This window comes from Streptomyces sp. ITFR-6 (assembly GCF_031844725.1).
Classification (GTDB): Bacteria; Actinomycetota; Actinomycetes; order Streptomycetales; family Streptomycetaceae; genus Streptomyces.
Window position 1 is genome coordinate 573,422 of sequence record NZ_CP134612.1, and the last position, 56,698, is coordinate 630,119.

At 70.4% G+C, this 56,698-nt stretch carries 50 protein-coding genes and 9 pseudogenes (2 of these 59 cut by a window edge); 31 read left to right on the top strand and 28 right to left on the bottom strand.

Annotation, left to right across the window (positions count from 1 at the left end):
- On the top strand, positions 1-175 hold the 3' portion of the coding sequence (locus tag RLT59_RS02435) for a DMT family transporter (protein ID WP_311301816.1). The gene continues 1,181 nt to the left of window position 1, outside the view; the window shows 175 of its 1,356 coding nt (coding positions 1,182-1,356); its start codon lies beyond the left edge, outside the window; it ends in the stop codon at positions 173-175.
- Here the strand turns inward: RLT59_RS02435 and RLT59_RS02440 are convergent.
- Positions 145-1,530 (bottom strand): transglycosylase family protein, encoded by a 1,386-nt coding sequence (locus RLT59_RS02440; protein ID WP_311301817.1) that lies wholly within the window; start codon positions 1,528-1,530, stop codon positions 145-147. The two genes, RLT59_RS02435 and RLT59_RS02440, sit on opposite strands and share 31 nt — an antisense overlap.
- A gap of 206 nt (positions 1,531-1,736) precedes the next feature.
- Between RLT59_RS02440 and RLT59_RS02445 the strand changes: the two genes are divergently transcribed.
- The 3 genes from RLT59_RS02445 to RLT59_RS02455 all read left to right on the top strand — a co-directional run bounded on the left by RLT59_RS02445 (position 1,737) and on the right by RLT59_RS02455 (position 6,057).
- A complete protein-coding gene (locus tag RLT59_RS02445) occupies positions 1,737-4,256 on the top strand; it encodes a glycoside hydrolase family 3 C-terminal domain-containing protein (RefSeq protein ID WP_311301818.1) in 2,520 nt (839 codons plus the stop codon).
- Positions 4,257-4,264: 8 nt separating this feature from the next.
- Entirely contained in the window at positions 4,265-5,374 is a 1,110-nt protein-coding gene (locus RLT59_RS02450; RefSeq protein ID WP_311301819.1) for a LacI family DNA-binding transcriptional regulator, read from the top strand.
- Between the two features lie 119 nt (positions 5,375-5,493).
- Entirely contained in the window at positions 5,494-6,057 is a 564-nt protein-coding gene (locus RLT59_RS02455; protein WP_311301820.1) for a hypothetical protein, read from the top strand.
- Positions 6,058-6,072: 15 nt separating this feature from the next.
- On the opposite strand, the gene RLT59_RS02460 is transcribed toward RLT59_RS02455, so the two are convergent.
- Positions 6,073-7,431, bottom strand: a complete 1,359-nt coding sequence (locus RLT59_RS02460) for an ROK family transcriptional regulator (RefSeq protein ID WP_311301821.1) — start codon at positions 7,429-7,431, stop codon at positions 6,073-6,075.
- A gap of 145 nt (positions 7,432-7,576) precedes the next feature.
- On the opposite strand from RLT59_RS02460, the gene RLT59_RS02465 reads away from it, so the two are divergent.
- The 5 genes from RLT59_RS02465 to gndA all read left to right on the top strand — a co-directional run bounded on the left by RLT59_RS02465 (position 7,577) and on the right by gndA (position 14,115).
- Positions 7,577-8,890, top strand: coding sequence for an ABC transporter substrate-binding protein (locus RLT59_RS02465; protein ID WP_311301822.1), 1,314 nt, complete (start codon positions 7,577-7,579; stop codon positions 8,888-8,890).
- 9 nt (positions 8,891-8,899) lie between these two features.
- A complete protein-coding gene (locus RLT59_RS02470; protein WP_311301823.1) occupies positions 8,900-9,910 on the top strand; it encodes a carbohydrate ABC transporter permease in 1,011 nt (336 codons plus the stop codon).
- A 61-nt stretch (positions 9,911-9,971) separates the two neighbouring features.
- The gene (locus RLT59_RS02475; RefSeq protein WP_073734574.1) at positions 9,972-10,811 is read left to right on the top strand and encodes a carbohydrate ABC transporter permease; all 840 of its coding nucleotides are present in this window, start codon (positions 9,972-9,974) and stop codon (positions 10,809-10,811) included.
- A 20-nt stretch (positions 10,812-10,831) separates the two neighbouring features.
- Entirely contained in the window at positions 10,832-12,190 is a 1,359-nt protein-coding gene (locus RLT59_RS02480) for a GH1 family beta-glucosidase (RefSeq protein ID WP_311307589.1), read from the top strand.
- A 485-nt stretch (positions 12,191-12,675) separates the two neighbouring features.
- Positions 12,676-14,115 (top strand): NADP-dependent phosphogluconate dehydrogenase, encoded by a 1,440-nt coding sequence (gene gndA / locus RLT59_RS02485; RefSeq protein WP_311301824.1) that lies wholly within the window; start codon positions 12,676-12,678, stop codon positions 14,113-14,115.
- Positions 14,116-14,133: 18 nt separating this feature from the next.
- Here the strand turns inward: gndA and RLT59_RS02490 are convergent, their stop codons facing one another.
- Positions 14,134-15,813 (bottom strand): sigma-70 family RNA polymerase sigma factor, encoded by a 1,680-nt coding sequence (locus RLT59_RS02490; protein WP_311301825.1) that lies wholly within the window; start codon positions 15,811-15,813, stop codon positions 14,134-14,136.
- 128 nt (positions 15,814-15,941) lie between these two features.
- A pseudogene (locus RLT59_RS02495) lies at positions 15,942-16,636 on the bottom strand (type 1 glutamine amidotransferase domain-containing protein).
- Between the two features lie 240 nt (positions 16,637-16,876).
- Here RLT59_RS02495 and RLT59_RS02500 point away from each other — a divergent pair.
- The 4 genes and pseudogenes from RLT59_RS02500 to RLT59_RS02515 all read left to right on the top strand — a co-directional run.
- The gene (locus RLT59_RS02500) at positions 16,877-17,515 is read left to right on the top strand and encodes an HAD-IA family hydrolase (RefSeq protein WP_311301826.1); all 639 of its coding nucleotides are present in this window, start codon (positions 16,877-16,879) and stop codon (positions 17,513-17,515) included.
- Between the two features lie 152 nt (positions 17,516-17,667).
- Positions 17,668-18,423, top strand: a complete 756-nt coding sequence (locus tag RLT59_RS02505) for an MgtC/SapB family protein (protein ID WP_311301827.1) — start codon at positions 17,668-17,670, stop codon at positions 18,421-18,423.
- A 180-nt stretch (positions 18,424-18,603) separates the two neighbouring features.
- Positions 18,604-19,548: pseudogene (locus RLT59_RS02510) on the top strand (Dyp-type peroxidase).
- A pseudogene (locus RLT59_RS02515) lies at positions 19,548-20,225 on the top strand (family 1 encapsulin nanocompartment shell protein); the annotation flags it as partial. The pseudogenes RLT59_RS02510 and RLT59_RS02515, both read left to right, overlap by 1 nt.
- A gap of 450 nt (positions 20,226-20,675) precedes the next feature.
- On the opposite strand, the gene RLT59_RS02520 reads toward RLT59_RS02515, so the two are convergent.
- The 3 genes from RLT59_RS02520 to panD all read right to left on the bottom strand — a co-directional run bounded on the left by RLT59_RS02520 (position 20,676) and on the right by panD (position 22,180).
- Positions 20,676-21,299 carry an arylsulfatase gene (locus tag RLT59_RS02520; protein WP_311301828.1) on the bottom strand — a complete coding sequence of 208 codons (624 nt, stop codon included), beginning with the start codon at positions 21,297-21,299 and terminating at the stop codon, positions 20,676-20,678.
- A gap of 62 nt (positions 21,300-21,361) precedes the next feature.
- Positions 21,362-21,724, bottom strand: a complete 363-nt coding sequence (locus RLT59_RS02525; RefSeq protein ID WP_311301829.1) for a GNAT family N-acetyltransferase — start codon at positions 21,722-21,724, stop codon at positions 21,362-21,364.
- A 30-nt stretch (positions 21,725-21,754) separates the two neighbouring features.
- Complete coding sequence (gene panD / locus RLT59_RS02530; RefSeq protein WP_311301830.1) at positions 21,755-22,180, bottom strand: aspartate 1-decarboxylase; 426 nt, start codon at positions 22,178-22,180, stop codon at positions 21,755-21,757.
- 596 nt (positions 22,181-22,776) lie between these two features.
- Here panD and RLT59_RS02535 point away from each other — a divergent pair.
- The 5 genes and pseudogenes from RLT59_RS02535 to RLT59_RS02550 all read left to right on the top strand — a co-directional run.
- A pseudogene (locus RLT59_RS02535) lies at positions 22,777-22,890 on the top strand (IS5/IS1182 family transposase); the annotation flags it as partial.
- An 84-nt stretch (positions 22,891-22,974) separates the two neighbouring features.
- Positions 22,975-23,235, top strand: a complete 261-nt coding sequence (locus RLT59_RS39270) for a transposase (protein WP_399124688.1) — start codon at positions 22,975-22,977, stop codon at positions 23,233-23,235.
- Between the two features lie 44 nt (positions 23,236-23,279).
- Complete coding sequence (locus RLT59_RS02540) at positions 23,280-23,861, top strand: IS3 family transposase (protein ID WP_311301831.1); 582 nt, start codon at positions 23,280-23,282, stop codon at positions 23,859-23,861.
- Positions 23,765-24,094, top strand: coding sequence for a DDE-type integrase/transposase/recombinase (locus RLT59_RS39275; RefSeq protein ID WP_399126816.1), 330 nt, complete (start codon positions 23,765-23,767; stop codon positions 24,092-24,094). The genes RLT59_RS02540 and RLT59_RS39275 overlap by 97 nt, the downstream gene beginning before the upstream one ends.
- A gap of 105 nt (positions 24,095-24,199) precedes the next feature.
- A pseudogene (locus RLT59_RS02550) lies at positions 24,200-25,935 on the top strand (IS1182 family transposase).
- 464 nt (positions 25,936-26,399) lie between these two features.
- On the opposite strand, the gene RLT59_RS02555 reads toward RLT59_RS02550, so the two are convergent.
- The 3 genes from RLT59_RS02555 to RLT59_RS02565 are packed head-to-tail and all read right to left on the bottom strand — an operon-like array spanning position 26,400 to position 31,452.
- The gene (locus tag RLT59_RS02555; protein ID WP_311301833.1) at positions 26,400-28,154 is read right to left on the bottom strand and encodes an ABC transporter ATP-binding protein; all 1,755 of its coding nucleotides are present in this window, start codon (positions 28,152-28,154) and stop codon (positions 26,400-26,402) included.
- A complete protein-coding gene (locus RLT59_RS02560; protein ID WP_311301834.1) occupies positions 28,151-30,766 on the bottom strand; it encodes an ABC transporter ATP-binding protein/permease in 2,616 nt (871 codons plus the stop codon). The genes RLT59_RS02555 and RLT59_RS02560 overlap by 4 nt, the downstream gene beginning before the upstream one ends.
- Positions 30,766-31,452, bottom strand: coding sequence for a TetR/AcrR family transcriptional regulator (locus tag RLT59_RS02565; protein WP_311301835.1), 687 nt, complete (start codon positions 31,450-31,452; stop codon positions 30,766-30,768). Before RLT59_RS02565 ends, RLT59_RS02560 begins: the two co-directional genes overlap by 1 nt.
- 220 nt (positions 31,453-31,672) lie before the next feature.
- On the opposite strand from RLT59_RS02565, the gene RLT59_RS02570 reads away from it, so the two are divergent.
- Positions 31,673-32,116, top strand: a complete 444-nt coding sequence (locus RLT59_RS02570; RefSeq protein WP_311301836.1) for a DUF5707 domain-containing protein — start codon at positions 31,673-31,675, stop codon at positions 32,114-32,116.
- A gap of 685 nt (positions 32,117-32,801) precedes the next feature.
- Positions 32,802-33,341 carry an SMI1/KNR4 family protein gene (locus RLT59_RS02575; RefSeq protein WP_311307590.1) on the top strand — a complete coding sequence of 180 codons (540 nt, stop codon included), beginning with the start codon at positions 32,802-32,804 and terminating at the stop codon, positions 33,339-33,341.
- A 97-nt stretch (positions 33,342-33,438) separates the two neighbouring features.
- Here RLT59_RS02575 and RLT59_RS02580 read toward each other — a convergent pair whose 3' ends face one another.
- From RLT59_RS02580 to RLT59_RS02615, 8 genes and pseudogenes are all read right to left on the bottom strand, one after another.
- Entirely contained in the window at positions 33,439-34,044 is a 606-nt protein-coding gene (locus RLT59_RS02580) for a site-specific integrase (protein ID WP_311301837.1), read from the bottom strand.
- Positions 33,987-34,856 (bottom strand): hypothetical protein, encoded by an 870-nt coding sequence (locus tag RLT59_RS02585; RefSeq protein WP_311301838.1) that lies wholly within the window; start codon positions 34,854-34,856, stop codon positions 33,987-33,989. The genes RLT59_RS02580 and RLT59_RS02585 overlap by 58 nt, the downstream gene beginning before the upstream one ends.
- A 297-nt stretch (positions 34,857-35,153) precedes the next feature.
- Positions 35,154-35,474, bottom strand: coding sequence for a helix-turn-helix domain-containing protein (locus RLT59_RS02590; protein ID WP_311301839.1), 321 nt, complete (start codon positions 35,472-35,474; stop codon positions 35,154-35,156).
- 18 nt (positions 35,475-35,492) lie between these two features.
- A complete protein-coding gene (locus RLT59_RS02595) occupies positions 35,493-36,002 on the bottom strand; it encodes a tyrosine-type recombinase/integrase (protein WP_311307591.1) in 510 nt (169 codons plus the stop codon).
- A gap of 9 nt (positions 36,003-36,011) precedes the next feature.
- A complete protein-coding gene (locus RLT59_RS02600; protein ID WP_311301840.1) occupies positions 36,012-36,554 on the bottom strand; it encodes a hypothetical protein in 543 nt (180 codons plus the stop codon).
- A gap of 83 nt (positions 36,555-36,637) precedes the next feature.
- Positions 36,638-37,026: pseudogene (locus RLT59_RS02605) on the bottom strand (hypothetical protein).
- Between the two features lie 322 nt (positions 37,027-37,348).
- Positions 37,349-37,558, bottom strand: a pseudogene (locus tag RLT59_RS02610) (penicillin-binding protein); the annotation flags it as partial.
- Positions 37,551-39,626 (bottom strand): SpoIIE family protein phosphatase, encoded by a 2,076-nt coding sequence (locus RLT59_RS02615; RefSeq protein WP_311301841.1) that lies wholly within the window; start codon positions 39,624-39,626, stop codon positions 37,551-37,553. The gene RLT59_RS02615 and the pseudogene RLT59_RS02610, both read right to left, overlap by 8 nt.
- Before the next feature lie 192 nt (positions 39,627-39,818).
- On the opposite strand from RLT59_RS02615, the gene RLT59_RS02620 reads away from it, so the two are divergent.
- On the top strand, positions 39,819-39,998 hold the full coding sequence (locus tag RLT59_RS02620; RefSeq protein ID WP_311301842.1) for a hypothetical protein: 180 nt from the start codon (positions 39,819-39,821) through the stop codon (positions 39,996-39,998).
- A gap of 191 nt (positions 39,999-40,189) precedes the next feature.
- Here the strand turns inward: RLT59_RS02620 and RLT59_RS02625 are convergent, their stop codons facing one another.
- On the bottom strand, positions 40,190-40,609 hold the full coding sequence (locus RLT59_RS02625) for a hypothetical protein (protein WP_311301843.1): 420 nt from the start codon (positions 40,607-40,609) through the stop codon (positions 40,190-40,192).
- Positions 40,606-41,339, bottom strand: a pseudogene (locus tag RLT59_RS02630) (transposase). The gene RLT59_RS02625 and the pseudogene RLT59_RS02630 overlap by 4 nt, the downstream one beginning before the upstream one ends.
- 9 nt (positions 41,340-41,348) lie before the next feature.
- Between RLT59_RS02630 and RLT59_RS02635 the strand changes: the two are divergent.
- From RLT59_RS02635 to RLT59_RS02645, 3 genes are all read left to right on the top strand, one after another.
- Positions 41,349-42,164, top strand: coding sequence for a beta-ketoacyl synthase N-terminal-like domain-containing protein (locus RLT59_RS02635; protein ID WP_311307592.1), 816 nt, complete (start codon positions 41,349-41,351; stop codon positions 42,162-42,164).
- Positions 42,161-42,673: a beta-ketoacyl synthase N-terminal-like domain-containing protein gene (locus RLT59_RS02640; protein WP_311301844.1), complete on the top strand. Its 513-nt coding sequence runs from the start codon at positions 42,161-42,163 to the stop codon at positions 42,671-42,673. The genes RLT59_RS02635 and RLT59_RS02640 overlap by 4 nt, the downstream gene beginning before the upstream one ends.
- Positions 42,674-42,957: 284 nt before the next feature.
- Positions 42,958-43,185 (top strand): hypothetical protein, encoded by a 228-nt coding sequence (locus RLT59_RS02645; RefSeq protein WP_311301845.1) that lies wholly within the window; start codon positions 42,958-42,960, stop codon positions 43,183-43,185.
- A 392-nt stretch (positions 43,186-43,577) separates the two neighbouring features.
- Here the strand turns inward: RLT59_RS02645 and RLT59_RS02650 are convergent.
- The 4 genes and pseudogenes from RLT59_RS02650 to RLT59_RS02665 all read right to left on the bottom strand — a co-directional run.
- Positions 43,578-44,299 (bottom strand): annotated as a pseudogene (locus RLT59_RS02650) (transposase); the annotation flags it as partial.
- Entirely contained in the window at positions 44,259-45,122 is an 864-nt protein-coding gene (locus RLT59_RS02655) for a phosphotransferase (RefSeq protein ID WP_311301846.1), read from the bottom strand. The pseudogene RLT59_RS02650 and the gene RLT59_RS02655, both read right to left, overlap by 41 nt.
- Positions 45,123-45,366: 244 nt before the next feature.
- Positions 45,367-45,729: a hypothetical protein gene (locus RLT59_RS02660; RefSeq protein WP_311301847.1), complete on the bottom strand. Its 363-nt coding sequence runs from the start codon at positions 45,727-45,729 to the stop codon at positions 45,367-45,369.
- 265 nt (positions 45,730-45,994) lie between these two features.
- Positions 45,995-47,506, bottom strand: coding sequence for a cryptochrome/photolyase family protein (locus tag RLT59_RS02665; protein ID WP_311301848.1), 1,512 nt, complete (start codon positions 47,504-47,506; stop codon positions 45,995-45,997).
- A gap of 276 nt (positions 47,507-47,782) precedes the next feature.
- On the opposite strand from RLT59_RS02665, the gene RLT59_RS02670 reads away from it, so the two are divergent.
- Positions 47,783-48,658, top strand: coding sequence for an SDR family oxidoreductase (locus tag RLT59_RS02670; RefSeq protein WP_311301849.1), 876 nt, complete (start codon positions 47,783-47,785; stop codon positions 48,656-48,658).
- 40 nt (positions 48,659-48,698) lie between these two features.
- Here the strand turns inward: RLT59_RS02670 and RLT59_RS02675 are convergent, their stop codons facing one another.
- The 3 genes from RLT59_RS02675 to RLT59_RS02685 are packed head-to-tail and all read right to left on the bottom strand — an operon-like array spanning position 48,699 to position 52,022.
- Entirely contained in the window at positions 48,699-50,279 is a 1,581-nt protein-coding gene (locus RLT59_RS02675) for a phytoene desaturase family protein (protein ID WP_311301850.1), read from the bottom strand.
- A 42-nt stretch (positions 50,280-50,321) separates the two neighbouring features.
- Positions 50,322-50,777: an SRPBCC family protein gene (locus tag RLT59_RS02680; protein ID WP_311301851.1), complete on the bottom strand. Its 456-nt coding sequence runs from the start codon at positions 50,775-50,777 to the stop codon at positions 50,322-50,324.
- A 60-nt stretch (positions 50,778-50,837) separates the two neighbouring features.
- Positions 50,838-52,022, bottom strand: a complete 1,185-nt coding sequence (locus RLT59_RS02685; RefSeq protein WP_311301852.1) for an alcohol dehydrogenase catalytic domain-containing protein — start codon at positions 52,020-52,022, stop codon at positions 50,838-50,840.
- A gap of 288 nt (positions 52,023-52,310) precedes the next feature.
- Between RLT59_RS02685 and RLT59_RS02690 the strand changes: the two genes are divergently transcribed.
- The 5 genes from RLT59_RS02690 (at position 52,311) to RLT59_RS02710 (ending at position 56,267) form a co-directional block, all read left to right on the top strand.
- Entirely contained in the window at positions 52,311-52,757 is a 447-nt protein-coding gene (locus RLT59_RS02690; RefSeq protein WP_311301853.1) for a hypothetical protein, read from the top strand.
- Between the two features lie 117 nt (positions 52,758-52,874).
- A complete protein-coding gene (locus tag RLT59_RS02695; protein WP_311301854.1) occupies positions 52,875-54,113 on the top strand; it encodes a PP2C family protein-serine/threonine phosphatase in 1,239 nt (412 codons plus the stop codon).
- Between the two features lie 234 nt (positions 54,114-54,347).
- Positions 54,348-54,992 carry a HemK2/MTQ2 family protein methyltransferase gene (locus tag RLT59_RS02700; RefSeq protein WP_311301855.1) on the top strand — a complete coding sequence of 215 codons (645 nt, stop codon included), beginning with the start codon at positions 54,348-54,350 and terminating at the stop codon, positions 54,990-54,992.
- Positions 54,976-55,230: a CDGSH iron-sulfur domain-containing protein gene (locus RLT59_RS02705; RefSeq protein WP_311301856.1), complete on the top strand. Its 255-nt coding sequence runs from the start codon at positions 54,976-54,978 to the stop codon at positions 55,228-55,230. Before RLT59_RS02700 ends, RLT59_RS02705 begins: the two co-directional genes overlap by 17 nt.
- Positions 55,227-56,267, top strand: a complete 1,041-nt coding sequence (locus tag RLT59_RS02710; RefSeq protein ID WP_311301857.1) for an iron-containing redox enzyme family protein — start codon at positions 55,227-55,229, stop codon at positions 56,265-56,267. The genes RLT59_RS02705 and RLT59_RS02710 overlap by 4 nt, the downstream gene beginning before the upstream one ends.
- A gap of 51 nt (positions 56,268-56,318) precedes the next feature.
- Here the strand turns inward: RLT59_RS02710 and RLT59_RS02715 are convergent, their stop codons facing one another.
- Entirely contained in the window at positions 56,319-56,693 is a 375-nt protein-coding gene (locus RLT59_RS02715; RefSeq protein WP_399126819.1) for an Asp23/Gls24 family envelope stress response protein, read from the bottom strand.
- Here RLT59_RS02715 and RLT59_RS02720 point away from each other — a divergent pair.
- On the top strand, positions 56,683-56,698 hold the 5' end (the start) of the coding sequence (locus RLT59_RS02720) for a hypothetical protein (RefSeq protein WP_311301859.1). The gene runs 110 nt beyond the window's last position; 16 of the gene's 126 nt are visible here — the first part of the coding sequence; the start codon lies at positions 56,683-56,685; its stop codon lies beyond the right edge, outside the window. The two genes, RLT59_RS02715 and RLT59_RS02720, sit on opposite strands and share 11 nt — an antisense overlap.

The window sequence follows — 56,698 nt, forward strand, 5'->3', positions numbered from 1 at the left end:
GCAGGTCGAGTTCGGTCCGGGCCCGCGGCCGCCGCACACCGCCGGCGCGGGGCGCGGCGGATCGCCCGCCGGGTCCACCGCCTCACCCGCCGCTGCCGGCGCCACAGCCGTGACGGCCGATGACACCGGTCGGGGCGGGACCGTTCAGACCTTGACGCCGCCCGCCCTGAGGTAGGCCAGCGGGTCGATGTCGGAGCCGTACTCGGGGCCGGTGCGGACCTCGAAGTGCAGGTGCGGACCCGTCACGTTGCCGGTGGCGCCGGAGCGGGCGATGCGCTGCCCCTCACCGACCCGCTGCCCGGCGCGCACGTGGAGCGCCGAGAGGTGCGCGTACTGGCTGTACTTGCCGTCGCTGTGCCGGATGACGATCTGGTAGCCGTACGCCCCTCCCCAGCCGGCCGTGACGACCGTGCCGGAAGACATCGCCTTGACCGAGGTGCCGGTGGGCACGGGGAAGTCGACGCCCGTGTGGTAGCCGCTCGACCAGGCACCGGACTGCCTGTACTGGGTGCCGGTGCGGGCCTCGACCGGGGCCGTGATCCCGGCGTGCTTCGCGGTGTGCCCGCTCTTGCGGGCCTCGGTCTTCTTATGGGCCTCGGTCTTCTTGTGCGTCTCAGTCTTCTTGTGGGCCTCGACCTTGTGGGTCTCGACCTTGTGGGTCTCGGTCTTCTTCGGTGCGGGCCGGGCCTGCTGCTTGGGCTGTGCCACCGGCTTGGGGTGCGACGGCCTGGCCGTCCGCTCGGGGTGCGCCTGCTTCGGCGCAGGCCGGACCGCCGGCTTCGGATCGGCCTTCGGGGCGCTCTTCGTGGCCGCCCGTGGAGTACCGGCGAGGTCGAGGCTCAGCCGCTGGCCGGGGAAGATCAGGTCCGGGTCGTCACCGACGACCTTGCGGTTCGCCGAGTACAGCCGCTGCCAGGCACCGAGATCGCGGTCGGCCGCGATCCCGGAGAGCGAGTCCCCGCTCGCCACGGTGTACGAGTCGCGCTTGCCCGGCACCGATGTCGGCGTGCCGGCCGCCGGAGTCTGCTTCGGCCGGGCCTTCGCGGGTGCCGAGGCCTTGGCTTCGGAGGCCTTGGCCTCCGGGGCGGCCCGTTTCGGCGCCGCGACCTTGGTCGTCCGCTCGGACTGCGGGCTGATGTCGGGAGAATCGCCGCCCCGTGCCAGTCCCGCCCGCGCGGAACAGACCGGCCAGGCGCCCGGCCCCTGACCCTTCAGGACCTTCTCCGCGATGGCGATCTGCTGGTCCCTGCTGGCCAGGTCGGCGCGTGGCGCGTACTCCGCGCCGCCGTACGCCGCCCAGGTCGACCGGGTGAACTGGAGCCCGCCGAAATAGCCGTTGCCGTTATTGATGTGCCAGTTGCCGGTGGACTCGCACGCGGCCACCTTCTCCCAGACATCGCCCGACGCCGCACCTGCGGACGCGGCCGTGATCAGCGGGAGTGCTAGTCCCGCACCGCCCGCTGTGACCAGCACCGAGGCGCGGTTGATGCGGCTCGGCTGGTATCTGCGGTGCCGTCCGTTCGCGGCCATGACTTGGCTCCCCCACTGACAGTAGGACACGTCGCAAGCGGTCAACTTATGTGCTGACAACGGGTGATGACAAGAGCGCGACCGGTAACCCGCCTCGACCCCCGCGCAACCGTTCCCCATTGACACGGCCGACGTCGGCCAGCGACGCTGGCCCAGGCACGACGGGAGAGCGCTCTCCGGCTAGGGGAACGCTTGGGTGAAGGGACATGGTCGTCATGACGGACGAAGAGATCGATCCGCTGCTGGAGAAGCTCGACGCCGCGCAGAAGGTACGTCTGCTGACCGGCGGGAGCACCTGGCGCACCCACCCCGAACCGGCTGTCGGACTGCGCGCCCTCACCCTCTCCGACGGCCCCGCCGGGGTGCGCGGCGAGACGTGGGACGAGCGCGAGACCTCGCTCGTGCTCCCCTCCCCGACCGCGATGGCGGCCGCCTGGGACGAGCGGCTGCTCACGGATCTCGGCGCGCTGCTCGCCGCCGAGGCCCGCCGCAAGGGGGTGGACGTGGTCCTCGCCCCGACCCTGAACCTGCACCGCTCCCCGCTGGGCGGGCGGCACTTCGAATGCTTCTCCGAGGACCCGCTGCTCACCGGGCGGACCGGGGCCGCGCTCATCAGGGGCATCCAGTCCGGCGGGGTCGCCGCCACCGCCAAGCACTTCGTCGCCAACGACGCCGAGACGGACCGGCTGACCGTGGACGTCCGCATGGACGAGCAGACCCTGCACGAGGTCTACCTCGCCCCCTTCGAGGCCGCGGTGGAGGCCGGGGTCTGGGCCGTGATGTCGGCGTACAACAAGGTCGACGGCGTGACGATGTCCGCGTCCGCGCTGCTGGAGAGCCCGCTCAAGAGCGCATGGGGGTTCGACGGGACCGTCGTATCGGACTGGGGAGGCGTGCGGACCCTCCTGGACACCGCCCGCTCCGCACAGGACCTGGTGATGCCCGGACCCGACGGCCCCTGGGCGGCCGGCCTGCTCGCCGCCCTGGAACGGGGGCTGGTCCCCGCGGAGGTGATCGACGACAAGGTGCGGCGGCTGCTGCGGCTGGCGCGACGCGTGGGCGCGCTCGGCTCGACCGGTCCGGTACAGCGGCCCGCGGTCGCCCCCGCCGCCCGGCGCGCCCTGCTGCGCCGCGCCGTCGCCGCCGGTTCGGTGCTGCTCCGCAACGACGGGCCGCTGCTCCCGCTCGATCCGGCGGCGCTGCGCTCGGTCGCGGTGATCGGCCCGCACGCCTCGGCCGTACGGATCCAGGGCGGCGGCAGCGCGGAGGTCTTCCCCGACTCCGTGGTGACTCCGCTGGCGGCGATCCAGGAGGCGCTGGGCGGGGACGTGCGGGTGACCTACCGGCCGGGACTGCCGCCGTCGCCGCTGCCCCGGCCCCTCGGCCGGGACTGGTCGCGCGACCCCCGGTCCGGGGAACCCGGCGTACTCGTACGGCTGTTGGACGCGAGCGGGGCCGAACTCCACGCGGAGCACCGGCTGTCCGGCCGGATCGTGGAGCCCTCCGTCACGGTCGAGGGCGCGGCCGCCGTGGAGATCCGGGCGCTGGTCCGGCCGCCGGTGGGCGGGGTGTGGACCTGGGCGGTGGGCGGCTGGGGCGACATCTCGCTGTCCGTCGGCGGCCGGGAGGTGCTGGCCGGGACCTTCCCGCTGGACAGTGACGATCCGACCCGGGTCCATGTCGCGCCGCCCGAGCACGGCACGCGGACCGAACTCGCGGCGGGCGAGGAGGTGGAGGTGGTGGCGCTGCGCTCGCTCGCGCCGCGTTCCGGAGTCGCGACGATCCTCGCCGCCGCCCCGCCCGCCGGGGACGCACCCGCCGCGCTCGCGGAAGCCGTCGCCGCCGCACGGGCGGCGGAGGTCGCGGTGGTGGTCGTGGGGACCACAGAGCAGAGCGAGTCCGAGGGGCACGACCGCGAGAGCCTCGAACTGCCACAGGGGCAGGACGCGCTCGTCCGGGCCGTGGTGCGGGCCAATCCGCGCACGGTGGTCGTGGTCAACTCGGGCGGCCCGGTCGCCCTTCCCTGGCACACCCGGGTGCCCGCACTGCTGCTCGCCTGGTTCCCCGGGCAGGAGGCCGGCAGCGGGCTGGCGGACGTACTGTTCGGCCGGGCGGAGCCGGGCGGCCGGCTGCCGACCACCTGGGGCGCCGCCCAGGACGACGTACCGGTGCTCGACACCCTGCCCGGCCCCGACGGGCGGCTGCGCTACGAGGAGGGCCAGCACATCGGCTACCGGGCCTGGCTGCGCTCCGGCTCCACGCCCGCCTACTGGTTCGGCCACGGACTGGGCTACACGGACTGGGAGTACGAGGAGCTGACGGCCCCGGCCGGGGCACGGGCCGGGGAGCCGTTCGACGTGCGGGTCCGGGTACGCAACTCGGGCCGCCGGTCCGGCCGCGAGGTGGTCCAGGTCTATCTCGCCAGGAGCGGGTCCTCCGTGGAGCGGCCGGTGCGCCGGCTGATCGGATACGCGGCCGTCCGGGCGAGGCCGGCGGAGAGCGTGGTCGCGGTGGTGCGGGTGTCCGGGCGGGCCCTGGCGCACTGGTCGGCGGAGCGGCACGGCTGGGAGACGGAGCCCGGCGGGTTCACACTGCTGGCCGGACGCTCGGCGGGCGAACTGCCGCTCAGCGCGACGCTGACGGCGACCGGGCCGGCACCCTCGCCGGGCGCAGGTGTTCCGGACCCTTCGCACCACGATGGAGAGCGCTCTCCGTCGGTGCTATAAATGCGCTCATGACGGATGATCTGCGCTCGGCCGGTACACCCACCCTGGAGGATGTGGCGAGGGCGGCCGGAGTCTCCCGCGCCACCGTCTCCCGGGTGATCAACGGAGTACGCAATGTCGATCCGGTGATCCAGGAGGCCGTGCGCCGGGCGGTCGCCAGCACCGGATACGCCCCCAACCGCGCGGCGCGCTCCTTGGTGACCCGGCGCACCGATGCCATCGCGCTGGTGGTCTCTGGCGCCGGGGTGGAGACCGAACCGGCGGACGGGGTACGCCCGTCCGGCTCCGGGTCCGCGGAGACCGGCGAGCCCGACAGCGGGTCGGCCTTCACCGCGCAGGTGTTCGCGGACCCGTTCTTCGGCCGGGTGGTGACCGGGGTGGTCAACTACCTGCGGCCGCGAGGCATGCATCCGGTGCTGATGTTCGCCGAGACGTCACGGGCCAGGGAGGACGTGGTCTCGTTCCTCCGCCAGGGCAGCGCCGACGGCGCCCTGGTCGTCTCGACGCACGCGGAGGACCCGCTGCCGGGTCTGCTGACGGACGCGGGGCTGCCCGCGGTGCTGTACGCACGGCCGGCCCGCCCAGTCCGGATCAGCTATGTCGACCTCGCCCACCAGGACGGGGCGCGGCTGGCGGCCGAGCATCTGCTGTCGCGGGGCTGCCGCCGCATCGCGACCATCACCGGGCCGCTCGACGTGCCCGCCGGGCAGGAACGGCTGGCGGGTTTCCGCGACACGATGACGGGGCTCGGGCACCCGTACATCCCGATCGCGGAGGGGCAGTTCACCCAGGAGAGCGGCGAGGCCGCGATGGAGCGGCTGCTGGTCGAACATCCCGATGTGGACGGGGTGTTCGCGGCCAACGACCTGATGGCGGTGGGCGCCTGCCACGTCCTGCGGGAACACGGGAAGCGGGTGCCGGAGGACGTCGCGGTGATCGGATTCGACGACAGCAGCGCGGCGTCCGCCTGCCGCCCGCCGCTGACCACGATCCGGCAGCCCGTCGAGGCGATGGCCGCCGAGATGGCCCGGCTGCTCATCGAACGGCTGGCGAAACCGGACGGGGCGACGACCTCCGTGATCTTCGAACCGGCGCTGGTGGTGCGGGACTCGGCGTAGGAGCTGTCCGGCGCGAGGACACTTGGTGCCGCGGCGCCGTTCGGGGTTGCGCGATCACGGCCGCCGCGGAAAGTATCGGGCGGTCGCCGCGTCATCGTGCCACCTGATCGGAGTCCCCTGTGAGTCTGGCCGACCGGATACTCCCTCTCGCGGGTGTCGCCCTCGGGGCGCTCATGTCGTACGTGATGACGAGCCTGAACGAGCGGACCAGGTGGCGCAGGCAGCAGGCCGTGCGGTGGGACGAACGCCGGTTGACGGCCTACGCCGAGTACGCCCACGCCGTCAAGGAACTGGCGGCCGGTTACCGGACCCTGGCCGTCGCTCGCGGCCTGACACCGGGCCCGGCGTCTCCGGAGCCGGCCCCCGGCATGCTCGTGGAGCTCGGCGCGCTGGAGTCCCGCCGGTCCGCGCTCTCCGAGACGCTCGCGCTGCTCGGTGACACCGAGGCGAACACCGCCTCCAAGACGCTGGACCACTGTGTGTGGCGGCTGGAATCCCTGGCCCGCGGGATCCCCACGGAGGCCGAACAGGACTGGGACCAGGCGTATCTGGAGTTCCGCCAGGCTCGGGACCGCTACGTCGCGCGCGCTCGGGCCGATCTCGGCGTCCCGGGGGCCGTGGCCCGGGACGTGGTCTGGCCGGCCGCGTGGCGCCCCGCGGGCCGGTCGCCGCCCTCGCCATGAACGGTCCACGCCCCCTCAGCCCGTCGCGTCCGAAGCGGTCTGCGGGTACTCCCGCTTACGTACGGCGTCCGCGGCGGTCCGGAATCCCGGTGCCGGGGCGGCGGGCCGGGGCTCGGGGGCCGGGCGGCTGCCGCCTCTGGCGAGGAAGTCGGCCAGCGGGAGCGTCGCGGCGCCGACCGTGACCGCGTCCGGGCCCAGGCGGCCCATCTCGATCGTGGTGCGGGCCGCCGCGTGCCGCAGGGCGTACTCCTGGGCGTAACGGCGGATGTCGGGCAGCAGGTGCGGCCCGATCAGCAGGCCCGCCCAGCCGCCGAGCAGGATGCGCTCGGGCAGGAAGAGGTTGATCAGGTCTCCCAGCGCCGCGCCCAGGCATTCGGCCGTCTCGTCCAGGAGTGACACCGCAAGCGGGTCGGGCTCGCCGCCGGGGCCGGGGTAGGCGGCGGCCAGCAGCGCGGCGAGCGCGGTCTCGTCGTCGGCGTCGTCGGCGAGCGGGCCGCCCGCCTCGCGCCAGCGCTCGCGCATCGCCTCCGCGCCCGCGTACGCCTCCAGGCAGCCGATGGAGCCGCACCGGCAGCGGCGTCCGCGCAGCTGAACGGTGGTGTGGCCCCATTCGAGGGCCATGCTGCTGCGGTCCTCGTCGAGCAGGTCGCCGTGGTTCACGCAGGCGCCGACACCGGAGCCGATGAGCGCGATGGCCGAGGCTCCCGCGCCCCGGCCGCCGCCGAACCACATCTCGGCCTGGCCCAGTGTCTTGGCGCCGTTGTCGATGAAGAACGGGACCTCCGGCGGGACCCGGACAGCTGCGCGGAGCAGCTGTTCGAAGGGGACGGCGCTCCAGTCGATCGTCTGGCCGTGGACGACGGAGCCCACATCACCGACGGCACCGTCCGGGGCGTCCCGCTCGATGATTCCCGGGACGCCGATCCCGATGCCGAGCAGCCGGCGCGGATCGGCCCCGGCGTCGCGCAGCACATCGGCGACCCCGCTGCGGACGTGGCCGACGATGCGGCTGACGTCGTAACCGTGCTGGGCCAACAGCCTTTCGGTACGGGCGAGTTCGGTGAGGGAGAGATCGAAGAGCTCCACCCTGATCCGGGTCTCCCCGATGTCGATGCCGATCAGGAGACCGCCCGAGGGTGCGACGCGCAGCAGCGTGCGGGGGCGGCCGCCGTCGGAATCGACGACTCCGGCCTCCTCCAAGAGGCCTTCGGCATCAAGTTCCGTAACAACGTTGCTGATGGAACCCGAGCTCAGCCCGGTGGCGGGACCGAGCTCCTGGCGGCTCAGCGGGCCGTCGAAATACAACCGTTGCAATACCCTTGCCCGGTTGCCCCGTCGCAGGTCACGCACGGTCCGTCTGTTGCGCTCAGCCATGTGGCTCCTTCCCTTCCCGCAACATACCGTGACCGCGGGACTTGACGCGACCTTCTCTCAGCTCTTAAATCACGTCATAAATTAAGTCCTGAAGACCGTTCGGTTCTCGAACACGGCCTTCCTCCCCGGAAAGGGGCCATTCAGCATGCGCAACGTCAGAGCCGCAGCAGCAGTCACCCTCGCGATCTCCATCGCCGCCGGCGTCACCGGCTGCGGAGGCGGTTCGTCCGCCTCGGGCGGCAGCAACGATTCGCCGAAGACCCTCACCTACTGGGCGTCCAACCAGGGCCCCAGCATCGAGGCCGACAAGAAGATCCTGACCCCCGAGCTGAAGAAGTTCGAGAAGCAGACCGGCATCAAGGTCAAGCTGGAGGTCGTGCCCTGGGCCGACCTGCTCAACCGGATCCTCGCCGCCACCACGTCCGGTCAGGGCCCGGACGTGCTGAACATCGGCAACACCTGGTCGGCATCGCTTCAGGCGACGGGCGCGCTGCTCCCCTGGAACAAGGAGAACTTCGACGCGATCGGCGGCCGGGACCGCTTCGTCGAGTCGGCGGTCGCCTCGGCCGGCGCGGAGGGCAAGGACCCCTCCGCGGTGCCGCTGTACTCCCTCGCGTACGCCCTCTACTACAACAAGAAGAGCTTCGCGGAGGCGGGCATCAGCAAGCCGCCGGCCACCTGGGACGAGTTGGTCGCGGACGGCAAGAAGCTCTCCAAGGACGGCAAGTGGGGGCTGGGCGCCGAGGGCTCCAACCTCTCCAACAACATCCACCAGACCTTCGTCCTGGGCCAGCAGCACGGTGCGGACTTCTTCGACAAGTCCGGCAAGGCGACCTTCACCTCCGACGGTGCCGTCGCCGCCGTGAAGCAGTACATCGACTTCATGGCCAAGGACAAGATCATCGCTCCGGGCAACGCGGAGTACGCGCAGAACCAGTCCCTGACGGACTTCGCCAAGGGCAAGACCGCGATGGTGCTATGGCAGGCCGCCGCCTCCACCTTCGCCTCCCAGGGCATGAAGCCCGAGGACTGGGGCGCGGCGCCGGTCCCCGTCGCCGCCGGTACTCCGGGCACCGGCAAGAGCACCAACTCCATGGTCGCCGGCATCAACATGGCGGTGTTCAAGAACACCAAGAACATCGACGGCGCCAAGAAGTTCGTGAAGTTCATGACCAGCGACGCCGAGCAGAAGCTGCTCAACAAGACCTACGGATCGATCCCGCCGGTCAAGACCGCCCAGGCCGACAAGGCGTTCTCCGCACCCGACCTCGCGGTACTGCGCGACACGCTGGCCAAGAGCGCGGCCCCGCTGCCCCAGGTGCCGAACGAGTCGCAGTTCGAGACGGCCGTGGGTACGGCGGTCAAGGAGCTGTGGGCCGACGCCGCAGCCGGACGCCCCGTGACCACCGAATCCGTCAAGGCGCGCCTCGAAAAGGCCCAGCAGACGATGCAGCAGTAAGGCTTCCTCATGACCGCCACCGTGACCACCGACAGCCGGACGGAAAAGTCGGACAGGGTGACGAGCCGGGGCAGCGGGGGTGCGCGCAGGAGGCTGCCGCGCATCCCCGACCGGATCCGCCAGGGCGGACTGCCCTATCTCCTGCTCCTGCCGGCCGTCCTGCTCGAACTCCTCGTCCATGTGATTCCGATGATCATCGGAATCGTGATGAGCTTCCGCCAGCTCACGCAGTTCTACATCAACAACTGGGGCGGAGCGCCCTGGAGCGGCTTCGACAACTACAAGATCGCCGTGGACGTCAACGCCCCGATCGGCGAGGCGCTGCTCCACTCGTTCTTCGTCACCTGCGTCTTCACGTTCTTCGCCGTCGGCCTGGCGTGGCTGTTCGGGGTCGCGGCGGCGATCATGCTGCAGGAGAACTTCCGCGGCCGGGGCTTCCTCCGGGCGATCTTCCTGGTGCCGTACGCCCTGCCGGTCTACGCGGCCGTCATCACCTGGGCGTTCATGTTCCAGCGGGACAACGGCCTGGTCAACCACGTGCTCCACGACCAGCTCGGGCTGACCGACCAGCCGTCCTTCTGGCTGATCGGTGACAACAGCATCTACGCCCTGACCATCGTCTCGGTCTGGAAGGGCTGGCCGTTCGCCTTCCTCATCGTGATGGCGGGGCTCCAGAACATCCCGCGCGAGCTGTACGAGGCCTCCGCGATCGACGGCGCCGGCATCTGGCAGCAGATCCGCAAGATCACCCTGCCCGCGCTGCGCCCGGTCAACCAGGTCCTCGTGCTGGTCCTGTTCCTGTGGACGTTCAACGACTTCAACACCCCGTACGTGCTGTTCGGGAAGGCAGCGCCGGAGAACGCGGACCTGATCTCGATCCACATCTACCAGTCGTCGTTCGTCACCTGGAACTTCGGCACCGGATCCGCCATGTCCGTCCTGCTGCTGCTCTTCCTGCTGCTCGTGACGGCCGGCTACCTGCTCATCACCTCACGCGGAAGGAAGGGCGCCGATGCCTAGCCAAGCCCAGTCGGCCGTGGCGCCCGGGGCGTCGAAGTCCCGGGCCCGGAGGCGGTCCCCGATGGCCGCTCCGCAGTCCTTCCTCTGGACCCGCCGCGTCATCCTGACGTTCCTGGCCGCCTTCGCGCTGCTGCCCGTCTACGTGATGATCAGCAGTTCGCTCAAGCCGCTCCAGGACGTCTCCGGAAAGTTCCACTGGATACCGTCCGGGCTGACGGTCCAGCCGTACTTCGACATCTGGGACACCGTCCCGCTGGCCCGGTACTTCGTCAACTCGCTGGTCGTGGCGGGTTCGGCGACGGTCCTCTCGGTGATCATCGCGGTGTTCTCCGCGTACGCCGTGAGCCGTTACAAGTTCCGCGGCAAGCGCGTCTTCACCGTCACGGTGCTCTCCACCCAGATGTTCCCCGGCATCCTCTTCCTGCTCCCGCTGTTCCTCATCTTCGTCAACATCGGCAACAGCACCGGCATCGCGCTGTACGGCTCGCGCGGCGGACTGATCCTCACGTATCTGACGTTCTCGCTGCCGTTCTCCATCTGGATGCTCATCGGCTACTTCGACTCGATCCCGAAGGATCTGGACGAGGCCGCCCTCGTGGACGGCTGCGGACCGCTCGGCGCCCTGTTCCGGGTCGTCGTGCCGGCCGCCGTGCCCGGCATCGTCGCGGTCGCCGTGTACGCGTTCATGACGGCGTGGGGCGAGGTGCTCTTCGCCTCCGTGATGACCAACGACACCACCCGCACGCTCGCCGTCGGTCTGCAGGGCTACGCCACACAGAACGACGTCTACTGGAACCAGGTCATGGCCGCCTCGCTCGTCGTCAGCGTGCCGATCGTCGCCGGCTTCCTGCTCCTGCAGCGCTACCTGGTCGCCGGCCTCACCGCGGGAGCCGTCAAATGACCACTTCGGAAAGGAAGTCCGTGAACGACCTCAGCGCCCTGCCCGCCGACTTCACCTGGGGCGTCGCCACCGCCGCATACCAGATCGAGGGAGCCGTGGCCGAGGACGGCCGCGCCCCCTCCATCTGGGACACGTTCTCCCACACCCCGGGCAAGGTGGCCGGCGGCGACACCGGCGACGTGGCCTGCGACCACTACCACCGGGTGCCGCAGGACATCGGCCTCATCAAGGAGGTGGGGGCGGGCGCGTACCGCTTCTCCCTCGCCTGGCCCCGGATCGTCCCGGGCGGCGACGGCCCCGTCAACGCGGCCGGTCTCGACTTCTACGACCGCCTCGTCGACGGCCTCCTCGACGCCGGCATCACCCCGTTCGCCACGCTCTACCACTGGGACCTGCCGCAGGCGCTCCAGGACCGGGGCGGCTGGACCGTACGGGAGACCGCGGAGCACTTCGCCGCGTACACCTCCGTCGTCGTGGACCGCCTCGGCGACCGCGTCAAGGACTGGGCGACCCTGAACGAGCCGCTCTGCTCGGCCTGGATCGGCCACCTCGAAGGCACCATGGCGCCCGGTCTCACCGACCTGACCGCCGCCGTCCGGGCCTCGTACCACCTGCACCTGGGACACGGTCTCGCCGTCCGGGCGATCCGGGCCGCGTCCCCGGACGCCCGCGTCGGCATCGTCAACAACCTCAGCCCGGTGGAGGCCGCCACCGACCGCGAGGCGGACCGGGCCGCCGCCGTGCGCGGCGACGGGCACACCAACCGCTGGTGGCTCGACCCGATCCTCGGACGCGGCTACCCGCAGGACATGGTCGACCTGTACGGAGTCGAACTCCCCGTCCAGGAGGGCGACATGGAGCTCATCTCCGCACCGCTCGACTGGCTGGGCGTCAACTACTACTTCCGCCAGGTCGTCACCGCCGACGCGACGGGCCCCGTCCCGCACGCCAAGCAGGTCTATCTGCCCGGCTCCCGCCACACCCACATGGACTGGGAGGTGCACGCCCAGGGCCTGGAGCAGCTGCTGTTGCGCCTGACCGAGGAATACGGCGTCGAGCGCCTCTACGTCACCGAGAACGGCTCGGCGTACCAGGACGTCGTCCTGGCCGACGGTTCGGTGCACGACCCGGAGCGCACCCAGTACCTGGAGGAGCACCTCGCCGCCTGTGCCCGCGCCGTCCGCAAGGGCGCGCCGCTGGCCGGGTACTTCGCCTGGTCGCTGCTGGACAACTTCGAGTGGGCGTACGGCTACGACAAGCGCTTCGGCCTGGTCCACGTGGACTACGCGACGCAGCGCCGCACGGTCAAGAGCAGTGGCCGGCGCTACGCGGAGCTGATCCGTGAGGCCACCACGGGCCGTTCGGGCAGGGCCGCCTGACCCCGGCCGGCCCTGGTGGCCGGCCTGTCTCCGGCCGCGGCGGACGACCGCCGCGGCCGGAGGTTTCGCGTTTCCACGGAATCCTTCCGCCGGGCTCCGGCCGGGTCCGGTTCCGGGCATGAGTCCGCGGTGGTCATGGATTTCCATGACCACCGCGGACTTCCTCACCGCACCGACAGCGGGGATGGGACGGTGCGGGCGGGCTGCGGGACCGGCGGACGGGCCCGGGTGTGAACCCGGCCGGGAGAGCGCTCTCCCAACCGGAACCAGTGTTGCGCCGCCGCTCAGCGAGTGTCAAGACGAGCGAGCGGGGCACCGGAGGGAACGGAGGACGGTGCGAGGCGCCCGGGAGGGCGGCGCGCACCCGCCTGCCCGGCTGAACAGGCCGTCCGCCGGGCCCGTATCCATACTGGAATAACGCGACATCCCGGCGCCGCGACACCGCAGCGTCCCGGCCTCCCCCGACAGATTGCAGGAGCACCCAGATGAGCGGCACCGCGCAGATCGGCGTCACCGGGCTCGCGGTGATGGGCCGCAACCTCGCCCGCAACTTCGCCCGCAACGGCTTCACGGTCGCGGTGCACAATCGCACGGCGGCGAAGACCGACGCCCTGGTGGAGGACTTCGGCGACGAGGGGACCTTCGTCGCCGCGCACACGCCGCAGGAGTTCGTCGAAGCGCTGGAGCGGCCCCGGCGCCTGGTCGTCATGGTGAAGGCGGGCGAGCCCACGGACGCGGTGATCCAGGAGTTCGCGTCGCTGCTGGAGGAGGGCGACGTCATCATCGACGGCGGCAACGCCCACTTCGAGGACACCCGGCGCCGGGAGAAGGAGCTGCGCGAGCGCGGTATCCACTTCGTCGGCGCCGGCATCTCCGGCGGCGAGGAGGGCGCGCTGAACGGGCCGAGCATCATGCCCGGCGGCAGCGACGAGTCCTACGCCTCGCTCGGGCCGATGCTGGAGAAGATCTCCGCGAAGGCCAAGGACGGGGCACCGTGTGTCACGCACATCGGCCCGGACGGCGCCGGTCATTTCGTGAAGATGACGCACAACGGCATCGAGTACGCGGACATGCAGCTGATCGGTGAGGCCTACCAGCTGCTCCGCGACGTGGCGGGATACTCCCCCGCACAGATCGCGGACACCTTCCGTACCTGGAACACCGGGCGCCTGGACTCCTACCTCATCGAGATCACCGCGGAGGTCCTCTCCCAGGTGGACGCGGCGACCGGCAAGCCCTTCGTGGACGTGGTGCTCGACCAGGCGGAGCAGAAGGGCACCGGCCGCTGGACCGTGCAGATCGCCCTGGACCTGGGCGTTCCCGTCTCCGCCATCGCAGAGGCCGTCTTCGCCCGCTCCGTCTCCGGCCACGCCGCGCTCCGCGAAGCCTCACGCCACCTCGCCGGACCGACCGCCCGCGAACTCGGTCAGGACGAGGCAGCGGCCTTCGCCGACCAGGTCGAACAGGCCCTGTACGCCTCGAAGATCGTCTCCTACACGCAGGGCTTCCACGAGATCGCGGCCGGCAGCGAGACGTACGACTGGGACATCGACCTCGGCAGGGTCGCCGCGATCTGGCGCGGCGGCTGCATCATCCGGGCCGCGTTCCTCGACCGGATCACCAGCGCCTACGAGGCGCAAGACCGGCTGCCGAGCCTGCTGGCCGACAAGAGCTTCGCCCAGGAGATCGCCGCCGCACAGGACGACTGGCGCGCGGTCGTCGCCACCGCCGTCACCCAGGGCGTCCCCACGCCCGCCTTCGCCGCCACCCTCGCCTACTACGACTCGCTGCGCGCCGAACGCCTGCCCGCCGCGCTCACCCAGGGCCAGCGCGACTACTTCGGCGCCCACACCTACCGCCGGGTCGACCGCGAAGGCGTCTTCCACACCCTCTGGGGCGGCGACAAGACCGAGGTCGAGAACTGACGGACGAGCCGGACCGGCTCACATCTTCGCGCCGAAGTCCTGGGTCCACCACGGTCCGCCGGGTCCCTGGTGGATGCCGATGCCGATGTCCTTGAAGTCACAGTTGAGGATGTTGGCGCGGTGGCCGGGGCTGTTCATCCAGGACTCCATCACCGATTCGGGAGTCTGCTGGCCCCGGGCTATGTTCTCGCCGTACGTCGACCAGTGGTAGCCGGCGTCGGTGATGCGGCGCCCGGGGTCGGCGCCGTCGGGGTTGGTGTGCTCGAAGAAGTCGCGGGCGGCCATGTCGTCGGAGTGCCGCAGTGCCGCGTCCGCGAGCTGCGGGTCCTCCTTGACCGGTCCGCATCCGGCCGTCGCCCGCTCCTGGTTGACCAGGGCGACGACCTGGGCCGTGTCGCCCTCGGGGGCGGGCCGGTTGGCGGGGGCACTCGGCGGCGGTACGGGCGTCTTCTTCGGCGCCGGGGCGACGCTCTTGCGCGGTGTGCGGGCCGGAGGTGCGGAGGCGCTCCGCTTCTTGTTCCTGGACTTGGACGGTGAGGCGGAGGCCGAGGGTGAGGGCGAGGCGGACGCCGGCGACGGCGATGAGGTGGTGGCGGGGCTTCCGGACGCCGTGAGATCCGTGATGGGCTCCGCCGACGTGCTCGACGCGCTGTCTCCCCCGGCCCCCGCCCCGGGCCCCAGGGACGCGTACCAGAGGCCCCCGCCGGTCATGCACGCCACCACCACCGCGCCGCCGACCGCCCGGCGCTGAATCCGGCGCCGCCGTCGGGCGGCGGCGCGGGACGGGGTGCGTCCGCCCGTGTGCCGCCCGCCCCGCGAGCGGTGCCGGCCCGTCCGGGCGGCTGTCGCGCCGTCGCCCGGCCCGGTGTCGAGGGCGTGTGCGGCGGCGACCGGTGCGGTGTCGTCGCCGCCGGGCCACAGCGCGAGGAGCGCAGCGGGCACGGCGACCAGCGCCGGCCCGGCCAGCAGTCCCTCTGCGGGCATCAGGCCGCTCCACAGCCCGGAGCACCGGAAGCAGTCACGGGCGTGCCGGGCTATTCGCTTGCGCCACAGCGCGGAGGGGCGGCCGTCCCAGGTCGCGCAGACGCCGCGGAGTTCCTCGCACGGCGGCTGCGCGCCGAGTGCCCGCACGACGACGCGGGCCGTCTCCAGCTGCGCCTTCATCCGCTGCACCCGGACCGCCGCGTACTGCGGGGAGAGGTCCAGCGCCTCGGCCACCTCGGTCCGGGTCAGCTCCCCGGCGCACTCCAGCCACCACAGCGACAGCAGGCCCCTGTCGTCCGGCTCCAGCCACCGCGTCGCGCACGCCGTCTCCCGGCGCTGGCCGGACAGCTGCAGGCGCATCATCGTCAGGTCGACGAAGTCGGCCCCCGGGTCAGCGATCTCCCCGGCCTCCTCCAGCGTGCCGGGCGCGATATCGCGGTCCCGCCAGTGCGCACGTATCTGGTTCATCGCGATCGCCACCAGCCAGGAGCGGAAACTCTCCGGGGTGCGCAGACCGCCGAGGCCGTCCAGTGCGCGGAGCATGGTCTCCTGCACCACGTCGTCGACGTCCGCGGAACCGTTCAGCGCCCGGCCCACGATGTTGTAGACGAGCGGGAGGTACGCACTGGCCAGTGCGTCCTGCGCCCCCGCGTCACCGTTGCGCACGGCGATCACCAGGGGCACCGGATCCACCGTGTGGTGATGACTGCTCATGAATTAGGTCCCTGTCCTGTAGGCCGCCGATGATGCCCGATGACTGGGAGACCGCAGAGGGCGGCCGGGATATCAGTTCCTGGGAGCGGAGTTTCCGGTCCGTGTTCCGGAGCGGACGGCCCGACGGCTCAGCCGAGCTTCTTGAGCAGCTCACCCGCGAGCGGGGCGGCGGAGGCCGGGTTCTGGCCGGTGACCAGATTGCGGTCGACGACCACGTACGGGGCCCACGGCTCGCCCTCCTGGAAGTCGGTGCCGATCTCCACGAGGCGGTCCTGGAGCAGCCACGCGGCCTTGTCCGCGAACCCGGCCTGGCTCTCCTCCGCGTTGGTGAAGCCGGTGAGCCGGTAGCCGGCGAACGCGTTGGTCCCGTCGTCCTTCGTGGCGGCCAGCAGGGCGGCCGGGGCGTGGCAGACGATGCCGAGGGGCAGGCCCGAGTCGAGCGCGCCGACCAGCAGCCTTCGGAGTCCGCGTTCACCGACAGGTCCTCCATCGGGCCGTGGCCGCCGGGGTAGAAAACCGCCGCGTAGTCCGCCAGGTCCACGTCCGCCAGGTCCAGCGGCTGCTGGAGTTCGCTCATGGAGGCGAGGACGCTCGCCACCCGGTCGGCGTTCTCCTGGCCGTCGTTGAACTCCGGGGCCAGGCTCCCCCGGTCGACGGTCGGCACCACGCCGCCGGGGGTGGCGACGACGATCTCGTACCCGGCGGCCTTGAACCCCTCGTACGGGGCAACGGCCTCCTCGGCCCAGAAGCCGGTCGGGTGCGGAGAGCCGTCGGCGAGGGTCCAGTGGTCGGAACCGGTCATCACGAAAAGGATCTTTGCCATGTCACATCTTCCGCAGGGCCCTGGCGTCGGCCGCCCGGGACGCTTCGCGCGATTTCGCGCCTACGGACCCGACCGTACGGTGCGCACCCGCCGGAGCCCGGCAGGGGCGGCTACGGTGGGGCGCGCGAGAGCCATGGGGTGACATGGGTGAGGCAGACGGCGGGGGCGCCGCAGGCCGCCGGGCCAGGTCACCGGTCAGAAGACGGCGCGTGCCGTCGTTCAGCGGACGGAGAACCGATCATGCCCGCCCAACTCATCGACGCGGTGCTGTGCGACATCGACGGCGTGATCCGGCACTGGCCCGCGCAGGATGCCCTCGAAGACGCACACGGACTGCCCCGAGGCGCACTCGCGGCTGCCGCGTTCGCCCCGCGACGGTTGCTTCCCGCGATCACGGGCGAGGTGACCGACGAGCAGTGGCGGTCCGCCGTCGCGGCCGACCTGACCACGGTCTGCGGCTCCGCGGACCGGGCCGGGGCCGCGGTCGCCGCCTGGGCCGGGCTCGTACCGCTCGTCGATCCGGAGGTGGTCGCGCTCCTGGCCTCGGTCCGGGAGGTGGCGCCGGTGGCTCTGGTCTCCAACGCCACCACAAGACTGGAGCTGGACCTCGGCCGGCAGGGCCTGAGCGGGGTGGCGGACGCCGTCGTCAACACCGCGCGCATCGGCGTCGCCAAGCCCGACCCGAGGGTCTACCGCATCGCTGCCGAGCGCGTCGGGACCGTGGCGGGGCGCTGTCTGTTCGTGGACGACACCGAGGCCAACGTGGCCGCTGCCCGGCGGGAGGGCATGAGCGCGCTCCACTACCGCCGGCCGGAGGACCTGCGGGCCGCCCTCGCCCCGCTGCTCGACGGCGCCGGCTCCCGGGCGCCACAGAGCTGACGAGCCGTAACGCGCCCCGGGCCGGGTGAGGGCGGCCGGTACGGTGGAGCATCGCGCCGCCGCAACCGTCGCGCCGCCCGGCACGGCGGAGTGACGGCGCTCTCCTTCCGGCGGCCGGCTGCCCGGAAGGTCCCCAGGGGATCGGAGGCTCTGTGGCAATCGACATCAATGAACCGTTCGGCCAGAACTGGACGCACGCGGCACAGTTCGGCATCGCGTTCGGGCTCTCCTGCGCGATCGGGATCGAACGCGAGATCCGCCAGAAGGCGGCCGGCCTGCGCACGTACACGATCGTCGGGCTCGGGGCCGCCCTGTTCACCCTGGTCAGCAAGTTCGGCTTCTCGGACGTACTGGTCACCGGACAGGTCGAGTTGGACCCGTCCCGGGTGGCGGCGCAGATCGTCTCCGGGCTCGGGTTCATCGGCGGCGGTGTCATCTTCGTCCACCGCGGCTCGGTCAAGGGACTGACCACGGCCGCGTCGATCTGGCTGACCGCGGCGGTCGGCTGCGCGGCCGGCGCGGGGCTGCCGGTCCTCGCCACCCTCGCCACGCTCGCCTACTTCCTGGTGTCGTACGGCGTCCGCCCGCTGGCCCACCGGCTGCCGGCGCTGCGCAACGCCTCGATCGGCTACCGGATCACCTACACGGAGGGGGTGGGCGCGCTGCGGGAGCTGGTCAACCACTGCACGGAGGCGGGGTTCGCGATCTCCGAGCTCACCACGCTCGCCGCCGACGGCGAGGGGATGTTCCGGCGCCGTCGCCGGTCCGAGACCGTACCCCCGCCGGAGCGGACCGTCGAGGTCGCGCTCAGCGTGCAGGGCAGGGGCGATCCGGACGCGCTGATGGCCCGGCTGTCGGGCACCACGGGGGTACTGGCGTGCAGCCGGAGCGACCTCGCCGACGAGTGACCGGACCGGGGCACCGCCCGGTCACGCGGGCGAGGGAGGGGCGCGCACATCGCCCGGTCGGACGCGCCGGGGTGCGGCGCCCCGCCGGATGTGGGTAAGTGGCAGCGGGCCCCGCCGTCCTCACCCGCGCGGGTACCGCCGTGCCGCCTTGTCGCCCACGCCACCTCATGGAGCCACCGCATGCCCGGGACCACCGAGGAAGCGGCCGCGGCGCAGCCCGTCGTCGCACCGCTGACCAGTGCCGCGCTGATCCTGGTCGTCACGATCGAGCCGGGCGGTGAACCCGCTGTCCGCGAGGCGCTGCCGGATCTGGCGGCCCAAGCCCGCTCCATCGGGTTCCGCTTCCCCGGCTCCGGGCTGGCCTGTGTGACCGGCTTCGGTTCCGATGCCTGGGACCGGCTGTTCGCGGGACCGCGCCCCGCCTCGCTCCATCCCTTCCAGGAACTGCGCGGGCCCCGCCACCACGCCCCCGCCACCCCGGGCGACCTGCTGGGCTTCGTCGGCGGCACTGAGAACCCGGTCGGTCCGGACGCGCTCTCGACGGCGTAGGTCGGTGCGGAGGACCCGGACTTCGCGGGCGGCAGTTATGTCGTCGTGCAGAAGTACCTGCACGATCTGACGTCGTGGAACGCGCTGAGCACCGAGGAGCAGGAGCGGGTGATCGGGCGGACCAAGTTCACCGACATCGAGTTCGCCGACGACGTCAAACCCGCCGACTCCCACGTGGCGCTGAACACCATCACGGACCCGGACGGCACGGAGCACGACATCCTGCGCGCCAACATGCCGTTCGGCAGCTTCGGGCAGGGTGAGTTCGGTACGTACTTCATCGGCTACGCCGCCGATCCCGGCGTCACCGAGCAGATGCTCCGGAACATGTTCCTGGGCAGTCCCCCCGGCACCCACGACCGCATCCTCGACTTCTCGACAGCGGTCACCGGCACGCTCTCCCACGCCCCCAGCGCCGACTTCCTCGACGCCCCGCCGCCGTCGCCCGCGTCCGCGGAGGCCGGTGCCGGGGCACTGCCGGAGCCGACGTCCGCGCCGACGGCGCAGACCCTGATCCCGCCGGACTCCCGTGACGGTTCGCTGCACATCGGCAGCCTGCAAGAAAGCGCCCAGTGATGAACAACCTCCACCGCGCACTCGCCCCCATCACACAAGCCGCCTGGGACCAGATCGAGGAGGAGGCCCGGCGCACCTTCAGCCGCCATCTGGCGGGCCGCCGCGTCGTGGACGTCAGCGGGCCGCAGGGCCCGCGGCTGGCTGCCGTCGGTGACGGCCACCTCCGGGAGATCGACCCGCCCACCCCCGACGTGCTGGCCCGCGCCCGCACCTCGGTACCGGTCATCGAGTGGCGGGTGCCGTTCACGCTGAGCAGGGCGGCGGTGGACGATGTCGAGCGCGGCTCCGACGACAGTGACTGGCAGCCGGTCAAGGACGCCGCCCGGACCTGTGCGTTCGCGGAGGACATGGCGCTCATCGACGGCTACGCGGCGGCCGGGATCACCGGTCTGCGGGACGGTTCCTCACACGCTCCGCTGCCGCTTCCGGCGGACGCCCGGGACTATCCGGCCACCGTCAGCCAGGCGCTGACCAAGCTGCGGCTGGCCGGTGTCGACGGCCCCTACCGGCTGTTGCTGGGAGCGGACGCGTTCACGGAGGCGACCGAGACGTCCGACCACGGATATCCCGTCTCCACCCATCTGACCCGGCTGCTCGACGACCAGATCCTGTGGGCGCCGGCGGTGGCGGGCGGGGTGCTGCTGTCCACCCGGGGCGGCGACTTCGAGCTGTGCCTGATCATCGCCTGATCGCAGGCTCGTGCCGGAGGCTCGTAACGGTGAGCCTCCGGCACGAGCACGGAGAGCGGTGGTGTTCGTCGGGCCGCAGGTGGGCCGGGACGGCGGCGGCCGGTCACCCGCGTCGGTCACCCGCACGGCTCAGCCCACCGGTGAGGGCTCCGGCTCCGGCGGCGGCACCGGCTCGGGGTTCGGCGCGGGCGGCTGCGGGATCGGGTCGGGCGAGGGCCCCGGCGGCGTGGGGACGGGCGGCGTCGGCCCCGGCCCCGGCGGCACGGGCTCCGGCTCAGGCAGCGGCTGGGGCGGCCCCGGAATGGGTCCCGGAGTGGGCGCGGGCGGGACGGGGTCGGGAAACGGATGGGTCATCTCGGTCCTCCGAACGGTCTGGGTGGATCTCCTCCACCGTCTCCCGGAGCGGCTGCCCGCGCCCGGCGAGTCCATACGTTCGGCCTACGAAAGATCCGCCAGGCCCGGCCGCGGACTGGAGAGCACCGGAATCCGGGTGACCGTACGGGTGACGGCACCGGCCATGGACGCCTGGGCCAGCACGATCACATCGGCGTCCGCCACCGCGTCTGCGGCCTCGGCCACCAGATCCAGATAGCCGTCGTGCTCGCCCGCCTCGAAGCGCTCCCAGGCGCCCTCGACCAGCACGGTGGGGACCGCGGCCGGACGCCGGCCCGCGGCGTCGGCCTCCTCCGCGATCAGCGCGAGGGTGGGCGCCAGGGTGGCGGCGAGCGCCGCGATGACGGTCACCCGCTCCGCACGGGCCGCGACCGCCGCCATCGGGCGGTCGACCCGCAGCACCGGGACGCCGAGCGCCGGGCCGCGCGACTCCGCGACACCGCCGATCGTCGAGCACGTACAGAGCACCGCGGTGGCCCCCGCGGCGACCGCCCCGGCGAGCACCGCCTCGATCTCGCCCGTCACCGCCTGCGGCCCGCTCTCCCCGGCCCGTTCGAGGAGGCCCTCGTGCACGAGGTGGCGGAGCGCGAGCCCCGGATGGCCGGCGTCGCGCAGGGCGTCGAAGACCGGGACGTGGGCCGGGGAGGTGTGCAGCAGAGCGAGGGGCATGGGCGAAACGCTATCGGCCCGCCACTGGGCACCGTTCTGGCCGGGGCCCCCGACCCCCGGGATCAGTACAGTTCGGGACGCGACGCGAGCTGTTCCTTCGCCCGCTCCACCAGTGCGGCCGGGGCCTGCGGTGCCTCGTCGGGATGGCGCGACGCCCACTTCGCCGCGTACGGGCAGAGCGGTACGACGGGGACTCCGTCGCGGCCCGCCATCGCGTAGAACTCCCTGACCAGGGCGCTCCCGATCCCCTTGCCCTCGTGCCCCGGCTCGACGACCGTGTGTACGGCGACGAGCGCGGCGGGTGCCCCGTCCATCACGAAGTACACGATGACTCCGGCGGCCGCGCCGTCCTCGTACGCGAGCAGCCTGCCCGCCGCCCGGTCGTCACGGATGTCGGGCCCGTCCTGGCCACTCCGGTCCGCCATGTCGGATGCTCCTTCGCTGGGTCGGTCGCTTCAGCGCGCCGCGGGGACGGCGTGCGGGCTGTGCGCGGTGTCGGTGCCCGGGACGGGAGCGGAGGCGTCGGCGCCGAGCGCGACGATCCGGTTCCCCGCGTCGACGTGGACGACGCTGGGGACCAGGCTGCGCGCCTCGGCGTCGTCGACCTGCGCGTAGCTGATCAGGATGACCAGGTCACCGGGGTGGACGAGGTGGGCGGCGGCGCCGTTGATCCCGATGACTCCGGAGCCGCGTTCGCCCTCGATGACGTACGTCTCCAGCCGGGCCCCGTTGTCGATGTCCACGATGTGCACGAGCTCGCCGGGGAGCAGATCCGCGGCCTCCATCAGCTCGGCGTCGATGGTGACGGAACCGACGTAGTGCAGGTCGGCCTGGGTCACGGTGGCCCGGTGAATTTTGGACTTGAACATCGTACGCAACATCAAGGCACTCCCACAAGTAGGCTCCCTGCCCGCATTTTTGCAGGTCAAGGGCTGTTTCGACACCCTACAACTCGTCGCGTGTTCGGGCAGCTCTCCCCAGGTTTTTTCAGGACTCACGCTGAACATGTGCTGACTTACCCGGCACCCCGTCAGGTGGTCGAAGCCCCTCACGGTTTCCACCGTGGTGACGGCCCAAGCGTACGCAGCGCCCCTGAACAACGTCCGCGATCACGGTCATATGAAAGGACTGGCCGGAAGTCGGGCCACGCACCCCAAGGGCCACCTGCGGCGAGCCCTCCTCGCATTTGTCTACGGGAAGGCACCCACAGTTCCATAACCCTGAGTGAGCGTTTGGTTCGCATATCAGGTGTTTGGCTGCGGTTCTGAGCGGTCAAGCGTGGTCGTCTGAGCGGTGATTTGCCCGGGAAGTAGCCTATGCGGCAATCCGTGGGCCAGTATTGCGCCGGGTTTCCGATGAGAGATCCCGTCTCATTCAGAAGCAACCTGGTTCATCCGGGTCCGCGAACCCGCGCCCCGGTGCCCCGGATGCCTCGGCACATACCCTGCCCACGTTGGCTGCAGCCACGTACCCAGGCATCACGCAGCCCTCGCAGTCCTACCCCAGCGACCTGTCCGACGCCCGCCGGGAACTCGTCCGCCCCACCCGGGAAGCCTGGCGCCAAGCCCGCGCCGGCATCCGCAAGCCCACCCACGACCTACGCACCCTGAAGCTTCCCCTTGATCATGGGCACCTGGAGACTGGGACCCTGAGGTTCCGGAGGAAGTAGCACCAGGTGGGAAGCAAGTACACGAGGCGGTACTCGGACGAGTACAAGCGTGACGCGATCGAGGTCGTACGGTCGTCGGGCCGGACAGTGACTGATGTCTTCCGTGAACTCGGGGTCAGTTCGGAAAGCCTGCGTGCGTGGGTGAAGAAGGCCCTGGGCCGCGGAAGCCGCGCCGGTGACGGCAGCCGCGCCGTCGGGCGCAGACGACCGGGACGAGGAGCTGAAGCGGCTGCGGAAGCTCACCGCGGAGCAGGCGAAGACGATTGAAATCCTAAAAAAGCGACAGCTTTTTTCGCGAAGGAGAGCGATCGGTGAGCGATGTATGCCGGTTCATCCACGAGGGAAAAGCCGACTACACGATCGTCCTGCTCTGCCGAGTGATGATGGCCGCCCGCTCCGGCTACTACGCATGGCACACCGGCATCAAGGCCCGCGAGGAACGACGCCGGGGCGATGAGGCGCTCGCGCACGAGATCACCGTCATCCACGTGGCGTCGAAAAGGACCTACGGGGTGCCCCGGGTCACCGCTGAACTGCGCCGCCACGGGCAGCTGGTCAACCACAAGCGCGTCGAGCGCGTCATGCGCGAGCGCGGAATCGTCGGACACACCCGGCGCACCGGACGCCGCGGCATGACCCAGCAGGACCACAAGGCCGCCCCGGCCCCCGACCTGGTCGGCCGCGACTTTCACGCCGGCCTTCCCGGCATGAAGATCGTCGGGGACGTCACTTGCATTCCGACCGCCGGGGCCGGCTCGACCTCGCCGGCTGGCTCGATCTGGCGACGCGCGAGATCATCGGCTACTCGATGGCCGACGACCATCGCGCTGAACTGGTCGTCGACGCCCTCGACATGGCCGCGAACCTCGGCCGTCCGCGACCGGGCTGCGTGATCCACTCGGACCGCGGATCGGGATGCACGTCGAGTCAACTTCGCTCAAAAATAAGTGAGTTGGGAGGACAACAAAGCATGGGCAGGACCGGGATCTGCTATGACAACGCCGCCGCCGAGAGCTTCTGGGCCGTCCTCAAAGAGGAGATCAACACCCGCCTCCGGCCCGACCGCGCCACCGCCCGCGGCGAAATCTTCACGTTCATCGAGAGACCCTGTTGCCCAATTGGGTGAACACATCGCGATCACGTCCTGCGCGGTGCCGGGAGCGGTGAGTCTGGTGCGCAGGCATCGGAGATACGAACCCGGGTATCCGGCCGTCGAGTTAGGGGTGGTGCGGTGTCCATGCGGGCGGATTCGGGAGAGGGAATTCCTGCCGGAACACGAGAGGTGGCTCGCGCGGCGTTCCCCAAGGGCTGTCTGGCGATGAGGCTCCGGGACAGCCTCGGTCCGCTGTTCTCGGATGAGGAGTTCGCGGAAGCCTTCGGGGTCCGTGGTCGTCCCGGTGTCGCACCTGGTCGGCTGGCCCTGGTCAGTATCCTACAGTTCACGGAGAACCTGACGGATCGGCAGGCCGCGCACGCGGTGCGAGCCAGGATCGACGTGAGTACCTCCTCGGCCTGGAGTTGACCGACCCCGGCTTCAATCACACCGTGTTGACCGGGTTCCGGGACCGGCTGCTGGCCCATGGCCTGGAGGAGAAGGTCCTGGATCTGCTGCTGGGACGGCTGGCCAGCGAGGGGCTGGTCGCCCCTGGTGGTCGGCAGCGTACAGATGCCACGCACGTCCTGGCCGCGGTCCGTAGCCTCAACCGCCTGGAGTGCATCGGCGAGGCCCTGCGCGCGGCGATGGAGGCGCTCGCCGTAGCCACGCCGGACTGGATGCGCACGGCGATGGATCCGGTGTGGCAGGAACGCTACGGCACGCGGGTTGACGCCTATCGACTGCCTACGGACGAGCAGGAGCGACGCGGTCTCGCCCGGCAGATCGCGGCTGACGGCTATCGCCTGCTCGAAGCAGTCGTCGCACCGGCGGCGCCAGCTTGGCTACGGGAGATCCCCGCGGTCACCGTCCTGCGCGCGGTTTGGATGCAGCGGTTCTCCCGCACCGTCACCGACGGAGTCGAGGAGGTGGCCTGGCGGGGGAAGGACGATCTCCCGCCAGGCAGAATGCTGATCACCTCTCCCTACGACCCCGAGGCCCGTTACTCGAAGAAGCGCGGATCGGCTTGGGTCGGTTACAAGATCCACCTCAGCGAGAGCTGCGATGACCCGGGGGAGGTCCACCGCCCACACTTGATCACTCATGTTGAGACGACCGACGCCACAGTCAACGACGCGATGGTCGTCGAAACAGTCCACGACCGTCTCACCAGCCGGGGCCTCCTGCCCGCGGAACATCTCCTCGACGCCGGGTATACCTCGGCCGAGTTGCTTCTGACCGCGCCGATCGCCCGCGGCGTCAGCGTCATCGGCCCAGTCCGGTCGAACAACACCCGGCAAGCGGCTCAGAAGAACGGCTTCGGCAAGACCGCTTTCACCATCAACTGGCAGGCTGAGCACGCCATGTGCCCTTCCGGCGCCACGAGCAGGTACTGGACGGCCGGCGTGGACAACAACGGCCGGGACGCGATCCGTATCCGATTCGCGACCTCCACCTGCGCACCATGCCCCGTCCGGGACCAGTGCACCCACTCCACCCAGTACGGACGGCAATTGACCGTACGCCCACAAGAACAGGACGTGCTCCTCGAACGTGTCCGCGCCGAGCAGTCCACGGACGAGTGGAAGGACCGCTATGCGGCCCGCGCCGGAGTGGAAGGCACCATCCACCAGGCCGTCGCGGCCGCTGGAGTACGACGGACCCGTTACATCGGCCTGGCCAAAACACACCTCGCGCACGTCCTGACCGCGGCCGCCATCAACCTGATCCGCCTTGACGCCTGGTGGAACGGGACCCCTCTCCCGCCGCAGACTACGCAAGCACATCCACTGGGGATCCCTCACACCCCACGAGACACGCCCGCGCTATCAGCAGGGACAAGCCCTCGCGGCATAACGCAACTGTGTCCGTGATCACGGGGAAACTTCGCATCACCACGGACCCTGGCCGAGGCACTGAACGGCACCTTCAAGGCCGAGTTGATCGAGATGCAGGGCCCTTGGCGGGACTACCAGCAGATCGAGCGGGCGATCTTCCAGTGGATCACCTGACACAACGAAGAACGCCTCCACTCCGCGCTCGACTACGTACCGCCGACCGAGTACGAATAAGCCTTCCGGCGGAGCCAGGAGCAGACCCCGCAGTCCGCCTGAACCAATCAAGATCGGACTCTACGAAACTCGGGGCAGCTCACTCCGGATTGCGCTACGAAGGTGCCCTCGTGGACTTCGAGCCCAACGGTCTCGTGATGATCACTCTGGCGCCGACCGACAGCCGAGCCGACCTCTTCCGGATAGTGGCGCACAAGCGGGGGGAGGCGGACAGCGGTACGCGATAGAGCACCGAGGCGCCATTTGTCGCGGTCGGCGCGTCGCCATCACGTGCTGAGCCGCCAGCCGCCGGCCTTGTCCTGCTGCTGCCAGAAGGCGGCGAACCGGCCGCCGGAGGCGAGCAGTTCGTCGACCGGCCCGTCCTCGAGGATGCGGCCGTCCTCCAGGAAGACGACGCGGTCGGCGGTGCGGATGCTGCTCAGCCGGTGGGCGACGATCACTCTGGTGCGGGGGGTCGGGTCGTTCGTCAGGGCGGCTGTGACAGCGGCTTCGTTCTCGTTGTCCAGGGCGCTGGTGGCCTCGTCGATCAGAAGTACTGGGGCGGGCTTGAGGAGCGCGCGGGCGATGGAGACACGCTGGCGTTCGCCGCCCGAGAGCGTGGTACCGGCCTCACCGACCCTGCCGGCCCATCCGTCGGGCAGGCGCTGCACAAGGGTGTCGACGCGGGCGAGACGCGCCGCGCGGTCCACCGCTTCGTCGTCCGCCCCGGGATGGCCGGCCAGGATGTTTTCGCGAACGGTTCCGTCGAACAGATACGGGTCCTGGAACACGACACTGACGAGTGCGCGGCGGGATGGGACATCCAGTGCCGCGCTGTCGGTACCGTCGATGAGAACGCTGCCGGAGGCGGGCTGGTGGAGGCCCGCGACAAGCGCCAGAACGGTGCTCTTGCCGGACCCCGAAGGGCCGACGATCGCGGTCGTCGTACCGGGTTCGAGTATCAGGTCGAAACCGTCGAGCACCGGTGCGCTGCCCGGTCCCTCGCCGCCGTCGCCGTCGGCGTAGCCGAACGTGACCTCGCGCAGTTCGATTCTCGGGGCCAAGGCCGTATCGGCGCGGAGGGTGCCGGCGGCGCGAGTGGGTGCGTCGAGGACGGCGCGGATGCGGCGCAGCGTACCGAGGCTGCTCTCGACCCCCGGGGACAGCTCCGCGACGGTGGTGAACGGTTCGAGGTAGCGGACGACGACCACGGTCAGCGCGATCGCCTCGGGTGCGGTGAGGGTGCCGTTGACGGTGAGGGCGACCGCGGTCCCGGCGAGGAGAAGCAGGGCGAGCTGACTGGCCAGGCCGAAGACGACCTGCCCGGGGACCTGGAGCAGCAGCAGCCGTGTCGAGGCGCCGTGCTGCGAGGCGAGCGCGGCCCCGGCGTGGCTGCGGGCGGGCTCGACGCGGCGGGCAGCCCGTAGCGCCTGCTGGGTGCGGGCGAACTCCATGATGCGTTCGGTCAGCGCGCTGTTGGCCTCGGAAGCCGCCCGGTCGGCATCACGCCCCAGCCGCCCGGAGGCCCAGAACGCGGCGAGGAGCACGGGTACGCCCGCCAGTGCCGCCAGACCGAGCTGCCAGGAGACCGGCAGGAGCGCCAGGGCGATCGCGACGGGAAGCAGTACACCGCTCAGCAGCGGCGTGACGAGATAGATGACCAGTCCGACCAGATCGGGCCCGGTGGCGGCGACAGCCTGCCGACCGGTGGCGAGGTTCCCGGCGGTGAACCAGGTCGGACGGATGTCGGTGAGGCGGTCCGCGACGGTCCGCTGGCCCGTGTCGAGGAGCCCGAAGCCCAGGGCGAACCCCCGTCGTGCCGCTGCGGCGTCGACGGCCCAGCCCGTTGCCGTGACGCAGGCCAGTGCCCCCAGCCATGGCCACGCCGTGGCCGGCTCGTCGCCGAACAAAGCGCCGACCATGGGAATGAGGAGGACCGAGCCGACCGCCCGCAGGACGACGCCCGCGGCGGTCAGCGCCAAGTGCACGGTGATCGCCCGTCGGCTGCCGGGGGGAAGCAGGGCCAGCAGGGTGCGGATCATCGGTGGGCTCCCGTCGTGTCGGCGCCGGCCGTGGCGGCATCCCAGAGCTGCCGGTACCGGCCGTCGAGGGCAAGCAGTTGGGTATGGGTGCCGGTCTGCGCGATCCGCCCGTGATCGAGGACCACGATCCGGTCCACACCGGTGATCGTGTGCAGGCGGTGCGCGATGACCAGCACGGTGCGCCCGGCAGTCAGCCGGGTCAGCGCCTGCTGCACGAGATGTTCGGACTCGGGGTCGGCGAAGGCCGTGGCCTCGTCGAGTACGAGTACCGGGGTGTCGGCGAGGATCGCGCGGGCGATCGTGAGCCGCTGTCGCTCGCCGCCGGAGAGAGCGGCGTCGGGGCCGAGGACCGTGTCGTAGCCTTCGGGCATCCGCATGATCCGCTCGTGGATCCGAGCGGCGCGGGCGGCCTCCCGGATACGCTCCTCCGGAGCATCGGGAATGGCCAGGGCGATGTTGTCGCGGACTGTTCCGTGGATCAGTTGTGTCTGCTGGAACACGAAGCCGACCCGGGCGTAGAGCTCGTCCGGGGTCAGCTCACGCACATCCCGGCCCCCTGCCCGGATCGCGCCGTCGGTGACGTCGTGGAAGCGGGCCAGCAGCGCGGCGAGGGTGGACTTGCCCGAGCCGGAGGCGCCGACCAGCGCTGTCACGGTTCCCGGTTCGAGGGTGAACGAGATGTCCTCCAGGACGGGGACACCGGGACGGTAGGCGAAGCCGACCCGCTCGAACTCGACCCTCCCCGCCGGCACCTCCCGTGCCTCCCCGCCCGCAGCCGTCTCCAGTTCGGGTTCGTCGAGGGTCACTTGGATACGGCGGGCCGCCAGCAGTCCCGTACGCAGACCGGACAGGCCGTAGCCGATCCCCATCAGGCGCGCGCCGAATGTCGTACCCAGCAGCAGGAACGGCAGCAAGGAGACCGGATCCATCCGTCCGGTGGTGACGAGAAGCGTGCCGAGCGCGCAGATGAGCAACAGGAACGTCGCGGGCCGGGTGACCAGATCGATGAACGTCTTCTGCCCGCAGAACGGCCGCTGCCAGCTGTCGAGGAACCTGATGTACTCGCCGAGTCGGGTACGGAAGACGGAGGACGCCGCGCCGCCGAACACCCGGATGACCGGCTGACCCTCCAGGTAGGCGCCGGCCTCGGCGTTCATACGCTCCTCCCAGCGCGTCGCCTCCGTGATGAGCGGGCCGGACTGCACCACCATGATCGCCATCGCCACGATGTACACGAACACAGGGAGAAGCAGCAGCAGGGCGATCCGCCAGTCGACGACGAACAGATAGACCAGCACCGAGACCGGGCCCACCACGGCCGCGACCGCGTCGGGGACCGCGTGGGTGACGAGATAGTGCAGCGCGAGCGTGTCGTCCTGCACGATCTGCTTGACCCGCCCAGACCCCCGGATGTCGAACCAGCCCAGCGGCAGCCGGGCGAGCTTGGCCAGCAGCCGCTGACGCAGGTTCCGCGCGAACCGGGCGTCGACCCAGTGCAGCCACAGCAGCAGACCGGACGCCAGCAGCACACCGGCCCCCAGCAGACCGACCGCCCAGGCCCCCAGGGCCCACAGCCGTCCCGAACCCTCTCCCGACGCCAGCCGCCGGCCCAGTTCCGCCATCAGTACGAACGGAGCCAGCTGGACGACAGTGACGAGCGCCTGGGCGACCCCGGCGACGATCAGCGTGGGGCGCAGCGGACTGATGAGCCGTCCGCCGGCCTGCGCCCGCCAGGAGCCCCGGCGCGGCTCCCGCCCGTCCGCGGCCGCTCCGGTGTCCGCACCGGTGTCCGCACCGGTGTCCGCACCGGTGTCCGATGCGGGCTCCGCCGGCGCACCGGAGGGTACCGGTTCCTCGGCGGCCTTGCGCCGGTTCGAACCGAAGGCCCGCCCGTAGTACCAGTACGCCTGCGCGTGCATCTCGCTGCGGGGAAAACCGAACTCCTCGCGCAGCCGCGCACGCAGGTGCTTGAGCGAACCGGATTCCGGTGTGACCCACGCATACCAGTCCGACCAGTCCCGGGCCGGTATCGCGGCGGCGAGTGACGCCTCCCCGTGCCGCGCCACCCAGTGGACGTTTGTCCGGGGACGGGCGACAAGGGGGATGAGACGGTCCGTCTCCCGGTGCTCCTCCAGATAGAGCTCCACCGGCACCTCTGCGGGCAGGACATCGAGGATGCCGTTGATCGCCGGTATGGATGCGGCGTCACCGACCAGCAGGTACCCGGCAGGCAGTTCGGAGGGCAGGTCGAACTGCGAGGAACCCAGCGAAGTGACCCGGACGCTCGTCCCGGACACGGCCCGCCGCGCCCACATGGACGCCGGACCGGCGGGATCGTGGAGCACGAAGTCCACCGCGAACGACCCGGTGGCGGGGTCCGCCTCCGACAGGGTGTACCCGCGCTGATGCTCGACCTCGGGATCGTCCGGGTCCGGCATCCAGAATCGAAGATGCGCCGCCGGAGCCACCACCACGTCCCGCAGCAGAGTGGGAGAGGTCATCCGGACCCGCAGGAAGTCCGGGGCCAGGAGCTCCGTACCGGTGACCGTCGCCTCGTGGTCGCGCGCACCGTAGGCGCGCATGATCACCCCGTTGATGCCACGTCTGGCCATCACTGTCCCTCTCCGGCGGCACGCAGCGCCGCCCTGATCTCGTCCACCGGCCGGCCGGGGGGCGCCGCTTCCACGAACCCGCGGATCGCGGCACCCAGCCACAACCGGACGTACTCATCGGCGTCGATCGTCGGCAGGGCGCGCTGCGCCTCACCGAGGCGGGTGTCGCTCCGAAGGGCTTCCTCGACGTCCTGCCGCTGTGCGTCGAGCCCCTCGACCCTCTCGAACTGGGCTTCCTCCGTGGCCGCGTACCCGATGGCCACGGACGCGACGGCGGCAGAGAGCACGATGCCCGCCTCCGTGGAGTACCCGCGCCGCACAAGCGACTCCGCCGCCGTCGCGAGCAGCCGACGGCCCCCCTCGCCTCGCGGGAACAAGGTCTGCACATAGCGCGTCAGGCCAGGGTGACGCAGCAGGAAGGCCCGCAACTGGAGCGCGGTGGACAGCAGATGGGGGACAGGCCCGTCGCCCGGCGCGTCCCGGAGGTCGAGTTCGGCCAGCAGGCTCTCACCCACCAGCCGTTCGAGCCCCCACCGCCCGTCCACGTGGCGGTACAGCGCCGTCGACGACACTCCGAGACGGGCCGCTACGGCGTTCATGCTCAGGTTCCGCAGCCCGAGTTCCCGTCCGGCCCGGACGATGTCAGCCGACTCGATCTGACGTGGCCGCCCCCCGGTCCGCGCCACTCCGGCCTCCTCACACAATAGTTACCCCTACCAACTAAGGTAACCCTAACGCGAAGCGGGCGGGCAGGGCAACCCCACGCGGCGGCCGGGCTGGGTACGTCAGCTGAGTAGTTCTACTCATGCCCCGGCCCGGACCTCTGAACGAAGATCGAACCAATGCCGCGGTCAAGCGAACACAGCGCAGGCCACGGCGCATCGACCTGCTCAAGGGAGTCCGATCATGTCCAAGCGCGTCATCGCCACGTCACTCGCGGGTACGGCTGTACTGGGAGCGGCCGGCGCCGTCGCCTTCGCGGCCCAGGCCTCCGAGGCGAAGCCTCAGGTGCGGGACGGTGAGGCCGCGTACGTCACCCCGCACGGCACCCGCGACGGCTCGCTGACCTTCACCGTCCACGTGTCGGACGACTCGGGCGTACGCGGCGTCAAGGTACTGGCATGGCCCGGGACCCTGAAGCCGGCTCCGACGGCGAAGGAGATGAAGGACGTCGAGTCCGCCAAGTGCGCGGCGGCCGGGGACGGAGCTGCCCGGTGCACCTACACGGTGAAGGTCACCGAGGCGGACGCGGTACCGGCCGGCGCCTGGCACGTCGCGGTCCTGGCGACCGCGAAGGACGGCGACACGGCATTCGTGCCCCGCGCGGCAGACTTCACGGCCCGCCGCTGAGCCGGATGGCTGTGGGGGCGGGCGCCTGCCTGTGGCGCGGTGCGGGGGTGAGCGCACTCAGGGCGGGCGCCCGCCTTGTGGGGTCGTCAGGGGGGCGAGGCTGCGTAGCAGTCGTCCGGTGCGGTTCCAGCGGGCCGGGCCGTGGAGGGTCATGGTGAGGGCGCCGGCCGAGGGCCCCGCGCTCGGTCAGGCGTCAGGGTCGACTTCGGGGTGCGTGAACCGCACGGGCTTGCCCAGCGAGCGGGCGTAGGCGATCTCGGCTCGGGTGCTGTCTCCGATGCAGTCGCCGACTAAAAGCGCCTGAGTTCGCGATTTCTGAGGCGCTGGCACCAGGAACTTGGCCTTGCCGCCCGGGATCCTCGGCTGTGTGCGGCTCGGTTCCGACTGATTCGGTGTACAAGTGCATGACGTTGCGGCCTCGACATGCGGCCGTTGCAGTTTCTCGTGCCGGACGCCACGACCCTCGCTGGTGTCCTGGAGGCTCCTCGGCTGGGCCCGCTTAGCGCAGAGGTTGCTTCGGGTCGCAAGATGATCCTGGGGAGGGGGTAGGAAGCATGCTCGAAGTACCATCCTGCAAGGTTCTCCGGTCGGCACTTCGCAGCCTTGACCGTGGCACGGTCGGACGGAGGCATATGTGTAGAGAGGGCAGAGGGCGATGAGTGTGGCTGAGAGTTGGTCTCGCGTGATGACCCTTCTTCGGCAGCACGCTCCGGTCGATCACGCGGATCTGCCAGGGCCCGCTACGGAGCAGATGCTCGCGGCAGCCGAGGAACGGATGGGGATCTCCCTGCATGGGGACCTGCGGACGTGGCTGTTGCAGAACAATCTGGATCTGCCAGCGGAAGACGTCGACGACGACGTGATGTGTTGCGGCTTCGACGGGTTCCCCGACGAGGGAAGCTTCTTTCTGGGCATTCGGGCGATGGAGAGGCTCTATGCGAACCGCTCCCGGTCCGGTGGATTCGACCCGCCGGACCAGCCGGACGATCCGGTCTGGCGTAATGAGTGGATCCCGTTCCTTTCGGACCAGGACGGCTGGATGGGAAAGTTCATCGATGTGCGGGACGGGCGCGTCGGCAGGTGGTTCGTGGGTGAGATCACGGTCACGGGCGAGTACGAATCGATGGCCCACTATTTCGACTCCGTAGCGGAGATGCTGACGAAGATCGCCGATGGCAGCTACCCGGTCTGTGAGGTCGCCGAAGGTCGACTCGTCTGGTCGTGAGACGGTTCCCAACCGTGTGACTGCCATTGCCAATCCGCTCTCGCCCTGGCCGGAGCGAGGGAGCCGGTGGCGGGGGCACAGTCGGGGCGGTTGTCAGTTAGGGCTTGTCCTCCTGGTCCCGGTCGGACAAGGGGTCGGGGTGGAATGTCCGGGTGTAGCGCAGTCCTGTGTCGGGGGTGATGTTTAATACCGCGCACAGATGTTGCGGGTCGGCGCCGGTGACGGCGGCCTCTTCGAGGATCCGGTCCTCGCGGAGGCGTTGGGCGGTGACCGGAAGATCCTTGAGCAGGGGCTGCATCCAGCCGATGGTGACCGGCCTGCAGGAGTGGGCGGTCTGCGAGCTGAGGAACAGGTGGGGGTTGCGGGTGTGTGGCCAGCGTGAGTACCGGAGTTGGATGTAGTCGGCGGCGGCCTGACGGGTGAAGGCGTCGAGGGGGTGGTCGATGTCACCGTGCAAGAGCCGGCCGCCGGTGAAGTCGACGGCAGCCAAGGGCAATTCGCCAGCCTGGTGGGGGTAGAGCGCGTGAATGCCGATGAGGGCGATCAGCAGCTTCAGGGCGGGGTCGCCCTCGGCGGCCGCGGCCAATGTCTGGATCGTCTCGGGGCTCAGCGGCATGGGCACCGAGCTGGGCTTCGCCCCTAGGCTCAGGCCGCGTGCGGGGTTGGCGAACAGCAGCCGTTGGCTCTTGAGGGTTTTGAACATGTTGCGCAGTGCGACGGCTTCGTTGTGCGGTGCCGCGCATTGGGAAACCACTCTGTGAGGTCGGCGCGGGTGACCTGGCGAAGGGTGCGGTAGCGCTTCGAGCAGTCGAGGAGGAATGGGATCGAGGCGTCGACCTGGTTGCGGACGGTGGCGGTCGAGCGGGGACGGCGGCGGGGCTCGCCGTGTCGGACGATGCGGATCCACACGAGGGCTTCTGCACGGATCTCCGGGTGCACGTTGCTGAGCCGGCGGCGGATCCACGCGTCGAGGGGGTCGATGCGGTCGTCGTCGAGGAGGTCGAGGTGGGCGAGCACCTCAGTGACCCGGGTGACGGCACGTGTGGCTCGCTGGCGCGGCAGAGTGGCGACGGTGCTGGCCTTGATGTTTTCATGCGGGCCGTGGACGGCGGTCAGCAGGTACAGGCTTCGCAGCACGCGCTCGAGCAAGGCCGGTGACCAGCCTTGGGCCTCCGCGCTGGCCTCGGCCTGAGCCGAGACGTAGGCGGTGAAGGCGGGATCGATCGGCTCGACGTCGGGCACGGTGACGCGTGACATGTCCCGCTCGGCGATGAACAGCGGCTCCTGACGCCACCGAGGCATCGCCCAGGATGAAAGGCCAGTGTGCTGGTGCGCTTCGGGTGAGCCGCGCTCCCGCGTCCGGGCGGCAAGGTGGACCCGCCGGACCAGATCGGCGATGAACAGCTGCTGCCCGGTGGTGGCCGCGGTGGTGAGGTCCGGTCGCTGCCAGGTCCGTGGAACGGCTTGGGCCTGGCAGCGGCACAGTCGGCATACTCCGTGCTTGAGGAGCGGCACGGTGCGGCGGCAGGTCGCGCAGGTGCCGGTCTCGTGCCCGCGGTTTCGTAAGGAGGTACAGGCGGCACAGCGGCCGTGGCGGTGCCAGGTGCCCCAGGCGAGGCAGTCGCTGCAGCTGTCCGCGTATGGCACGCGGGGATGACAGCGACGGCAGTAGCCGCCGACGTAGTGGGCGTCGCTGCCGCATTCCTTTGCAGGTCGGCGGCGGAAGTTCGGGATGCAGGCAGCTGAAGCAGCGGAGCCGACCGTACTCCGCGATCTTGTTGCCGCACTGCTTGCACGGCCGGGGCCGCAGGTTCACAGCGGTGGTTCCGTCCGACCGACCCGACGTTCGATCCTGGGGTGCTCGCCCGCGACCGCCGCCGGGGCGGACGTGCTTGCGGGACGCCGAGCGCGGGCCTTCTCGGGCTCCGGGGCCAGAAGGTCGTTGGGTTGGCAGCCCAGGACCTCGCAGAGGATGTCGAGGTCATCCAGGCGGATGGTGACCGGCTGCCCGGACCACAGATTGGACATCTTCCCGGCGCTGATCATTAGGCCCGCGTCGGCGAGCATCGACTGCAGCTGCGAGGATTTCCAGATGTCGCGCTGCGCGGCGGCCAGCCGCAGGTTCCACTTCATGACGGCTCCTGTCCTGGGCTATCCGGTGAACCGGGACGCGGCCCGCTGGCCGGCGGAAGTCCAGGCGTCCTCGATGTGGGTCTTGTTGACGTGGACGTAGATCATCGTGGTGTTGATCCAGCGATGTCCGAGCAGCTCCTGGATAGCGACGACGTTCATGCCCTGTGCGTACAGATCGGACGCGGCGAAGTGCCGGAGCGCGTGCGGAGTAGCACGGCCGGACCAGCGAGGCAGGTGGCGCTCCACTGTCTCCGCCATCGCGCCCCGGATCGCGCTGGTGCTCACGCGTTTGCAGCGGCCACCGGGATCGCGGCGCTCGGAGGGGAACAGCGGCGCACCGGGCTCATCAAGGTGCCCGTCGAACTCCCACCGCGGGCCCTGGAGCCACCATTCGAGGAGTTCACGAGAACCGTTGATGAGCGGGACCAGGCGCTCCTTCTTCTGACCGCGGCTGCCCTTGCCACGCAGTAGCACCTCGCCGAAGGTGCCCAGGTCCCAGCGGATGTCGTGGACGTCGAGCAGGCACAGTTCCGAGACTCACGGGCCGATGAGGCTGGCCAAGCGGCATGCGGTGTAGTTACGGACACTCGGCGCATACTTCCGAGCCGAATGCAGATCGTCGCGCCATCCGGCGAAGAGTCGATCGACGTCCGCGGCCGGCGGCGGGATCCGCACCCGCATGTTGGTCTTGCCTCGTGCCCGGTTGATCTCATCGACCGGGCACTGCACCAGTACGCCGGTCGCCGCGTGGATATCGGCCTGATGCCGCACCTCCAGGAACTCGAAGTACGTCGCCAGGGCGTGCGCCTTGCGGACCTTGGTCAGCGTGGCCAGCCTTCGCTGGTCCTCGCCGAAGAACCGGTCGAGGTCAGTCGGGATCAGCTCCCAGAGCGGGCGGCCGCACCAGCCGCGCACCTCCATCAGCGCATCCACGTCGCCGGAGATCGTCTCGTCGGCGATCCCGGCCGCAGCCCGGGCGAGCACGAACTCAGACAGCAGGTCCTGCTCGAAGTCCGCTATGTCCTGCGGTGACTGCAACAGCGGTCGAGATCGGATTGGTGCAACGGCAGCAAGCGACATCCCGCCCCCCTCAACTTCGCCATGCCCAGCGGAATCTCAGGCTGCCAGATGGAAGCTCATGAATTATGAGACTTCCTCGCTGTTCACCCTTGAGGGTGACGGAGGGCCGTCGACGCACTCCGCAGGACCGGGGGCGCCGCTCGCGGGGAGCGGGGCGATGGGGAACTCAGGCGCACATTCACAACGAGTGCCTCGTCAGCGACCGGATCTTCGCGCGGTGCAGATCGCCGCGTCGGACCTTCAGCGCCTCGGCCTCGGCCTCGGCAGGATCGGACCAGAATTCGTGCGCCGACTTCATGTCACAGCCCGGTTTGACGACAATCCTTCCGGCTTTGGTCCCCCTCAGATCGGCCTCGTTCATCTCGGTCATGAACCGGGTCGAGCCGCAGATCACGACGATACGCGGGAGGCCCAACAGCTTCTCCGCGTGGGCGAGCCTCTCCTCAGGGGTGAACGGCTGCGGGTATGACACCGGTTCCTCCTGGTGGTGTGGTCCAAGGGGCTCCTGCCGAGACGGGAACAGTATGAGGCCCCGGGGCCTCGGTACACACATTGGCCACTGGGTTCAACGACCGCCCCGCACAACTGGTGTTCCCCGATGCCGAAGGCATCCGCCGGTGGTCGAGCCCGGCCAGATCCTGCTCAACGCCGACCTCGCCGCAGGAGTGCCCATGCCGTACTCCTGCACGGTCGGCCCTCCACCGGTGCTCCGCCCGCACCCCATCCACCACCGGCAGCCGGGCTCAGTCGCCGCGCGCCTCATCGACCAGGGACACACCGGATAGGTTGTTCGGGGTGGTGGTGCGGTCGTCGGTGCCGGGGCGGATCGTGGGCTGATGGAAGTGACCGGACGCCGCGGTCGCGGTGACCGATGCCATGGTCAGTGGATTGGCCTGGATACGACCCTGCCCGATCAGGGCCGCCGCTTTCTCCGTCTCGTCCTTCGGTACAGGCACCGACCCGTCGTACGAAGGGATGCCGACATGCCACACGGCCTCAGCACCTCCGCTCGCCGGTCGGCACACGGAAAGCGATCACGGCGACATCGTCGCGACGGTCCTCGGGAAGCCGCAGAAGCTCAGCCACGAACCGGTCGGCCACAAGAGCACGGGACCGCAACGTAGCCGCATGCCGAATGAGCAGAGCCAGCCCGTCACCGATGTCCCTGCGCGGATTCTCGATCAGCCCGTCCGTGTAGAGCACCAGGGTGTCACCCGGCTCGATTCGATAATGACTTTCGGTACGGGACACCTCGGGCAGCACACACAACGGCGGGTCCGTGCCCTGCCGGCGGCCAAGAAAACGCGGCGTGCCCAACCCCGGCACCAGCAAGGGCGGCGGATGCCCCGCGTTCGACAGCGTCGCCTGCCAGCTCCCATCGCCGACCGGACGCAGCACGACATGAACAGCGGTGATCAGCGGCGCGATATCCAGCCCCTGCGCCACCAGGTCGAGCCGGGCAAGAGTGGCCGCGGGACCCGCCCACCCGGCGTCATAGGCGAACCCCCGCAGCATGTTGCTGATCTTGCCCATCGCCGTCGCCGCCATCAGATCATGGCCGGCGACATCACCGATCGAAAGAGAAACCGACCCGTCACGAGTCCTGACGGCGTCGTACCAGTCACCACCGATCTCGGCCGAGGAATCGGCGGGCTGGTAGGCCGCCGCAAGCTCGGCACCCTCCACGGACGGCGGAGGAAGAAGGAACGACCTCTGCAGGGTCAGAGCCGTCTCCCGCGCCCCCTGCAGCTCCAGCGTGCGCTGCACCGGGTCCTGGACACGCCGCAGGATCTCGTTGAACAGATCGAGATCCGAACCGCTCGGGGGCGGATGCCCCTGACAGGTCGAGGCCGCCACGAGTGCGACAACCCGCTCATCCGCGACCAGCGGAGCGACAAGCAGACTGGTGGCACCGGCCTGCTCCATCCAGGCCCTGGACACGCCGGACAAAAGATCGGCGGGCGGCTGTCCGGCCGGAAAGGTGATGAGCAAGGACTTCCGCGTCGCGATGGCCCGCTCCGCCTGTCGGCCGAGCGCGAAGTCGTCCGGTAGTGAACCGAGCGCCGGGAGCCCCGGAGCCAGCGCCGCCTGGGCTCTGGCCATTGTGTGCTCCATGCCCGACAGGCCGTGCCGCGTTCCGGCCTGCGGATGGAAGACCGCCAGCGCGTCGAACAGGTCCGGCACCACGGCCCGGGCCAGCCTGCTGAAAACGTCCGGTACGGTGCCCGCCGTAGGAATTGCCGCCACGCGCGCCAGCAGCCTCTCCTTCATCTGCTCGCGCCACTCCTCCTCGGCGTCGCTCACCATGCCCACCCACTCCACGACCTCACCGTCCCGGAGCACCGGCACCGCGATGATCTTCACGTGCCGGTAGCGGCCGGAGTCGTCCCCCACACGGACACGGATCATCGCGTCCAGGAGCGCCTTGCCACGGCGCGTGGCACGCCACTGCGAGGCGAACCAGATCCGGTCCTTCGGATGCACCGCGTCCATCCACGAAGCCGACGAACCGGCCTCCGGCTGCCACAGACTTTCCCCGGCGACCCCCAGACGGCCCACAAGCGTGGCGACCTTGCCCTCGGGCGTCATGAGCCAGACAACATGCGGGATGGCCGACAGCAACGCCTCATAACGCGCGAGAGCCCGGCCCGCGACATCGGTGACACCTTCCTCGACCGCCGCGGCAGATGTGCTCAACCGCCTGCTGCCTAGCGGACCGGCCACCAGAAGTACAGCAAGACCGAACCGGCTCGTCACCGGCACCGCGGCGACCAGACACGTCCGGTGAACCACACGTCCCGAACCCGTACGCACAGCAAGGTCCACCAGGACACTCGAATGCTCTTTACCCGGCAGATCCAGCGCCCGCAGCAGCGGCCGGAACTTCGCCGCGGACAGCGCGACCCCCGCATCCTGGCCGAGGCTCCAGAAGCCGAACAGCTCCCTGAACGGACGGTTGCACTGCCGCAGCACCTGCCTGCGCCCAGTGATCAGAGCCAGCCCGACCGCGGCAGACCCAAGAGGAGCGACCCCGAAGAAGGAGTCGGCGGCGGAGAACGAATGCGTGGACACCCATCCAGCATTGTTCAAAGCCGCGACGCTGACGAGCGGGGCGCTGCCGAGTGATGCTCACCCCGGCAGTGCCCCCGCACAGACGAGGGCGGCCCGCCCACCCCCACATCCCTCACTAAACGTGTTTATTGACCCGCCTTCCGGTTACAACAAGTAGCTACAGGCTGTCAGTGTCCGACGGAAGGCAGGAACATGACCTTCATCAACGTGCTCGTCCTCGTCGCGGTCGTCGTCCCCATCGCCCTGCTGGCAGTGGCCCCCAGCGTGCCCGCGCGGCGCAACCCGTTCCCCGACCGCACGCGGCGCCGTCCCACTGCGGCGCGACCGAGCGAGATGCCCCACCAACAGACGAACAGGCACCACGCCCGCTGACCTCGAAACGGAACACACCTGACGACACGGAGCCCCCTCCCACCGAAGACGGGTGCCGCCGCGCCGACCCAAACACAGGCGGAGACCATGACCAGCCGGGAGCGGCCAATGACGCTGAGAGGGCGTAGGTAACGTGCTGTCTGGTTCGTGCTTGCGGCTGGGACTGGGGCGGTGGTGGCCTTTCCGGGCGGCTATGGCCGTGGCTGGGTGAAAAATCCCTGCTCGGGCTCGGTCAGGATCCCGCGTTCGAGCCGTTTCAGCTTCAGCCGGACGTTGTCGACGTTGCTGGGCGCGATCTCCAAATCCATCGCCTCGCAGACCGCCCGTGCCCGCAGCGGGGCGTCGGCCTCGGCGAACACCGCCATAATCTGCCGGTAGACCGGATGATCCGGCAGCTTCGCGGCCGGCCGTTTCGGCGAGGACGGATCAGGCAGTGCCAGCAGGGCCTTGCGGGTGATCCGGACTTCCTCGGCAACCCGGTCGAACTCATCCACCCGCGCGGTAAGTTCCGCGATGCGTCCCCGCGTGGCCTCGGTCTGTACGGCGATCTCGCGCTCTTGTTCCTCCAGACGCGCGAGCACCGCTTCCAAGGTCAGCTCGCTGTCGCTCACGCGCCGCGCCAGGTGGGGACGGAAATCCTGGTCAGCATCGTCGGCATCCGGTCGCTTGCGGCCCAGTACACCCTCGACCCGGCGGAGGCGGGCCGGTGCTCGTAGTCCCGCACCAGCCTGCGGTGCAGCACCATGATCCTCTTTACCTGCTCCACCACCCACCTCTTGGGCTGTGGGACGAACCCGCTGGTGGCCGGGTCGCGCTCGATGACCTCGACGTCGATGCCCATCTTCCGCCCGCGGTCGACGACGGTAGTCTTGAACTCCTGGTCCACCAGGGCCCTCTTGCCGGCGCCCGGCTCGGTGGCGGCCACGGTCCTGTCCAGCAGTGCGGTGCCGACGGGCGCCCCGACGGCCGCGTGCAGCCTCTGGGGGTCGAGCACCACCAGGCTCGGGTCGGCCTTGCGCCCCGGCTCTCGCGCACCTGCCAGCGCCGCAGGTCGTGGATGGTCTGATCGGTGCCGTCGTCACGCCACTTGTAGAAGTAGTACTTCACCGCTCCGACCGGGGGCACGTCGTGGGGGAGGTAGTCCCACTGGCAACCGGTACGGGACTGGCAGAGCAGGGCGTTGACAATCTCCCGCATCCCGTAGCCGCCCTGGTGGCCGCTGACGGAAGGATGCCGGGCCTTCCAGAAGGCGTGGACGGGCTCGATCAGGGCCCACCGCTCGTCGGACAAGCCGCTCTTGTAGGCCGACGGTAGCTCACGAAGAACACTGCAACACGACAGCACTCCCCGATCAGCCCGTGCCACACGTTCCAGGGACAACGAAGGCGGCATCACGTCACCTACCGCCCTCTCGGAGCACCCACCACGTACACCTTCGCCAACGCCTGCTCCGCCTCGCTGTACGCGCTCGGCATGGCCACCGACACGATCGACTACGGCATGGGCGACACGGTCTTCGTCGCGGGCACCGACGCCGCCACCGAGAGCGGCTTCGGCACACTCGACCGCGTACAGAACGATCTCCCCGACGCCCCGCGCCCCTTCGACGACACGCACAAAGGCATGCTCACAGGGGAGGGCGCGGCAGCCGTCGTCGTACTGCGGGCCAGCACCGGGGACGGACCCGTCCGCGCCCGCGTGCGCGGCGTGTCCAAGAACTGCGACGCCCACCACGCCACCGCGCCCGACCCCGACGGCATCACCCGCGCCGTACGGGACGTCTACCGCAGAGCAGGGGTACGGGCGCGAGACATCGACCTGGTGATGCTGCACGGCAGCGGCACCCCCCTCTACGACACGACGGAGTCGAGCGTCCTACGCCAAATCTTCCCCGGCGCGGGCGCCGGTCTGCGGATGACCACCATCAAGGCGATGACCGGCGACACCCTGGGCGGCTCGGGGCAGCTCAACCTCGTGATGGCGGTGCTGGCCATGAAGAACGGGACGGTGCCCCCGGTCCTGGGCCTGGCCGATCCGATCCCGGAGGCCGCAGGACTGGGCCTGGTGCAGGGCACCCCCGCCTCCGGTGACCTGGCCATCGCCCAGATCGACGCGTTCGGCTTCGGCGGGATCAACGCCGTCGCGATCGTGGATATATCCAGGTGAACGCGACGAGCACCACGCGCACCAGGAGGGACCCGCACGCCCTGGAGGTCGTCGTCACGGGCATCGGACTGGCACTGCCCGGAGTCACGACCTACGGCGACCTTCTCGGACCACTGCCGGGAGAGGGCGGCTTCGCCCCGGCCACCGGTCTGATCGGACGCGAGCTGCGCCACAAGGACCGCGCGTCCCTGCTCGCCCTGCGGGTCGCCGAGTTCGCCCTCCACGACGCCGGTCCGGCCGACACCGACGACGCGTTCACAGGCACGGCCGAGGCGACCGCCGTCGTGGTCGGCACTAACCTGGGCAAAGCGGACAGCGTCCGCGAGGCCACCGACACCATCGCCACGGCAGGCATCATGGGCCTCAGCCCGCTGGGCCTGCCCCAGACATCAAGCAACGCCATCGTCGGCTGGGTGGCCATCCGCTACCGGCTGCGTGGCCCCGATCTCACCGTCTGCAACGGCGTCACGAGCGGACTGGACGCCCTGGCCTGGGCCGGAACCTCATGACAGCCGGCTGTGCCGAAGCCGCCGTCGGCGTCGACGCCGAACCCGCGAACCACGTGGTGACGAAGATCCTCGGCCAGTAGTCCACCGACGCGGCAGTCGCAGTCGTACTTGAACCCGCGGACGCAGCCGCCTCCCGCAGCGCACGACCCCGCGCCACGATCACCGGCTACGCACGGGCCCGGAACCTCGCCGCGGCACTGACCATCGCCGGTTTCACCGAGGAGGAATCCGTCCGGCTGTGGCTCGCGGACGAGGCGGCAGCCGTCGGGGCCGGGGACAGCCGTTTGCTCGCACCCCGGCGCCGGATCGACCTGGAATCTCAGTTGGGCCCGCTGTCCGGGGCGCTCGGCGTCCTGCAGTGCGCCGCCGCGGCCGCCTACCTGGAGTCCGGGGCCACCGGCAACGTTCTGGCCACGGCCGGCGGCCCACGCCACGACGCGACGGCCGCCCTGCTGCTGACCCCGCCGCCAGCCCTTCGCCCATCCACGCAGGAACGGGGACAACACCCATGACCACGACGAGCGTGACCATCGAGGAGCTTCGAATCCTGATAGTCGTCGTTCTGGAGACCGAGCCCGAGGAGGTCACCGACGGAGCGCACTTCGACCACGAGCTCGACATCGACTCGCCGCTGATGCCGGAGATCTCCACCCGCGTGGAGAGCGCGGACGGCGTCCCGGAGCACGCCGTAGCCGCCAGCGGCGCCACCCTCCCGAACCACGCGCCTTCCTCACCTCACAGCTCTTCAGCAAGACGCCGGCCTCCCCGCTCATCCGCCCCAGGCCGGCGAGCCACCCAGCGGCGCGCCTGTTCCTGCTCCACCACGCCGGCGGCTCACACCTGCGCAGCACGTCCCCGACGACTGGGAACTGTGCCTCCTGGAAGCCCCCGGCCGAGGCAACCTCCACGCCCTGCCGCTGATCTCGGCGTCGTAGGCCGGCGTCCATGCCTTCTTCGGGATCTTCAGTACGGCCTGGAGGTTGCCTCGGTGATGGTCGTTCCGACGGAATACGACAGCCATCGCCCGCGCCGGGAGAGCCAGTCGAGGAAGGCGTGGGTGCCGCCGGCGGAGTCGGTGCGGATCAGCGTCTGCCGTCCCCGCCGCAGGCGTTTGGACAGCTGGGCCAGGGTGAGTTGGGCGGCTTCGCTGGGGGCGGCTGCAGTGTTGCAGCCCGCGTTGCCGGGCCGCAGCAGGGCCGCCACCGGCTCGCCGGAACCGGCTTGGCCGTGATCGACGAACGCGACGAGCGGATGATGACCGAAGGTCTTCTTCCAGGTCGCGGTGGCGTCCTGCTTCTCGGAGTGCGCGAGCACCAGCACCCCATCGGTTTCCACGATCACCTGGCCGTCGGCGGCCGGACTGCTTGCCCCGGCCAACTCCCAGACTCACTGACGCACTTCGGACCGCGCGCCCGGGATCGCCGCAAGAGCTTTCGGGCCGGACGCCGCGAGTGCGTCGACGAGGCGCGAGATGGCCGGATCGGAAGCCACCGGGCCGCACACAGCCGACTCGACCCGCAGCATGCCGACGTCGGTCAGACAGTCCCCGCCGAGCGCGACAGCCAGCGCCACATCCAGCAGGACCTTACCCGGATTGTGCACGGCCGGCGGCTTGCGCCGCGGCGCCGCGCCTGGTCACCGTGTCGAGTGCCGGCCAAGGAGGACCCTCGCGCAGCAATTCCTCTCCGAATCGCCATTCATCCGGAAACCGGTCGCCAAGTTCCCGACGCCACGCGGCGACCATCGCGATAACGAGCTGCCGACACTCGTCCAGCAGCCCTTGGCCAACGCTTGAGCAGCGCTCACAGACCGCACCGGGAACATTGGCGAGATCGAACTCGACAGGTCCACTGCAGCACGTCTCAAGGTCGATGAACAACGAGCCGTTCCTCGTACTAAGCACATTGCCCGGATACGGCTCGCCGCGGAGCAACTGCTCCACGGCGCCGCGATCGTCGATCGCTCGTCGCGGACTTGCCAGCCTGCCGCTGAGGAACACGCGGTCCGCGCCGGTGAGCTCCGGCGAGCGATCCGGGTCGGCGACAACTTCTTCCGCCTCCGTGATCCGGGCCGTGAACCTCGGGCTCGGCATATCGACCTGGCGCATGCCGGTGTGCAACTGGTCCAGCGCCTTCGCGTAGTCGACTGGTGAGGTATGAGGTGTCACGGGCTCGTAGTAGGTCCACGGCGTCACTGCGAACCCATCACGCGTGTACACACGCGGGTCCGCCCCAGGCCCCAAAGGACACACCGGACATCCGGCCTCGATGAGCCGCTGAGCGAGATCGACTTCGAACTGCGCAACCTCCCGTCCCACAGGGGCAACCCGGGCAAAGACGTCGCGTGGCGTCAGCCGCAGTGCCAGCTTGTCCGAGTCATGGAGACCGATTGCATCGTTGGCTGGCAGATCGAGCGATGCGGCGACCGAAAGTCGCAGCCGCGATCGCACGCGCGACGTCGGTCATATGCACCCTCGAATCTCGGCATGGATGAGCGAGGGTGTGGCCAAGCGGCGGTGACGCATCCTTCCTCCCAGTGCCACCATCCTGAATTGCCCGGTCCCCTCGCCGGTGGTGCCGAGGCGATGAAAGGCCTTCAACACGGGCCGAAGGGAAGCGATAACGATGGTCGCCGGGGGCAAGGCGGGCTGAACACCGTATGTGTGTCCGCTCCAAAAGGGCGCCTTGATTTCATCAGACTTCATCGGCTCCTCCACTCGGGCCGTCGCGGCGAACCAACTGATCAATCTCTTCAGCGGAGTCGGCGGCGAGGCGATAGATGCCCTGGAGGCTCACCGAGCGGATCAGCCGCCCGTCCTCGACGTACTTGAGCAGGCGCTTGCCGCGAAGAGAAGTGAACGTCAGCCGCTCCAGAAGGTCCCCGGGGACGACCGTGTCGAAGGTGAGCGGGGCACCTGGCGGTCCGACAAGCACTGCAGTGACACATCCAGCCTTGAGGGGGCGCCAGTCCAACAACTTCACGTAGTCATCATCGGGAAGCACCGAGCCGACGGTCTCGTAGGGAACGATGTGAGCTACCTCCAGCATCTCCAGCACATGGAGGCGGGTGCGGTGCCCACGCACTGGGTAGATGCGGTCCCCGGCTGCACCCCCGCGCGCTGAAAGCTCGGCAGCGACTGGTGCGGCCCGCCAAACAGCATCGTCAGTCGCTGACCGGCATAGGCGGACCGCTCAAGCTCTCGGCACAAGTCGTCGGTCCACAACGCCGTATATGGGTTCGACACGCCAGCACGGTAGCCGTGCTCTATGACAGGCACCGTGCCGGGAGCCGATGTCAGTCCGTGGTGGCACGCTCGCGCGGTCAGTCGCGGCGCTCGCGCTCCTGCTCCAGGAGGGCGTCGAGATCGCGGAGCCTGTCCAGGCCTCGCACCGCCCGGGTCATCCGCGCGTTGTGTTCGAACCGGTCACGGTGGCGGTGCAGGAGGTTCCAGTATCCGGCGGTGAAGGGGCAGGCGTCTTCGCCAACCCGTACGGACGGGTTGTACTTGCAGGGGCCGCAGAGGTCGCTCATCCGGTCGATGTAGGCGCCCCCGGACGTATAGGGCTTGGTGGTCATGCGGCCCCCGTCGGCGTACTGCGACATGCCCACCACGTTCGGGACCATGACCCAGTCGTAGCCGTCGACGAAGCTGCGGTGGAACCAGTCGGTGACGGCCCGGGGATCCCAGCCCCGTTGGAGGGCGTAACTGCCCAGGATCATCAGGCGGGGAATGTGATGGGTCCAGCCTGTCGTCCTGACCTGTTCCAGGACGTGGGAGAGGCAGTTCGCCCCGGTGCCGTCCGGGGACAGTTCCGTGAACCAGTCGGGCAGTGGCTCGCGGTGACGCAGGACGTTGCTCACTCGGTACTGCTCGTCGAAGTACCAGTAGACATGCCAGACGAACTCGCGCCACCCGGCGATCTGCCGCACGAACCCCTCGGCGCTGTTGAGCGGCACTCCTTCCGACCGCCATCCGGCCTCGGCCCGCTCGACGCATTCGGCGGGGTCCAGCAGCCCGAGGTTGAGCGATGTGGACAGCAGGCTGTGGCTCATCGTCGGGTCCCCGGCCAGCACCGCGTCCTCGTACTCCCCGAACGTGGCGAGCCGGTGCTCCACGAAGCGGCGGAGTGCGGCGAGCGCCTCCCGGCGCGTGGCCGGGAACCGGCGTGGTGCGTCATCGCCGACGAACTCCACGTCCCCGTCGCGCGCCCACCGGTCCAGGTCGGACCGCACCTCGTCGTCGATCTCGCTCTCCCGGGGCCGGTACGGTGCCGGTGCGCCCAGCTCGGTGACGTCGCGTGGCGGGGGCTGCCGGTTGTCGTGGTCCAGGTTCCAGCGGCCGCCGGCGGGGTGGTCGCCCTCCATCAGCAGACCGTGCTCCCGGCGGACCCATCGGTAGAAGTCCTCCTGACGGAGCCGCTTCGAGTCGCGGCCGTCCGCCCAGGCCCTGAAGTCGTCGTGGCTCACGAGGAAGCCGCGCGCCGGCAGAACCCGCACCGAGGGCAGCCCGCGCACGAAGGCGTGGGCCGCACGGGATGTGGGGTGGTGGACGGTCACCCGGGCGTCGCCCACCGCCTCACGCAGCCCTTGCCGGTACGTATCCGCCTTGACGTACCGCACCCGGTCACCGAGCTCCGCGGCCCGGTGGCGCATCGCCGAAAGGAGCAGGTGCGCCTTGGCGCGATGGAAGCGCCTCCTGCGGAAGACGTTGCGGGACTCGATCATCAGCAGCGGCGCGTCCCGGTGCGGGCCTCCGTGCGCCGGGTCGATGAAATGCGGGCCGAGCTGATCACCGAACAGCCAGTGGGGCGTGCCGGATTCTTCCTTGCTCATGCCGAACGCTCCCTTGACGGACTGCTGCCCGGCCGGTGACACGCGGTGCCCGCCGGACCGATCCGCACCGCGCGCCTCCCCCCGCAGATCAAAGCGCACGACGGCGCGGGGCGCGGGCGGCACACGCCGGGCGCCGCCCCTCCGTACCACCGGCTCCGGCGCACTCGCGGTGACTCATCGTGCGCACCTCGTTCCATATGGTGACATCATGGCGTCGAGCAGCATGTGCCAGCCGCGTGTGACCATCCCCGAAGACGCCGATCCGCAGGAGTTCCCGTGTCGGACCGAAAGCCCGTCCTGAGCGGCCGTACAGCCGTGGTGACCGGAGCCGCACGTGGCCTCGGAGCAGCTGTCGCCCGCGAACTGTCCGGGCGGGGCGTCCGCGTGGCCCTGCTCGGCCTGGAGGGGGAAGAGCTCGCCCGGACCGCCGCAGGACTGCCCACGGAGTCACTCCACTGGCACGTGGACGTCACCGACGACGAGGCGATGACCCGCGTCGCCAATGAGGTGGGCCGTCGGCTGGGCCCCGTCTCTGTCGTCGTCGGCAATGCCGGGGTGGCGGAGGGAGGCCCGTTCGCCGACTCCGACCCGGACACCTGGCGACGCGTGATCGAGGTCAACCTCGTGGGCAGCGCGATCACGGCACGGACGTTTCTGCCGCAACTGCTCCGTACCCGCGGTCACTACCAGCAGATCGCCTCGCTCGCGTCCATCGGCGCCGCGCCGATGATGAGCGCGTACTGCGCGTCCAAGGCGGGCGTGGAGTCGTTCTCCCACTCCCTGCGCGCCGAACTGGCCCCCCGCGGGGTCAGCGTGGGCATCGAGTATCTGAACTGGATCGACACCGACATGATCCGGGACGCCGACCAGCACCGTGTGCTGCGCGAGCTCCGGTCCCATATGCCTCCACCGGCGCGCAAGACCTACGCCCCGGATTACGTGGCCCGACTCGTGGTCGGCGCGGTCGAACGGCGGGCACCTTCCGTCTATGTGCCCGGGTGGCTCCGGAGTGTCCAGGCGGTGCGAGGCGGTCTGCCGGGGCTGGTCTCGCTGCTGACGCGCCGGGAGCTGACGCGGTCGCCGTTCGAAGCGACGGGACTGTTGGGGGCCGGCGGGCGCGCGGCGGAGGGAACCGGGCCGGCACAGGCCTGACCCCCGGGCTCCCCTTCCTGGGCCGGTGCTCCGCTGCGGCTCACCGGCCACGAAGGCGGCGCACAGCACGCACGCCGCGCCGCGCGGCCCGCGCGGCGTTCGCGCCGGGGGCCCCATGGACCCCGCCGCCGGGGTGTGCGGAGGCCGAGGCGAGGTAGAGGCCCTTCACCGGCGTTTCGGGCCGCCCGGTACCCGGAGTCGGCCGGAACACCAGCTGCTGGTGGGCGGCCGCGGTTCCGCCGTTGATCGCGCCGCCGTGCAGATTGGCGTCCATGGACTCAAGGGTGGGCGGTGCGAGGATGCGCCGGGCGGTGATGAGGGAACGGAATCCGGGGGCCCGCCGTTCCACCTCGGCCTCCATGCGGTCGGCCATCGCTTCCTGTTCGCGCCTGTCCCACCGCCCCGTCAGGTCGTCCTCGCCCGCGTCCCCCTTGATCAGGTGCGGGACATGGGTGTAGGCCCACGCCGATTCGGTGCCGGCCGGTGAACGGGTGGCGTCGGCCGTGGTCATCTGTCCGACGAGGAGGAAGGGGTGGTCGGGGACCCGGCCCGTCGCGATCTGCGCGGCGAAGCGGGTGAGCCCGTCGACGCCGTCGGCCAGGTGGACCGTGCCTGCCGAGCCGGCCCCAGCGGCGGTCCAGGGCACGCGGCCGGTCAGTGCCCAGTCGACCTTGAACGTCGCGTAGTCCCACTGGAACCCGTGGAGGTCCTTCAGCAGCCGGTCGGCGAGATACCGCGCGTCGACCAGTTCATCGTAGAGCGCGGGCGCGGACACATCGGCCAGCACGGCACGGGACGCCGGCACGGACTCGCCCTCCGCTGTGCGTACGCCGACGGCTCGTCCACCACGTACGACGATCTCGTCGACACGCTTCCCGCAGCGGACCACGCCTCCGTGCCGCTGCAGCCGCCGTACCAGAGCGGCGGTGAGCGCACCGGCGCCTCCGACCGGCACCGGAAAGCCGTAGGTCTGTCCGAGCATGGACATCAGCCACCCGAAGCCCCCGCTGCCCGCCGCCTCGGGGCCGAGGTCCGCGTGCAGCGCGTTACCCGCGAGCAGGAGCCTGGCGCCCTCGCCGCGAAACTGCTCCTCCCCCAGGCGACGGACGGGCAGCAACAGCGTCCGCGCCAGACGCAGACCGCCCGCCGCCCGGAGCCTGGCCGCCAGCCGGACACCGGGCCGCACGGGCGGGAAGGGGGTGAACAGGGCGCGCAGAAGGTCAGGGCCCAGGCGGCTCCACGTGCCGTACAGGTCGAGCCAGGCTGCACCGTCGCCCGCGGCGAACGTGTCCAGGCCCTCCGCCGTCTCCTCGGCTCCCCGTTCGAGAAGCGCGCAGCGGCCGTCCGGCAGCGGGTGTGCCAGGACGCGCGGGGCACGGCTCCAGCTGAGCCCTTCGGCGCCCAGGTCCAGCCCTGCCAGTACCGGGGAGGCGGCCGCCAGCGGGTAGAAGGCGCTGAACAGGTCGCTCACGTAGTCGGGATGGACGCCCCGGTCGCTACGGACCGCACCGCCCGGCTCCGGCTGCGCCTCCAGCACTTCCACGGTCCATCCCGCGTCGGCGAGAAGATTCGCCGCCACGAGACCGTTGGGCCCCGCGCCGACCACCACCGCGTCAGGCATCGATACCTCCACGTGCTCGCCGTTCCGGGGGCCGGGCGGACTTCAGCCGGCCTTGTGTGTGGTCTGCGGGGCCGTCTCGACGGTGTCGGCCAGTCGGGCGAGCATGCTGCGGTGGCGCAGTTGGATCAGCGCGTCCACGGCTGTGTTGTGCAGCTTTCCTGCGGGTCCGCGCAGCGGGTGTTCATCGATGGTCACCAGGGTGTTCTCGCCCCAGGGCCGGACCTCCAGGGCGATCCGGGCGGTGCCGAGCCACCCGCTGTCGACCTCCAGTTCCAGCACGCCGGGAGGCTCGCAGCGCCGGACGACGGTGCTGCCGGCCACCGACCACGGGCCGACCCGGACGGTGTACGTGATGCTGGAGCCGACCTGCGGCCACTCCCCGTCCTCAGGACGCGATTCCGACGTCCCCACCACCCAGTCCGCGTACCGCGTCCCGTCGGCCAGCACCGCCCAGACCTCGTCCACGGGGCTTTCGATCAATCGATGTCGTACGGCCATCGGTCCTCCACGTCTCGTCGGGCGGGTGTCCGCTTCCGCCGGCCCGCTCGGGCACCGCGCTCAGGGGATCAGCAGGGTCTTGATCATCCCGTCGCGCTTGTCCTGGAAGGTCTTGTACGCCTGCGGCCCCTCTTCGAGCGGCAGATGGTGCGTCGCGAAGTCGTCGACGCCCAACGGGTCCTCGTCCGTGAGCAGCGGGAGGATGTCGTCGACCCAGCGTCTGACGTTGGCCTGCCCCATCCTGAGCTGGATCTGCTTGTCGAACATGGTCAGCAGGGGCAGCGGGTCGGCGGCGCCGCCGTACACGCCGGACACCGAGATGGTGCCGCCCCTGCGCACCACGTCGACCGCCGCCCGGACGGCGGCCAGGCGGTCCACGCCCGCCGTTTCCATGAGCCGTTCCGCCAGCGCGTCGGGCAGCAGCCCCACGGCCCCGTGCGCCGCCTTCGCCACGGGTGCGCCGTGCGCCTCCATGCCGACCGCGTCGATCACCGCGTCGGTGCCCCGTCCGTCGGTGAGATCGCGGATGGCGTCGCCGAGTTCCTTGCCGTGCCGGCGCAGGTCGAGGCTGAGCACCCCGTCGGCGGCGGCGCGGGACAGCCGGTCGGGCACCAGGTCGACGCCCACCACCAGGCCCGCGCCCCGGTGTCCGGCGATCCGCGCCGCCATCGCACCGATGGGCCCGAGTCCCAGGACGGTGACGGACCCGCCGGGCGGGATCGCCGCGTACTCCACGGCCTGCCAGGCAGTGGGCAGTACGTCGGACAGGTAGACGAACCGGTCGTCCGCCGGCCCGTGCGGCACCTTGACCGGCAGGCTGTCCCCGAAGGGAACCCGCAGCAGCTCCGCCTGGCCACCGGGCACCTGGCCGTAGAGCTTGGTGTAGCCGAAGAGGGCGGCTCCCATGCCCCGCTCGCGGACCTGCGTGGTCTCACACTGGGAGTGCAGCCCCTGGTCGCACATGTAGCAGTGCCCGCACGAGATGTTGAAGGGGACGACTACACGGTCCCCGGGGGCGAGCGAGGTCACCTGGGGGCCGACCTCCTCCACGATGCCCATGGGCTCGTGGCCGAGAATGTCTCCGGGGTCGAGGTAGGGGCCGAGGACTTCGTACAGGTGCAGGTCCGAGCCGCAAATGCCCGTGGACGTGATGCTGACGATGATGTCCGTCGGGTCCTCGATCCGCGGATCCGAAACGGTCTCCACCCGGACGTCCCGCTTGCCCTGCCAGGTCAGTGCGCGCATTGCGAATCCTCTCAAGAGGAACGTCGAGGACGACTCCGTGATCGTGGGCCTTTCCAGGCGGTCGGCGCGGTCAGGAGACAGCCGGACAGGAATCTCGCTCGATCGCCATCGGCGCCGCGTCCCCCTCCACCCGGTCCCTTCCTCCGCAAGGACCCAGGTCTACTTCACTGTCGCGCCCTTCATGGCTCGGCGCATTCCGGCAGGCGGTCGCGGACCGGACCGTCTCGACCTCCACGGTGGAGCGACCGGCGGGGTAGGCGCGCGCACGCCCCGGGCATAGGTACGGGCGTGAGCGAAGAACAGAACAGCCACCCGGACCCCGCGCACCGCCGTCCCGAAGGCGCGAGCGACAAGACCGTCGAAGCGCTGGGCGCCCTGTCGAAGGCGCTGGAGACGACCGAGCGCGCCCGCGGCGCGCTGTACGAGTTCCACCAGCTGACCGGCAGCGCCGACTTCGCCGTCGGCGACGCGGTGCGTCTCCTGCGCGAGGCCGGCCACGACCAGGACGCCGATCTCGTCGAACGTGAGCTCCTCGGCCGTAACGTCATCCCCGGCCACTGGACCTTCCAGCTCATCGAGAGCTACAACCCGACCTACTACCGGCCCTTCACCGAAATCGAGCAGCAACTGGTCCACCGGCTCGCCCAGGGCCGCGACCACCTGTACGAGGCCGAGCTGAAAGGGGCCCGCCGCCCCCTGGGAGGCCCTCCCGACACCACCATGCACCCGGACTAGGGTCCGTTCTAGGCCGGATCACGGAGAAGTCGGCCGTGCGGCTTCGCGGCATATGCCGCCCGCGGTCATGCCTTGCGTTTCGGTGGGCAGGAGTGTCCCGAACCCAGGGAGGCCACAGTGACGCGTGATCGAATGGAACTGGCTGAGGTACTGGCCGCGGCGGAGGACGCCGCGCCGGTCGGCTCCCTCGGTGTCGTGGCGGGGCACCTCCGCGACCGGTTCGGCGCCCGGTATGTGAGCTTTCTGTTCGCCGACGGCGGCGGCCGGCGGCTCCTGCGGGTCAGCGACACGGCCGCCGGGACATCGGGGCGCCGTGCCGAGCAGGTTCCCCTCGTGGGCAGCAGCCCCTACGACGAGGTCCTGCGCACCCAGAGGCTGGTACAGGCGGCCGAGGGCGACCAGGAGCGGCGGGTGCTCGCCCCGGTCAGCAATCGCGGCGACACCGTCGGTGTCCTGGAACTCTTCCTCACCCACGTCACGCCGGATGTGCTGAGGCAGGTCGAACAGGCCGCGCACGCCTTGGCGTACATCATCGTCACCGACCGCCGCTTCACCGACTTCTACCACTGGGGCAACCGCACCACCCCGGTCAGCCTGGCCGCGGAGATACAGCGCCAGCTCCTCCCCTCGGCCCCCTCGTGCGAGGCAGCCGAGTTCGCCCTCGCCGGCGCCCTGGTGCCGGCCTCCGACATCGCCGGTGACACGTACGACTACAGCCTGGACCACGACACTCTGCATCTCTCCGTCACGGACGCCATGGGGCATGACGTCGACGCCTCGCTCATGGCCACGCTCCTGGTCAACGCGTCGCGCGGCGCCCGTCGCGCCGGGACGGACCTCGCCGAACAAGCTCGCCAGACCCACCAGGCCCTCCTCGACCACGGGAGACGCACGTTCGCCACCGGACAGCTCCTGCGCGTCGCGCTGGACGGGTCCGGCGCACAGATCGTGAACGCCGGCCACCCCCGGCCGCTGCGGCTGCGCGAAGGCCGGGTCGACGAGCTCCGACTGGCGGTGAACCTGCCCTTCGGCGTCGTCGGACAGGGCCCGTACCAGGTACAGGATCTCGACCTGCGGCCCGGCGACCGCTTGCTGCTGTACACCGACGGCACGCAGGAGCGTGAAGCCGCAGCCGTCGACCTGCCCGCTCTTGTCCGTGACACCGCGGCCGAGCACCCCCGCGAGGCCGTGCGCGCTCTCGTCGCCGCGGTGACGGACGCCTACCACGGCGCCCCCAGGGACGACGCCACCTTCATGTGCCTCGACTGGCACGGCGCTCGCACGGGAGACCGTCCGGGCCCGGCGCGGGCCGCGTTCCGCCCCCTGTCCGGCGGAGAGAGAGGGCGCGGCGTCTGACTCACCCGCGCCTACGGGTCGGACTTCCGGGCCATTCAGAAGTCGCGCTCCGCAAGCCGGCCGGAAGGGCGGGCCGACTCTGCGGGACAGGAAGTATCGCCGTACGCAGGCCGTGACCGCCGCAGTGGCGGCCGACTCGCGCGCGGCCCATTCTGGACAGGCGACGATCAGTCGTCGCCACTACGAGGGCGAGAGGCGGCCATGGCCGTACCACTTCGCACCAGGCCACAACGCATGCTGACGGTGCCTGGCGTCTACACCCCGCAGCACGACACGCACCTCCTCATGCGGGCCCTGGCCAGGGAGAACATCGGCCCCGGCACACGTGTCCTGGAACTGGGGACCGGCAGCGGAGCGCTGGCGGTGCACGCGGCCCGACTGGGCGCCCGGGTCACCGCCGTCGACGTCTCCCACAGGGCGGTGCTGTGCGCCAGAGTGAACGCCGCGCTCCACCGCAGCCGGGTCACCGTCCGGTACCGGGATCTGTCGGCCCATGACGCGGGACCGTACGACATGGTGATCAGTAACCCCCCGTACGTTCCCTCGCCGACCGCTCTGCCGCCGTTGCGGGGCAGAGCGCGTGCCTGGGACGGCGGCCCGGACGGCCGGGCCGTCGTCGACAAGGTCTGTGCCACCGCCGCGGCCGTCCTGCGACCGGGCGGAACACTGCTCATGGTCCATTCGAAGATGTGCGGCGCCCAGACGACGATCGATGTCCTCGCGCGGGCACGCCTCGACGCCGAGGTCGTCGACCGCGAACTCATCCCCCTCGGCCCCGTTCTGCGCTCCCGCCTGCCGTGGCTGCGTGATCAGGGGCTGCTGGACGAAGAAGAGCAGGACAAAGAGGAACTGGTGGTTATCCGTGCGCGACAACGCTGACCCCCGCCGTGTCCGCCTCGAACGCAACGGCCCCCTCCTGGTGGAGGGGCCCGTGACCGTCACCGGGCATGACGGCGTGGCTGTCACCTCCGAGCGCTTCATGGTGGCGGTGTGCACCTGCCGTCGCAGCCGCCGCTACCCCTGGTGCGACACCAGCCACCGCAGCCGCCCTGCCCGTACCGAGACCGGGACCGGGACCGACACCGCCACCGACGCGGAAGCGGGTGGGGCGGCATGACCACCTCTCCCTACCTCGAATCCCGTGGCACCAGCCCGGCGCTGCCCGCCCCACGCGGTGTTGTCTCGCGCGCCGTGCTGTCGGCCTTGCGGGACGGGCACGCACCCCTGGTGGATCCGGAGGCCGTCTCCGGGGCCGATCCGTACGGGGACGATCTCCAGCTCGCGCTCTATGTCCTCTATGAGCTGCACTACCAGGGATTCGACGCTGTCAATGACGACCGTGAGTGGGATCCCGAACTGTTGCGGCTGCGCGGGGCGCTCGAACACCGCTTCCTGAGCGCCTTGCGCACGGACGTGCCGGGCGAGGCCGACGCGCATGAAGCCCTCGCCGCCATCCTCACCGAACCGGCCGTTGACGACGGCACCGGCGTGAGCAACTTCCTGCAGGACGAGGGCCTGCTCTGCCAGGTCCGGGAATACGCGGCGCTGCGCTCCCTCTACCACCTCAAGGAAGCCGACCCGCACGCCTGGGTCATCCCGCGGCTGCACGGCCGTGCGAAGGCCGCGATGGTGGCGGTGGAGTACGACGAGTTCGGCGCCGGACGCGCCGAGGACGTCCACGCCCGGCTCTTCGCGGACCTGATGGACGACCTCGGCCTGGACCACGCCTACGGTCGCTATCTCGACGCGGCCCCCGCGCAGGGACTGTGCACGGTCAACGTGATGTCGCTGTTCGGTCTGCACCGGGCGTTGCGCGGCGCTCTCGTGGGGCACTTCGCCGCGGTGGAGGTGACGTCCTCGCCCGGGTCCCGGCGGCTCGCCAAGGCGATGCGGCGCACGGGTGCCGGGCCGGCCGCGGCGCACTTCTACGAGGAGCACGTCGAGGCCGACGCGGTGCACGAGCAGGTCGTCCGGCACGAGGTGATCGATTCGCTCCTGGCGGCCGAGCCCGGTCTGAACCCGGACGTGGCCTTCGGCGTCCAGGCCACCGGTCTGCTCGAAGACAGGCTGGGTGCGGCGTTGCTGGCGGCCTGGCGAGGCGGCGACTCCGCCCTGCGCGTCCCGTTGACAGAGACCGAGCGGCAGCCTCGTTGATCGGCGGAGGCCGGTTCCTCATGATGACCGAGCATGAGGAACCGGCCGGACTCACTGAACGCGACGCGACTTCTCGGGTGAGCCCTTCTCCTCGTCGTCCTCGCTGTCGTCGTCCCCCGGCACGTAGACATCAAGAACCTTGATGTTGATCTCAACCACTTCCAGTCCGGTCATCGTCTCCACCGCGTCGGTGACATGGACGCGGATCTTCTTGGCGGTGTCCAGGATGAGAGTTCCGTACTCGACCACGATGTCGACGTCGACGGCGGCCTGCTTCTCGCCCACCTCGACCTTCACTCCGCGGCCGGGGTCGTTGGAGCGGGACACCTTGTCCCGCATCGCCCCCACGGCCCGGGAGGCTCCCCCGCCGACGGCGTGGACCCCATCGGTCTCACGTACCGCTATCCCCGCGATCGTGGACACCACGGTAT

Coding starts and splice junctions, on each gene's coding strand:
- RLT59_RS02490 (WP_311301825.1), bottom strand. CDS start 15,813: ATGAGCAGTCATCACCACACGGTGGATCCGGTGCCCCTGGTGATCGCC.
- RLT59_RS02560 (WP_311301834.1), bottom strand. CDS start 30,766: ATGGCCAGACGTGGCATCAACGGGGTGATCATGCGCGCCTACGGTGCG.
- RLT59_RS02475 (WP_073734574.1), top strand. CDS start 9,972: ATGGCCGCTCCGCAGTCCTTCCTCTGGACCCGCCGCGTCATCCTGACG.
- RLT59_RS02570 (WP_311301836.1), top strand. CDS start 31,673: ATGTCCAAGCGCGTCATCGCCACGTCACTCGCGGGTACGGCTGTACTG.
- RLT59_RS02700 (WP_311301855.1), top strand. CDS start 54,348: ATGCTGACGGTGCCTGGCGTCTACACCCCGCAGCACGACACGCACCTC.
- RLT59_RS02710 (WP_311301857.1), top strand. CDS start 55,227: ATGACCACCTCTCCCTACCTCGAATCCCGTGGCACCAGCCCGGCGCTG.
- RLT59_RS02500 (WP_311301826.1), top strand. CDS start 16,877: ATGCCCGCCCAACTCATCGACGCGGTGCTGTGCGACATCGACGGCGTG.
- RLT59_RS02680 (WP_311301851.1), bottom strand. CDS start 50,777: ATGGCCGTACGACATCGATTGATCGAAAGCCCCGTGGACGAGGTCTGG.
- RLT59_RS02665 (WP_311301848.1), bottom strand. CDS start 47,506: ATGAGCAAGGAAGAATCCGGCACGCCCCACTGGCTGTTCGGTGATCAG.
- RLT59_RS02460 (WP_311301821.1), bottom strand. CDS start 7,431: ATGGCTGAGCGCAACAGACGGACCGTGCGTGACCTGCGACGGGGCAAC.
- RLT59_RS02580 (WP_311301837.1), bottom strand. CDS start 34,044: ATGTTCAAAACCCTCAAGAGCCAACGGCTGCTGTTCGCCAACCCCGCA.
- RLT59_RS02520 (WP_311301828.1), bottom strand. CDS start 21,299: ATGCCCCTCGCTCTGCTGCACACCTCCCCGGCCCACGTCCCGGTCTTC.
- RLT59_RS02590 (WP_311301839.1), bottom strand. CDS start 35,474: ATGAAGTGGAACCTGCGGCTGGCCGCCGCGCAGCGCGACATCTGGAAA.
- RLT59_RS02470 (WP_311301823.1), top strand. CDS start 8,900: ATGACCGCCACCGTGACCACCGACAGCCGGACGGAAAAGTCGGACAGG.
- RLT59_RS02555 (WP_311301833.1), bottom strand. CDS start 28,154: ATGATCCGCACCCTGCTGGCCCTGCTTCCCCCCGGCAGCCGACGGGCG.
- RLT59_RS02575 (WP_311307590.1), top strand. CDS start 32,802: ATGACCCTTCTTCGGCAGCACGCTCCGGTCGATCACGCGGATCTGCCA.
- RLT59_RS02620 (WP_311301842.1), top strand. CDS start 39,819: ATGACCTTCATCAACGTGCTCGTCCTCGTCGCGGTCGTCGTCCCCATC.
- panD (WP_311301830.1), bottom strand. CDS start 22,180: ATGTTGCGTACGATGTTCAAGTCCAAAATTCACCGGGCCACCGTGACC.
- RLT59_RS02440 (WP_311301817.1), bottom strand. CDS start 1,530: ATGGCCGCGAACGGACGGCACCGCAGATACCAGCCGAGCCGCATCAAC.
- RLT59_RS02675 (WP_311301850.1), bottom strand. CDS start 50,279: ATGCCTGACGCGGTGGTGGTCGGCGCGGGGCCCAACGGTCTCGTGGCG.
- RLT59_RS02685 (WP_311301852.1), bottom strand. CDS start 52,022: ATGCGCGCACTGACCTGGCAGGGCAAGCGGGACGTCCGGGTGGAGACC.
- gndA (WP_311301824.1), top strand. CDS start 12,676: ATGAGCGGCACCGCGCAGATCGGCGTCACCGGGCTCGCGGTGATGGGC.
- RLT59_RS02445 (WP_311301818.1), top strand. CDS start 1,737: ATGGTCGTCATGACGGACGAAGAGATCGATCCGCTGCTGGAGAAGCTC.
- RLT59_RS02450 (WP_311301819.1), top strand. CDS start 4,265: ATGACGGATGATCTGCGCTCGGCCGGTACACCCACCCTGGAGGATGTG.
- RLT59_RS02525 (WP_311301829.1), bottom strand. CDS start 21,724: ATGGCGGACCGGAGTGGCCAGGACGGGCCCGACATCCGTGACGACCGG.
- RLT59_RS02600 (WP_311301840.1), bottom strand. CDS start 36,554: ATGTCGCTTGCTGCCGTTGCACCAATCCGATCTCGACCGCTGTTGCAG.
- RLT59_RS02465 (WP_311301822.1), top strand. CDS start 7,577: ATGCGCAACGTCAGAGCCGCAGCAGCAGTCACCCTCGCGATCTCCATC.